Consider the following 56,575-nt stretch of genomic DNA (forward strand, 5'->3'; position numbering starts at 1 on the left):
GAGAGCACGATGCAGCCGTCGGAGGCGTTGGCGCCGCCCGACAGGCCCGTGCGGGCGCCCTGCGGGACGACCGGGACGCGCAGTTCGGTGGCGATGCGCATGACGTGCTGGACCTCTTCGACCGTGCGGGGCAGCACGACCACCGCGGGGGTGCCGGCCGGGCAGAAGCTGGCCATGTCGTTGGCGTAGGAGGCCGTGACGTCCGGGTCGGTCAGGACGGCCTCGGCGGGCAGACCGGCCAGCAGACGGTCGACGAGGTTGCCGGTCGCGTCGTCGCGAGGCGCTTCGATACGGCTCATGATCACAGCGTCGCACCCGGGGCCATCGGTGTGAACCCCGTCTACGGCACTGGACGTATGCCGGGATGTGCTCGTCGTATTGACGCACAGTGATCGCCATGGAGAAGCAAGCGGAGGGCCGCCGCCCGCGTCCGGTCCGACGGGTGCTGATCGCCGCCGTCGCGGGGTGTGCGGTGCTCGGTGGGGCGCTGGCGCTGTGGCCCTGGGAGCGGGCGGCCGTGCCCCGGCCGGTGGCGCCCGCGCCGGCGCCGGGCGCGCAGGCGCTGACCGCGGTGACCTCCGGGGTGCCGGCCGCGCTGCCCGATCTGGCGATGCTGATCGCCGGGCGTGAGGCCCGGGTGCGGGCGCACCCCGAGGACGCGCAGTCGTGGGCGGTGCTCGGGACGGCCTACGTGGAGCAGGGGCGGCGCACGGCGGACGCGTCGAACTACCCGCGGGCCGACAGGGCGCTGCGGACCTCGCTGAAGGTCCGGGAGAAGGGGAACGCGGCGGCGCAGGCCGGCATGGCGGCGCTGGCGAACGCCCGCCGGGACTTCCGGTCGGCGCGGACCTGGGGCGAGGCGGCGCTGAAGCTCGCGCCGAAGCGGTGGACGACGTATCCGCTGCTGATCGACGCCTACACCGGGCTCGGTGACTACAAGGCGGCCAAGAAGACACTGGACCGGCTGCTGGAGCTGCATCCCGGGGCGGCCGCCGTGCGGGCGCGGGCCGCGGCCCTCTACCGCGACCGGGGCTGGCGGGAGGACGCCGCGGCCGCCCTGTCGGACGCGGCGGCGGCAGCGGGCACACCGGCCGAGCAGGCGGCATGGCTGGAGCGGTCCGGGCAGCTGGCCTTCGAGCGCGGGGACCTGGAGGAGTCGCTGAGGCACTTCCAGGCGGCGGTACGGCTCGACCCCGACCAGCGGGCCGCGCAGGCCGGACAGGGCAGGACGCTGGCGGCACTGGGCCGCACGACGGAGGCGCTGAACGCGTACCGGGTGGCGCTCGACAAGCAGCCGTGCCCCCAGTACGCACTGGAACTGGGCGAGTTGTACGAGTCCCTGGGCATGGCGGATGCCGCCCGCGCCGAGTACGACGTGCTGGGCACCCGGGTGCAGGACGAGGTGGCAGGCGGTGTGGACGACGATCTGGTGCGCGGTGTGTTCGAGGCGGACCACGGGGATGCGCGGACGGCCGTGCGGCTGCTGCGCGCCGAGTGGCAGCGGCAGCCGGGGACGGAGGTGGCGGACGCGCTGGGCTGGGCGCTGCACATGGCCGGGGACGACAAGGGAGCGCTGAAGTTCGCCATGGCGGCGACGGACCGGGCGCACGGGGGCGCCGTGCGCAGTGCGCTGTACGCGTACCACCGGGGCATGATCGAGCAGGAGCTGGACCTGGCCTGGCCCGCGCGGCGGCATCTGCAGGAGGCGTTGCGGATCAACCCGTACTTCTCGCCGCTTCGGGTGCCTCTCGCGAAGCAGGCGCTGGCGGCACTGGGCGACCCGCCGGACGAGCCGGTGCCGACGGGCAGCCCGAGCGCGGAGGACGACTAGGGCATCCGGAACCGCCCGAAGGTCAGACGGCCGCCGTTCCGATCAGTGCGTTGCGGGTGACCAGGGCCGCGAGCTGGTCCTCGTCCAGGGCGTCCATGCCCTCGGGGCGGCGCGGGAGGACCATGTAGCGGGTCTCGGCGCTGGAGTCCCACACCGTGATCTCCGTGCCGGCGGGCAGCTCCAGACCGAACTCGGCCAGTACGGTGCGGGGTTCGCGGACCACGCGGGAGCGGTAGGCCTCGGACTTGTACCAGCTCGGGGACGGGCCGAGCAGACGCAGCGGGTAGCAGGAGCACAGGGTGCAGACGATGACGTTGTGGGTCGTGTCCGTGTTCTCGACGACCCTCAGCCGCTGGTACGACCCCTCCATGAAGCCGAGTTCGCGGACCGCCGCGGTGCCGTCCGCCAGCAGCCGCGCCTTGAACTCGGCGTCGATCCAGGCACGGGCGACGACCCGCGCGCCGTTCGCGGGTGAGGCCCCGGACAGGGACGCGTCGATGATCTCGTCCAGCCGGGCGCCCGACAGGACCCCCTTCTCCTCCAGCAGGGTCTCCAGGCGCCGTACCCGCTGCGCGATCGTCGCGTCGGAGTGGTCACCGCTCATCGGGCCGCACCTTCTTCATCCGCTTCCAAGTAGCTTTCCCACAGGTCCAGTACGACGTGGTGGTCGCCCTCGCCCCACAGGTCACGGGCCGCGAACCGGACGGCGTAGACCTGCTCGACCGGCGCGTCCCCGCGCCCCTGCGCGCTGACGTCGGCCAGTTCCGCCCGCCCCTCCGGTTCGACCACGATGCCGCGCTTGCCGCGTGCGTACCGCGGCAGGCGGGTGTGGTGCGGCGGGTCGTGGTGGAAGGTGCGGACGGCCGTGCCCGGCGGGAAGCGGTCGCCGTCAGCCATCGAGTCCCTCCAGCTCACCCGGCTCGATCACGCCCTTGCGTTCCAGCAGGGTGCAGATCGCCTCGAACCAGCGCTCGTAGTACGACGCCGCCAGGTACTCCCTGGGCGGCATCGACTCGATGGCGTCCCGGAACTCGTTCGTGTTGAAGATCCCCTGTGCGCGCAGGGCCCCGAGGAGCCCGACGACCCGGGCCTCCCAGTCCGCGTGGAAGGGCTCGGCGTCGTCGGTGATGTCGACGGCGCCGAAGCCCTCCGTACCGCCCACGTCGTTGATCCTGGCCATGCGGTCAGACTACTCAGAGGTTGCCGCGCTTCTCCTGCTCCCGCTCGATCGCCTCGAACAGGGCCTTGAAGTTGCCCTTGCCGAAGCCCATCGAGCCGTGCCGCTCGATGATCTCGAAGAAGACGGTCGGACGGTCCTGGACCGGCTTGGTGAAGATCTGCAGCAGATAGCCGTCCTCGTCGCGGTCGGCGAGGATCTTCAGCTCGCGCAGCGTGTCGATCGGCACGCGGGTGTCGCCGACCCACTCGCCGAGGGTGTCGTAGTACGAGTCCGGGGTGTTCAGGAACTCCACGCCGGCCGCGCGCATGGTGCGTACCGTCTGCACGATGTCGTTCGTGTTGAGCGCGATGTGCTGGACGCCCGCGCCGCCGTAGAACTCCAGGTACTCGTCGATCTGGGACTTCTTCTTGGCGATGGCGGGCTCGTTGATCGGGAACTTGACCTTGAGGGTGCCGTCGGCGACGACCTTCGACATCAGCGCGCTGTACTCGGTGGCGATGTCGTCGCCCACGAACTCCTTCATGTTCGTGAAGCCCATGACCTTGTTGTAGAAGCCGACCCACTCGTTCATCCTGCCGAGCTCGACGTTGCCCACGCAGTGGTCGATGGCCTGGAAGGTGCGCTGGGCGGGCGGTTCGACCATGGGGGCGGCGGTGACGAAGCCGGGGAGGTAGGGGCCGTCGTAGCCGGAGCGGTCGACGAGGGTGTGGCGGGTCTCGCCGTAGGTGGCGATCGCGGCGAGGACGACCGTGCCGTGCTCGTCCTTCAGCTCGTACGGCTCGGCGACGCTCTTCGCACCGTGCTCGATCGCGTAGGCGTGGGCGCGACGGGCGTCCGGGACCTCGATGGCGAGGTCGATCACGCCGTCGCCGTGCTCGGCCACATGCCGGGCGAGGAAGTGGCCCCAGGTGGTGGCGGGCTTGATGACGGAGGTGAAGACGAAGCGGGCGGAGCCGTTCTCGAGGACGTAGCTCGCGGTCTCGCGGCTGCCGTTCTCCGGTCCGGAGTAGGCGACCAGCTTCATGCCGAAGGCGGTGGAGTAGTAGTGCGCCGCCTGCTTGGCGTTGCCTACGGCGAAGACGACCGCGTCCATTCCCTTGACCGGGAAGGGGTCGGCCTGCCGGGCGGTGTCGGGAGTGTGGTGTGTGGTCTGCGTCATAGCGGCAGCCTCATCCCCATACGGCAAGGTGCGCAATAGTTTCTTTTCTTGCTGGGCAATCTGTTCAGTCAGGGGCCGGGACTCCCCGGATTTCTGTACAGGATGACCACCACACCAGGGAGGCGGCTGTGGCGATCGACCAACTGGACGGCCGGATCATCGTGCTGCTGGCGCGGGAGCCGCGGATCGGGGTCCTTGAGATGTCCCGGCGCCTCGGCGTGGCGCGCGGGACGGTGCAGGCGCGGCTGGACCGGCTTCAGTCGAATGGCGTCATCCGCGGGTTCGGACCGCAGGTGGATCCGGCGGCCCTCGGGTACCCCGTCACCGCCTTCGCCACCCTCCAGATCCGGCAGGGCCAAGGAGCCGATGTCCGGGCGCACTTGGCGACCGTGCCCGAGGTGCTCGAACTGCACACCACCACCGGCAGCGGGGACATGCTGTGCCGGCTGGTGGCCCGCTCCAACGCGGATCTCCAGCGGGTCATCGACCTGGTTGTCGGTTTTGATGGCATTGTCCGGGCCGCCACCGCGATCGTGATGGAGAACCCGGTTCCGCTGCGGATCATCCCGCTGGTGGAGCAGGCGGCCCAGGACGTCGAGAGGACCTAGCCGACGGCCGGGGTGAGCGCCTGTGAGCTTCTGGGAGTACTTGGGCAACCGGCACCAGCAGCTGCTCACCGACGCCTACCAGCACGCCAGTGCGGTGTTCCAGTGCATGGTCGTGGCCACCGTGATCGGCGTACTGATCGGGATCGTCACCTACGGCAGCGACTGGGCCGGCAGCCTCGCGACCACGAGCACCTCGACCGTCCTGACCATTCCCTCACTCGCCATGATCGGTCTGCTCATCCCGATCGTGGGGCTGGGTGTGCCGCCCACGGTGATCGCGCTGACGCTGTACGGGCTGCTGCCGATCGTGCGGAACTCGATCGTGGGCCTGCGCGGGGTCGACCCGTCGCTGGTGGACGCGGCACGGGGCATCGGCATGTCCCGGCTGATGCGGCTGCTGCGGGTCGAGCTGCCGCTGGCCTGGCCGCCGATCCTGACCGGGATCCGGGTCTCGACGCAGATGCTGATGGGTATCGCCGCGATCGCCGCGTACGCCTCCGGGCCGGGCCTCGGCAACGAGATCTTCCGCGGCATCGGCTCGCTGGGCAGCAAGAACGCGCTCAACCAGGTCCTCGCGGGCACCCTCGGGATCATCGTCCTCGCGCTGCTCTTCGACGCCGCGTACGTTCTGATCGGACGGCTGACCATCCCCAGGGGGATCCGTGTCTGAGGCCACCCATGGGGCGACGATCGAGCTGGAGAACCTCTCCAAGCGGTATCCGGGCAACCCCAGCCCCGCCGTCGACAACGTCAACATGGAGATCAAGGCGGGCGAGCTCGTCATCTTCGTCGGCCCGTCCGGATGCGGTAAGTCGACGACCCTCAAGATGATCAACAGGTTGATCGAGCCGACCGGGGGTCGCATCCGGATCAACGGTGAGGACGTGACCGACATCGATCCGGTCAAGCTGCGCCGCAAGGTGGGCTATGCGATCCAGTCGGCGGGGCTCTTCCCGCACATGACGGTCGCCCAGAACATCGCCCTCGTACCGAAGATGATCGGCTGGCCCAAGGCGCGGATCCGCTCCCGGGTGGAGGAGCTGCTCGACCTCGTCGGTCTCGACCCGGTCGAGTTCCGCGCCCGCTATCCACGGCAGCTGTCGGGCGGGCAGCAACAACGTGTGGGCGTGGCACGGGCGCTGGCGGCGGATCCGCCGGTCCTGCTGATGGACGAGCCGTTCGGCGCGGTCGACCCGATCACCCGCGACCACCTCCAGGACGAGCTGATCAGGCTGCAGCACGAACTGCACAAGACGATCGTGTTCGTGACGCACGACTTCGACGAGGCGATCAAGCTCGGCGACCGCATCGCCGTGCTGCGCGAACGCTCCCACATCGCGCAGTTCGACACCCCGGAGGCGATCCTCACCAACCCGGCGGACGACTTCGTGTCCGGGTTCGTGGGCGCGGGGGCAGCCCTGAAGCGGCTGAACCTGACCCGCGTGAGGGACGTAGAGATCACCGACTACCCGACCGTCACCCTCGACGACCCGCTCCAGGAGATCTTCAACCGGCTCCGCGGCAGCGGGACCAACGAGATCCTGCTGCTCGACAAGCGCCGCCGCCCCTACAAATGGCTCAGGCGCGGCGACCTCATGCGCGCGCGGGGCTCGCTGGCCCGGGCGGGCACGCTGGTGAACGACACGGTGACCAGGGACGCCACGCTCCGGGACGCCCTGGAGGCGGTCCTCACCGACAACGCGGGGCGGGTCGCGGTCACCGGGCGGCGCGGCGAGTACGAGGGCGTCGTCGACGTGGAGACGCTCATGAACTCCGTGCACGAGCTGATGGAGGCGGACCGGCTGGAGGCGCTGGAGGCCCGGCACGAGCTGGAGGAGCTGCGGGCCGCCCAGACACACGCCGAGCAGGAGGGCCCAGGCGGGGTGACCAAGGCATGACCACCCCGGAGCTGGAGGAACCCGAGCAGGCCGAACAGGAGGTGGCGCAGGAGGCCGAGGCCCCACCGCCGGCGCCGAGCCCTCTGAAGCCACGCATCAGCCGGCAGAAGCTGACCCTCCTGCCCTCCGTGATCGTCGCCCTCCTGCTCGCGACCTGGCTGTGGTTCCGGCAGGCCGACCTCGACTCGATCTCCCAGAACGCACTCTCGGGCGGCCAGGTGTCGAAGGCCCTCTGGCAGCACATCCAGCTCACCTTGATCTCGACCTTCTTCGTGCTGATCATCGCGATCCCACTGGGGATCCTGCTGACCCGCAAGGCGTTCCGGAAGTTGACCCCGGTGGCGATGACGATCGCCAACATGGGTCAGGCGACCCCGGCGATCGGCCTGCTGGCCCTGCTGGTGATCTGGCTGGGCACGGGAATGAAGTCGGCCCTGATCGGCATCACGATCTACGCGGTCCTGCCGGTGCTGTCGAACACCATCGCAGGTCTGAAGGCCAACGACCCGACGTTGCTGGAGGCGGCGCGCGGCATCGGCATGTCCCCCGTGGGGGTGCTGTCGCGCGTGGAGTTGCCGCTCGCCGTCCCGTTGATCCTCGCGGGTATCCGTACGGCACTGGTGCTCAACGTCGGCACGGCGACACTGGCGACCTTCGGCGGGGGCGGCGGCCTCGGCGTGCTGATCCAGACCGGCATCACGACCCAGCGGATGCCGGTGCTGGTGCTGGGCTCGATCCTCACGGTCTCCCTGGCCCTGCTGGTGGACTGGCTCGCCTCGCTGGCGGAACTCCTGCTCAGGCCGCGGGGGTTGGAGGTGGGGATTTGAGAGGGCGTATGTGCCTGCTGCTGGCCGGAGCCCTGGTGGCCGCGTCCGGCTGCGGTCTGCAGAGCGGCTCTCCCATGGTCGACGCCGTGCAGCCCGGCTCCATCGGACACGGCAGACCGCTCGACGGCGCCCATCTGACCGTCACGTCCAAGTCGTTCACCGAGCAGCTCATTCTCGGCGCGATGATGGGCATCGCCTTCCAGGCGGCCGGCGCGGACGTCCTGGACCGCACCGGCATCCAGGGCTCGATCGGCGCGCGCGAGGCGGTCAAGACCGGCGACGTGGACGCCATGTACGAGTACACGGGCACCGCCTGGATCACGTACCAGGGCAACAGCGAGCCGATCCCCGACCCGCAGAAGCAGTGGCAGGCGGTGCACGACGCGGACCTCGAGCACGGCCTGACCTGGCTGCCGCCCTCGCGGCTCAACAACACCTACGCGCTGGCCATGAACCAGGCGAACTTCAGGAAGTACGGCACGCGGACGCTGTCGGAGGTGGCCGCGCTGGCGAAGAAGAACCCGGGCGCGGTGACCCTGTGCGTGGAGAGCGAGTTCGCCAACCGGGCGGACGGGCTGCCGGGCATGGAGAAGGCGTACGGGATGAGCGTGCCCGCGCAGAACGTCACGCAGATGGACACCGGCATCATCTACACCCAGGTGGAGAAGGGCAGCTGCACCTACGGCGAGGTGTTCACCACCGACGGCCGCATCAAGTCCATGAACCTGGCGGTGATGGAGGACGACAAGAAGTTCTTCCCCAACTACAACGTGGCACCGGAGATCAACACCAAGGCCCTGAAGAAGTGGCCGGCGATCGCCGAGGTCCTCGACCCGGTCACGAAGAAGCTGAACAACGACGTGGCACGGTCGCTGAACGCGAAGGTGGACGTGGACGGGGAGGATCCGCATCAGGTGGCGCTGGGGTGGATGAAGGCGGAGGGTTTCGTGAAGTAGGTCAACCTCGCGCATCATCGATTCACCCTGGCGCATCAAGATGCGAAGTGCCTACACTCGTACACATGAGGACTACTGTCGACCTCTCCGAGGACCTGATCCAGCAAGCCAAGCTGCGGGCTGCGCGCAGACGCGTCACGGTCAGTGCGGTGATAGAGGATGCGCTGCGGGCGTCGTTCGCACGGGATGTGGCGGCGGCGCAGAACATCGTCAAGCTCACCACTGATCCCGGCGGCAGAGGGGTGCGCCCCGGCGTCAATCTCGACGACAACGCCTCCGTGCGCGACCTCATGGACGGCCTCGAATGATCCTCTGCGATGTGAACGTCCTCGTGTACGCGTTCCGCGAGGACGCCAAGGACCACGACCGCTACCACGCATGGCTCATCGAGCGGCTGCGGGGCGACGAGCCCGTCGGGTACAACGGGGTGATCGACAGCGGCTTCCTGCGTATCGTCACCCACCAGCGGATCTACCAGCCGCCGAGCGAGCCGGAGAGAGCGCTGGAGTTCCTGCGGGACGTGCGCAGCGCACCGGTCGCCACGCCGGTCCAGGAAGGGCCTCGCCACTGGGAGATCTTCGAGCGCCTGTGTCTCAAGGCCGGGGCTCGCGGAAACCTCGTCCCGGACGCGTACTTCGCCGCCCTCGCCATAGAGCACGGGGCCACGCTGTACTCCGTCGACCGCGGTTTCGCCCGCTTCCCCGGCCTCCGCTGGCAGCACCCCCTGGAGGACACCGACTGAGCCGCCGGGAGCGGGGTCAGCAGCTCGGTACGGAGCCCTTCCCCGACTCCAGTGCCACCAGTGCGTTCACCGCGCCCTTCAGCGTGGTCACCGGGACCAGCCGCAGGCCCTTGGGCAGTTCGGCCTTGGCGTCGGAGCACTCCGCCTTCGGGACGAGGAAGACGGTCGCGCCGTCCCGGCGCGCGGCCTGCGTCTTCAGGGCCACGCCTCCCACGGCACCGACCGTCCCGTCGCCGTCGATGGTCCCCGTACCGGCGATGGTGCGGCCGGCCGTGAGGTCGCCGCCGCTGCCGTTCCCGTCGAGCTTGTCGATGATGCCGAGGGTGAACAGCAGCCCGGCGCTTGGGCCGCCCACGTCGGCGAGCTTCAGCGTGACCTTGACCTTCTGGTCGCTGAGGTGCAGATAGTCCAGGGCGGCCCGGGTCGCCGCGTTCTGGGACTGCTTCATCTGCGCGCTGTTGTGCTGCTCGATCTCCTTGGTGGACTGGCCGCTCGGATACACCGAGTCGTGCGGCATGACGGCCCGGTCCGTGGCGAACCAGGCACTGATCACATCGCCCAGCGAGACATGTGCGTCCGGGTTGGTCGCCTCGATCGTCGTCATCCGCAGCTGCCCGCTCGTCTGCCGGGTCTTCGCCCCCGCGATCGTGATCACCGGGGTGCCCTTGTTGTCCCCGAGCACGTTCGCCGTCAGCCCGGGCTGCGCCAGCGAGAACGGCAGCGGCGCGAAGACCGCGGTGGCGATCAGCGCCACGACGGGCAGCGCGCAGACGACGAGGGCCTGGGGGCGTGTGAGGCGAGAGAGCACGGGATCAATCTAACGTGACGGTCACTTCCGGCCAGGTGTCGGTCGGCTCACGTACAGGTCTCGCTTCTCCCTGGTGAACCGCCTCAGTACGTCCGGCAACGGTTCTACACCGATCCCGGGCGCGGTGGGGACGGGCAGGTGGCCGTCCTTGAGGACGAACGGCTCGGTGATGTCCTCGGCGAAATAGCGGCTGGATGCGGAGGTGTCTCCGGGGAGGGTGAAGCCGGGCAGGGCGGCCAGGGCGAGGTTGGGGGCGCGGCCGATTCCCGTCTCCAGCATGCCGCCGCACCACACCGGCACCCCGTGGGCGTGCGCCACGTCGTGGATGCGGCGGGCCTCCAGATAGCCGCCCACGCGCGCGGGCTTCACATTGACGACCCGGCAGGCCTCCATCGCGATCGCGGAGGCGGTGTCACGGGCGTTGTGGAGGGACTCGTCGAGGCAGACGGGCGTCTGCAGACGCCTCTGGAGCTGCGCATGGGCGTACAGGTTGTTCTCGTCCAGCGGCTCCTCGATCAGCAGCAGTCCGAAGGCGTCCAGCCGCCGCAGATGCTCGGCGTCGGCCAGGGTGTACGCCGTGTTGGCGTCGACCTGGAGGGACAGCGCGTCCCCGAAGCGCTCGCGGACCGCCCGGACCGGCTCCACGTCCCAGCCTGGCTCGATCTTCAGCTTGATGCGGACGTAGCCCTCGGCGAGGTAGCGCTCGACGTCGTCCAGCAGTTCGGGGACGGAATCCTTGATGCCGACGGACACCCCCGCGGGGACCCGCTCGCGCACCGCGCCCAGATAGGTGGCGAGCGCCATGCCGTACGACCGCAGCTCCGCGTCCAGGACCGCCGTCTCCAGGGCCGCCTTCGCCAGCTCATGGCCCTTGGTCTTCACCATGGCGGGGGCGAGCGCGGCCACGGTGAGCTGCGGCAGGGCGGCGATGCGCGGCAGCAGGAAGTCCCGCAGCACGAGCTCCGCACCGGCCACGAACTCCGAGCAGTACCGCGGCTCCGGGTCGGCGGCGAACTCCGACCAGCCCTCGGCCGTGTCCGTCACGACATGGAGCAGGAAGGTGTCCTTCGTCGTCATCGTGCCGAAGGACGTACGGAACGGGGTGACCAGCGGGATCTCCACATGGACGATCTCCACGCGTTCCAGCTTCATGCCGTTGCCTCTCTCGAAAGGGTGTACCAGCCGTCACGGGACATCCCCGTCGCCGTGAACCCCTGCGCAAAGGCCTCCGTGAACACCTCACGGACGGCATACCGCCAGCGCAGGGCAAGCTCCGGGTCGGCGGCGCGGAGCCGGACGATGTCGTCCGGTACACGGCACCAGATGCGCCGGCCGGCAGGGTCACGACGGGCGAGCGTCGCTCCGTCGGGGGCGGTGTGGGTGCCGGGAGCGGTGTCCCGGTCGGTGGTCTCGTACGAGGGGGTCGGCGCCGCCAGCTCCCAGGTCACCGTCAGCCGGTCGCTCTCGTCGCCGTCGTTCACGCCGTCCGACATGGGGCCGTAGAAGTCGACGAGGTACTCGGTGCCGGTGGCGCCCAGCTTGGCCAGGTTGAAGCGGGCGTTGCGGCCGACCAGCGGGTCGAAGGTCCAGCGCATGGTGCGGGCGCCGAGGTCGAGGGCCCAGGCGCGCTGGGCCTGCTTCACGGTGTATCCGAGTCCCCGGTCGGCGGCGGCGACCAGGGAGTACGCGTCCCCCTGCGGTCCGAACACCGCGACCGACGCTCCCGCGAGGCGCGTTCCGTCGTACGCCGCGTGCACGGCGCCGCCCGCGTGGACGAGGCTGTGCAGCACTTCGGCCGGGTAGGGCGGGGCGCTGCGCGGGGTCTGCCAGACCTCGCTGAAGTAGTCGGCGACGGCGGCGAGACCGGCGACGTCGTGGACGGTGCGGATGCTCACTCCGGGCGGGCTGTCGAGGGTCATGGGTCGAGTTTCGGGGGGAGGGGACCGCTCCGGGTTGTACGTCTGCACAACATACGCATAGGTTCGTTTCGAAATTGGCCAATCGCGATCGTTCGGCCACACCCCGCACGTGAGGAGCCCCATGGACGCCTGCACCCTGGGCGACCTCCTGGACGTCATCGGCGGCCCCGCACTGCGCCTGCACACGGCCCCCGACGGGCTCGCCGCCCCGGTCACCGAGGTACTGCTGCACGACGCCCAGGCCCCGATGCCGCATGCTCCGGGCGCACTGCTGCTGGCCGTGGGCGTGCGGGCGGCGGCGGCCGGTCCTCTCGTCCGGGCGGCCTCGGAGGCCGGGATGACCGGGCTTGTCGTACGCGGTCCGGACGGGCCGGTCGGCGAGGCGGAGGCGCACGGCCTCGCGCTGCTGTCGGTCGACGAGGACGCGGCCTGGCACCACGTCCACCTGCTGCTGTCCTCGGCGATCGGCGCCCGGACCGCACCGTCGGCCGGCGGCCTCGGGGACCTGTTCGCGCTCGCGGACGCGGTCGCGGCGGCGACCGGCGGCGCGACGGCCGTGGAGGACCCGCGCCAGCGGATCCTCGCCTACTCCACGGTCCCGGGCCAGCCGGTCGACGAGGACCGGCGGCAGAGCATCCTCGGCCTCCAGGTGCCGGCCAGCACGCCCAACAGCGAGCAGTACCGGGTGCTGTTCGCGTCCCCCGGGCCGGTACGGATGCCCGCGCTCCGGGACGGCGATCTGCCGCGCCTCGCGGTCGCCGTCCGCGCGGGCGGTGAGACGCTCGGCTCGGTCTGGGTGGTCGACGACGGCACGCTCGCACCCGACGCCGAGGAGACCCTGGCGCAGGGCGCGTCCACGGCGGCCCTGCTTCTGCTGCGGGCCCGGGCGGCGCAGGAGCTGGCCCGCCACCAGAACAGCGACCTGCTGCGCCGGCTGCTCGACGGCACGGCGGACCCGTCGACCGCCTTCGACCGCCTGGGACTCGAAGGCGCCGTCCGGGTGGCCGCCTTCGTCCTGGACGCCGCGAGCCTGCCGGACGCCGAGCAGACCGCCCTGCGCCTGCTGGACGTCGTACGACTGCAGTGCGAGGCGCGCTACGGGCGGCACGCGTGCGTGCTGGTCGACGGGGTGGTGTACGCGGTCCTTCCCGGGCCGGGCGCACGGCACAGGCGGTTGGCCGAGGACATCGTGGCGCGGGCCGGACAGGCACTGCGGGTGCCCGTGCGGGCGGCGCTGGGCGAGGTGGTGACGGGGCCGGCGGAGGTCGTGGGGTCGCGGGAGGACGCCGAGCTGGTGCTGCGGGTGCTCGGCCCTGACCTGCCGGTGGCGACGGTGGACGAGGTGCGCCCGCGGGTGACGCTGCTGCGGCTCACGGAAGTGCTGGGCGAGCGGCGGGAGTTGAGGGCGGGGGCGTGGCGGCGGGTGCTGGCGTACGACGAGCAGCACGGCACCGACTACGCGCGCACCCTGGTCAGCTGGTTCGACGCGGGCTGCGACATGGCGGGGGCTGCGAAGCTGCTCGCCGTGCACCCGAACACCTGCCGCTACCGCCTGAAGCAGGCACAGCAGCACGTCGGGATCGACCTCGACGACCCCGACGAACGGCTGGTGCTGTGGCTTCAGTTGAGGACGCTGGCAGGGCTCAAGGGGCCTGCAGGAGCCACGTCCTGAGGCGTTCCTCGCAGGTGCGCAGGTGCTCGACCGGTACGTACTCCCCCGCCGTGTGCGCCAGCGCCGGGTCTCCGGGGCCGAAGTTGAGGGCGGGCGTGCCGAGCGCGGCGAAGCGGGCCACGTCGGTCCAGCCGAGCTTGGGGCGGGGTGCGGCGCCGAGCGCGGACACGAGGCCGGCGAGGCGGTCCAGCCCCGGGAGGGCGCCCGGTACCACTTCGGTGACACGGACCTCGTACTCGGGGAAGAGCCTGCGCACGCACTCCTCCGCCTCCTGCGGTGAACGGCTCGGCGCGAAGCGGGAGTTGACGGTGATCACGCATTCGTCCGGTACGACGTTCCCGGCGACCCCGGCGCGTACGGCGACCGCGCTCAGGCCCTCCCGGTACTCCAGCCCGTCGATCACGACGCGCTCCGGCGTGTGGTCGTGGAGCCGCTGCAGGACGGGGGCGGCGAGGTGCGCGGCGTTGACGCCCATCCAGGAGCGGGCGGTGTGGGCGCGCGCGCCGCGCACCACGATGTCGGCGGTGAGGACGCCCTGGCAGCCGGCCTCGACGCCCGCGTCGGAGGGTTCCATGAGGACGGCGAGGTCGGCGTCTTCCAGCAGGTCGGGGCGTTCGGCGGCGATCCGGTGCAGCCCGTTGCGGTCGCCCTCGACCTCCTCGCACTCGTAGAAGACGTAGGTGAGGTCGCGGGTGGGGACCGTAACGGTGGCCGCGAGGCGGAGGGCGACGGCGACGCCGCCCTTCATGTCGCAGGCACCGAGGCCGTGCACACGGTCGTCATGGAGCCGGGAGGGCAGGTTCCCGGCGGCCGGGACGGTGTCCAAGTGCCCGGCGAGGACGGCCCGTTGGGATCTGCCGAGGTGCGTGCGCGCGAGGACCGAGTTGCCGATCCGCTCGACGGTGAGATGGGGAAGGGCCCGCAGGGCGGCCTCGACGGCGTCCGCGATCCGGCCCTCCTGCCCGCTCTCGGAGGGGATGTCGACCAGGGCGCGGGTGAGGGCGACGACATCGGAGGTGAGGTCGAGAGGGACCTTCCGCCGCCCGACCTCGGCCCGAATCCTGACTGCGTCCACTGGCCGCCCTCTCCGCCGTTCCGCTGCTTGGCCCCGATGATGCGGGCATTCAGACGGACAGCGGTGAAAGGATCGGCCAGAGATGACGGGAGCGGTTTGGCGCATCGGCCAACCCGGTGCGGCTCAGCGAAGGGCTTCGGCCACCTCCCGGGCCGCGTCGACCACCCGCGGCCCGACCCGCTCCGGCACCGCGTCGGCCAGCATCACCACGCCGACGCTGCCCTCGACGCCGGTGACGCCGAGGAGCGGCGCCGCGGCCCCGCTGGCCCCCGCCTCCAACTCCCCATGAGTCAGCGTGTACCCGCACTCCCCCGCCGGTTTGGCCCGCGCGGCAAGGATCGCTTTGCCCGCGGCGCCCCGGTCCAAGGGGTGCCTGAACCCGGCCCGGTACGCCACGTGATAGTCCGTCCACGTCGGCTCGACGACGGCCACGGCCAGCGCGTCCGCCCCGTCCACCAGCGTCAGATGGGCCGTCGCACCTATGTCCTCGGCCAGCGACCGGAGCGCCGGCAACGCGGCCTCCCGCACCAGCGGATGCACCTGCCGGCCGAGCCTGAGCACCCCCAGCCCGACCCGGGCGCGGCCGCCCAGGTCACGCCGTACGAGCGCATGCTGTTCCAGCGTGGCGAGCAACCGGTACACCACGGTCCGGTTCACGCCCAGTTTGTTGGAAAGCTCGGTGACGGTCAGCCCGTGGTCCGTATCGGCCAGCAGCTTGAGGACGCGCAGTCCCCGGTCGAGCGTCTGAGAGGTCTCCGCGGTCACGACGCCCACTCCTCCAAGTGGTGAGGTCGGCGACCTCCGAGCGGCGGTGCGTCACCGAGTCCCGTCGGTGACGCGCAACAGAGGCCGCCGATCGGCCGGCGGCCCGGCCGCTGCCGGGCCGCGTCGCTTCACGGCTGCGCTCCGCGGCGGCGCTGCCACGGGGCGTGTGCGTAGCCGGACAGTAGCGAAGGGAGTTCGCTGAGCGGAAGTCTCCGTCCAGAATCCGGGCACATACGGGGAGGGAGTACCTGCGTATGTCCCGATACGTACGGCGCGAGAGGCTCGGCACGCAACGGCCGTTCACCGCATGCGCGTGGCCCACTCCTGCACCTTGGCGATGCGCTGCCGCAGCTGTCCGGCGGTGGCCTCGGCGCTCGGCGGGCCGCCGCAGGTGCGGCGCAGCTCGGTGTGGATGACGCCGTGGGGCTTGCCGCTCTGGTGGACGTAGGCGCTGACCATGGTGTTGAGCTGCTTGCGCAGTTCCATCATCTCCTTGTGCGAGACGACGGGGCGGCGCTCGGCGGGCAGCTCCAGCAGGTCCGCCTCGGCGTCCGGCTTCTTGCGGCTGTGCGCGATCTGCCGGGCCTGGCGCTTCTGGAGGAGGAGCTGCACCTGATCGGGTTCGAGGAGTCCCGGGATGCCGAGGTAGTCCTGCTCCTCCTCGCTTCCCGGGTGGGCCTGCATGCCGAACTCGGCGCCGTCGTAGAGCACCCGGTCGAAGACGGCGTCGGACTCCAGCGCCTCGAAGGAGAACTCCTCCTGCTCACCGGTGTCCTCGTCCTGCTCCTTGTTCGCCTCCTCCATCTCCTTCTCGGATTCGGCGTACGGGTCCTCCTCGCCCTCCTTCTTCGGCTTGTCGAGGGCGTGGTCGCGCTCGACCTCCATCTCGTTGGCGAAGGTGAGGAGGTCGGGGACGGTGGGGAGGAAGACGGAGGCGGTCTCGCCGCGCCGCCGGGAACGCACGAAGCGGCCGACGGCCTGGGCGAAGAAGAGGGGGGTGGAGATGGTGGTGGCGTACACGCCGACCGCGAGGCGTGGCACGTCGACGCCTTCCGACACCATCCTGACGGCGACCATCCAGCGGTCGTTGCTCTCGCTGAACTCGTCGATCCGCTTCGAGGCGCCGGCGTCGTCGGAGAGGACGAGGGTCGCCTTGTTCCCGGTGATCTCGCGGATCAGCTTGGCGTAGGCCCGAGCGGAGTCCTGGTCGGAGGCGATGACCAGGGCACCCGCGTCCGGGATGGCCTTACGGACCTCGGTCAGCCGCTGGTCGGCGGCGCGCAGCACGCTGGGCATCCACTCGCCGCGCGGGTCGAGGGCGGTGCGCCAGGCCTGGCTGATCGCGTCCTTGGTCATGGGCTCGCCGAGCCGGGCGGCGATCTCGTCGCCGGCCTTGGTGCGCCAGCGCATGTTGCCGCTGTAGGAGAGGAAGATGACGGGCCGCACGACATGGTCGGCGAGCGCGTTCCCGTAGCCGTAGGTGTAGTCGGCGGCGGAGCGCCGGATCCCGTCGTTGCCCTCCTCGTACGTCACGAAGGGGATGGGGTTGGTGTCCGAGCGGAACGGCGTACCGGTGAGCGCGAGCCGCCGCGTGGCCGGCTCGAAGGCCTCCAGACAGGCCTCGCCCCAGGACTTGGAGTCACCGGCGTGATGGATCTCGTCGAGGATGACGAGCGTCTTGCGCTGCTCGACGCGGTTGCGGTGCAGCATGGGGCGCACGCCGACACCGGCGTACGTGACGGCCACGCCCTGGTAGTCCTTGCCGAGCGGGCCCGCGCTGTACTCGGGGTCCAGCTTGATGCCTATGCGCGCCGCCGCTTCCGCCCACTGCTTCTTCAGATGCTCGGTCGGCGCGACCACGGTCACCTGCTGCACGACGTGGTGGTGCAGCAGCCAGGAGGCGAGCGTCAGCGCGAAGGTCGTCTTGCCGGCGCCGGGGGTGGCCACGGCGAGGAAGTCGCGGGGCTGCTCCTGGACATACTTCTCCATCGCCCCCTGCTGCCAGGCACGCAGCTTGCTGGCGGTACCCCAGGGGGCACGGCCGGGGAAGGCGGGAGAGAGATGGTGGGAGTGCGAGGCAGAGCTGGCTGCGGCGGTGGTAGTCACGGTCTCCGTGGGTGGTCGGGCGGCTCGGGCTGGGTATGACAACCGGGCCACCCTACCGGCGGGCCGACCGTGTCAACGCGCGGACGGGGCCACGTCGCCGACGGGTGGGACCGAGGTCACAGTCAGCGTGCGAAGCGAGGCAGCTGGGCCGCGATCTTGGGTACGTCCAGGGCGCCTTGGCAGACATCCAGCACGAACCGCTCCGCTTCGTCCACATCGAAGTCGGCGTCCAACGGGTGCCCGTTCATATGCAGGAAGACCCAGGTCGCGTACCAGGCGATGCGCTTGTTGCCGTCCACGAGGGCATGGTTGCGGGCGAGGGACTCCATCAGTGCGGCCGCCTTCTGCCACACGTCCGGATAGGCGTCCTGCCCGAAGACACTCGACTGCGGACGCGCCAGGGCCGAGTCCAGCAGTCCGTAGTCACGCACCTCGTCCGCCCCGAGCCGCTGTGCGAGGTTCAGCAGCTCGGGCAGGGTGAGGTAGTGCATCAGGCGAGCCTCCGGTTCAGCTCGGCACTCGCCTTCAGGACGTGCTCGGCAGCCTCGTTGAACAGCCGCGAGTGCTCGTTTATGGCCGCGATCACCGCGTCGTGCGCAAAGGCCTGCATGCTGCGACCCTCGGCCGCCGCACGTTCACGCAGGGCGTCGAGCTCTTCGTCCGTAAACCGCAGGTTCAACCCAGCCATGCTTCGACGGTACTACGTGGTACCACCCGGTGTCACCCGGATCCGTCCGCGGTCGTCCTCAACCACGCACTCGCCCAAGCCTGCCGCCGCCCATTCATGAACGCCGTATGGCAGTCCCGTTGCAGCCCCCCTGTTTCCCTTGAGCCCTCTCCCGGCCCCGCCGTACGGTCGTTTCACCGAGTTCGGAACGGAGCCCAGCGCTCCACTCCGACCCGGCCGTGTGCCCGAGTGGCTTAGGGACTCGCCTGCAAAGCGAGGTACGTGGGTTCAATTCCCGCCACGGCCTCTGACTGCCTGACCAGGCAGAACGGCAGGGCGGCATCCGCTGAGGGTGCCGCCCTCGGCGTTTTGCGGATTACAGGGCCCCGCCCGCCTCGTCCTGGAATGCCTCCGTCCAGTAGTGCCGGCCGGGCTCCGTCGTGAGGGTGGTCGGGTCGATGGTGGACAGGGTGTGGATCACCGTCGTGGCCAGTTGCTCGTAGGCGTCGGTCGTCAGCTCGCCTGCCAGGTCCTCGTCGATGGCCCTCTCCCGGTGCAGGAGCCAGAGGGTGAAGGCCAGGGTGGAGACGTCCGTGTTCAGCGGGTACAGGGTGGCCTCGGGCTCGCTCCAGTTGAGGACCGCGCCCGTTTCGCCGTCGACCACCAGGCTGTTGTCCTCGACGAGATGGCCGAGCCGTATCAAGTGGGAGGCCCTGTGCGGGAGTCGGGCGGGATCGAAGCCGTCCGGGCCCTGGTAGGCGTAGTGCTCGGCCAGGGTCGGCAGGGGGACGTCCGTGTCGAGGTGGAAGAGCACGCCGTCCTCAGGCAGGCCCGTGTCGCGCAGGAAGCGGCGGGTCGGCTCGTGCGTGAGGGTGGAGGGGAAGTCGACGTCCTCGAAGCGCCACACCTTGCCGTGGCCGAACTCGCCGTCCAGGAGGCGGGTGGGGAGGTCGAGAGCGAGTCCGGAGGCCGTCCCCGGACCCGCCACCAGGGACAGGGGGCGGATCAGGGCCGCCATCTTCCAGAACGGCGGCACCTCGCCGTCCGTACCCTCCTCGAACACCGCCAGCAGATGGCGTGACGCCTCCGCCGCCGCCTTCGGGCCGAAACGGCCGGCGTAGGACGCGAACTGGCCGCGCAGCCCCGCCAGTTCGTCCGCCGCGGTCGCGAACCGCACCAGCGTGCCGAGCGACGGTGCCAGCGGGCGGCTGTCCATCAGGTCGGGGCGGTCGTGCAGGAAGTACGTCGTCGCGATCTCCCCCGTCGCGCCGTCCAGCAGCACCGACTCCGTCTCCAGGCCCCGGGGGTCGAGCAGCGCCCCTATGACCAGCTGGTCCCGCAGCTCCGCCGCCAGCCGGCCGTCGGGGTCGCCGGTGGATTCCCCGACCGTCCGCAGGCCCTCCCGGACCAGCTCCTCGAAGGTGAACAGGCCGCTGTCGCCCGGCAGTCCGGGCCCCGTCAGCCAGCGGCGCGTCGCCCCGTGCGTGACGTACGGATCGAGTTGGTCCTCGGTCAGCGTGATCACCGCCGCGGCGGCACTGGTCGTGCTCATTGCTTCCCCCGCATGTGCTTCGTCACATGTGCCCGGGCGCATGTGTCTGCTCACAGTCCCCGTGCAGGGCGCGGCCGGGCATGCGCCGTTTCGCCGTACGACTCCGGCGGCCGTTCCCCACTGCTCAGAACAGTACGCCCCGCCACTGACAACGCCCCGGACCACAGACGCTCAGCGCACCCTCGCCCGTTCCCGCTCCGCGAGGATCGCCTCCACCGTCTCCTCCACCGTCAGCTTTGAGCTGTCCAGCCACAGCCCGAGCCGGGGAGTGTCCGCACGCAGCGCCCCGTCCAGCTCCTCGACCGTCCACGCGCCGTAACCGGTCTTCGCCCGCCCGGCCTCGCGCGCGGCCACGGCCTCGGGAGTCGGAGCCAGTACGACGACGTACAGGGGCCGCGTGCGCACCAGAGCGACATACGACGTCAGTTCCCGCCCCAGCACCACGTCCTGGACCACCGCCGTGAACCCGGCCTCCGCGTACGCGTCCGCGGTCGCCGCCGACAGCCGGTACCGCAGCCGGAGCTGCGCCTCGCTCTCGCCGTCGGCCCCGGGAACGTACTCTTCGCGCCCGGACACGATCATGCGCCGGAAGACATCACCACGCACGTGTGCCGCCCGCGGCAGCCTCTCCGCCAACGCCTGCGCCACCGTCGATTTCCCGGCCGCCATCACGCCGGTGATGAGGACGACGCCCCTCACGCGAAGTACACGCCACCCAGCACGGTCACCGGTCGGTCACCACGGCCGCCTGCGGTCTTATCGGGAGCCGGTTCACCGGGCGGCCCGTGGCGGCCCGTACGGCGGAGGCGATGGCGGCCGGGGAAGTGACCACCGGGACCGCGCTGACGGCCTTTGCGCCGAAGGGGGCGACCACGTCGCGTTCCTCGACGAGCTTGACGATCCGGATGTCCGGGGCGTCCAGGGCGGTCGGCAGGGCGTAGCCCGTCAGGTCGGGGTGGCGGATCAACCCGCGCGCGGTGCGCAGGTTCTCCGTCAACGCGATGCCCACTCCCTGCGTCACGCCCGCCTCGATACGGGCGGCCAGCTGGGCCGGGTTGAGGACCCGGCCGACGTCCTGGGCGAGCGCCAGCTCCACGACCCGTACCGAACCGAGCTCGATGTCGACGTCGACGACCGCGCGGATCGCGCAGAAGGCCATGCCGACGAAGGCATCACCCTGGCCGGCCTCGTTCAGCGGCTCCGTCGGGTGGGGTCTGCACTGGGCCGTGGCCCACAGTTCCTTGCCGTCCATCGCCTCGGTGACGGTGGTCGACAGGACACCGTCGTACGAGGTGATCTTGCCGTCGGTGATCTGGAGCAGCTCGGTCGACATGCCGAACTTGTGCGCCAGGGGCTGCAGAAGCTGCGTACGGACCATCTTGGCCGCGCGCTCCACCGCACCGCCCGACACCCATGTGTGGCGGCCACGGCAGCCCGCGCCGGCCGGCGGCTGGTCGGTGTCGACGGGCGCCACGTGCACCTCGTCGATGCCGAGCGTCTCCTGGACGATCTGGCGGGCCAGCGTGGTGAACCCCTGGCCGGTCTCCACGGCCGCGCAGAGCACGGTCGCCACGCCGTCCTGGACCTTGACCGTCGCGGTGGAGACCTCGTCGGCGCCCTCCGCACCGAGCATGTGCACCATGCCCAGGCCGTAGCCCACGCCCCGGCGCACCGCGCCCGGTTCGCCCGCGCCCTCGGGGCCGCCGGGCAGCAGCCACTCGTCCTCGGGGGTGTCCTTGGGCAGCGGGGGGAGCGGGAAGTCGCGGACGGCCTGCAGCAGCTCCGCCACCGGGGCCGGGCAGGTCACCGTCTGGCCCGTGGGGAGTACGTCCCCGGTGGCCATCACGTTGCGCAGGCGCAGTTCCGCCGGGTCCATGCCCAGCTTCTTCGCCAGCTTGTCCATCTGGGCCTCGTAGGCGGCGCACACCTGCATCGCGCCCTCGCCGCGCACATGGCCGGAGGGCGGGTTGTTGGTGCGTACGGCCCAGCCCTCGATGAAGGCGTTCGGGACGACATAGGGGCCGCAGGCGAAGCCGACGGCGGCCGCGAGGGCCTCGGAGGACGTGTCGGCGTACGCGCCCGCGTCGAGGAGGATCTGCGCCTCGACCTTCACCAGCCTGCCCTCGGCGTCGGCGTGGTGCCGGTAGCGCAGGAGGGTCGGGTGCCGGTGCGTGTGGCCCAGGAAGGACTCTTCGCGCGTCGCGGTGAGTTTCACCGGGCAGCCGGTCTTCAACGCCAGCAGGCCCAGCGGAAGTTGGAAGCCCTGGTCCTCGCGGTCGGCCGTCGCGCCGGGGACTCCGGTGACGACGATCTTGACGCGTTCGGGTTCGAGGCCGTAGCAGGCGGCGGCGGTGTCACGGTCCGCGTGCGGGTCGGTGGAGGCGAGGTAGAGCTCGACGCCGCCGTCGGGGCGGGGCACGGCGAGGCCGGCCTCGGCGCCGATGGGGGCCGGGTCCTGGCGGCCGATGCGGTACTGGCCCTCGACGACGATCTCGCCGACCGCGTCCGGGTCGCCGTGCCGCAGCGGGATGTGCCGGATCAGATTGCCGTCGGGGTGCAGCGGCTCCGCCTCGAAGGCCTGCTCCGGGTCGGTCACCGGGTCGAGTACTTCGTACTCGACGATGACGGCCGCGGCGGCCATCCGCGCGGTGTCCGGGTGGTCGGCGGCGACGGCGGCGATGGGCTCGCCGTGGTGGCGCACGACCTCGGAGGCGAACACGGGCCGGTCGGCGTTGCGGCGGCCGTGGCGGGCGGTGCCCGGCACGTCCTCGTGCGTGACGACGGCCCGTACGCCCGGCATCTCGCGCGCGTGGGACGTGTCGATGGACACGATGCGCGCGTGCGGGTGCGGGGAGCGCAGTACGGCGGCCCACAGCAGGCCCTCGGCCCACAGGTCCGCCGCGTACGGGAACGTGCCCTCGGTCTTGGCACGGGTGTCGGCGGCCGGCAGGGAGGCGCCGAGGCCGTGCGGCAGCTGCTCGGGAGCGGGTGCGGCCTCCGCGGCGGTGGTCGCGGTGGCGGCTTCGTTGCTCACGCCTGGCCTCCGTCCTGTCCGTACGCCTGGTCATGGGGTCCCGACGGCGCGGGGAACCCGGGTGACTCGAACGCCGACGCGTTGACACCGCCGGCTCCGGGGCCCGCCTGGTGAGGGATACGCGCCTCGCCGCCGTCCTGTTCGGAAGCGTCGCTTTCGGAGTGCGCCTCGCGTTCGGCGACGACCTCCTGGACGGCCTCCACGACGCCCCGGTAGCCGGAGCAGCGGCACAGGTTGCCGCACAGGGCCTGACGGGTCTCCAGCTCGGTCGGCGCCGGGTTGCCCTCCAGCAGGTCGTGCACGGTCATCGCCATGCCGGGCACGCAGAAACCGCACTGCACGGCGCCGCACCGGGCGAGCGCGCGCTGCACGTCCGAGGGCTGTCCGTCGACGGCGAGGCCCTCGACGGTACGGACCTCGCTGCCGGCGGCGGTCACGGCGGGCACCAGGCAGGAGGCCACGAGGCGGCCGTCGACCTGGACGTTGCACGCCCCGCACTCGCCCTGGGAGCAGCCGTCCTTGGCGCCCGCGAGACCGAGCCGCTCGCGCAGCACGTAGAGCAGCGATTCGCCGATCCAGGCGTCGGATACGGGGCGCTCCACGCCGTTGACGCGCAGGACGTAGGAGGCGAGGGGGTGCTCCTCACCGGGGGGCGGCGGGGCCTCGTCGGCGGCTTCGGTTTCGGAGTCGCCGTCCGCATCCGGGGCGACCGAAGTGCCCGAAGTATCCGGAGAGTCGGGCGTGTTGGAGGCGGCGGGTTCCGTCGCCGTCCGCGCGGACGGTCCGGCGCCGTCCGGCCCGGCATCCGCCGCGGGCTCCGCGAGGGGCTCCAGGGGCCCCTCAGCCGCCTCTGCGGCCTCCTGGGCACTCCCTGCCGCTCCAGCGGCCTCACCGGGCCCGTGTGCGGGCTGTGAGGCGGGCGTGCCGGCGGGCGGAGTCCCGTGTTCGTCGGCCTGGGGGCCGGACTGCTCGGGGTGGTGCGCCCGCGCGTTCTCGGGCTCGTGCGCGGCCGCATCCGGCTCCACGGGCGCGTGCGCGGCGCCCGCGTGCCCGCCGGACCGGCCGTCGGTGTGGGCCGAGGGCTGCTCGTACCCGTGTCCAGCACCGGCCGCAGGCTCGGCGGCGTGTTCACGCGCGTGCCCGGAGCCGTCCTCGGGCGCCGTCGGCTCCTCGGTCCGCGGCTGCCCCCAGGGCTGTCCCGCGGCCTCCGTCGCCCAGGGGGCGGGGGCGCCGCCCGGGAGCGTGGCGGGCGGAGTGCCGCCCCACTGCTGGACCAGGGACGACGTGGTGAACTCACCCGATTCGTCCGGAAGGTCGCCTCCGGCCACGGGGATCGACCACTGCCCGGTCACATCGTGGCCCGGCGCGGGAGCGGACTCCCGGGTCGCCGTCTCCTCGAAGTTCCACTGCTGGGTGGCCGCGGGGTTGTACGCGAACCGGTCGCCCGTGGTGTCCTGCGGCACGGCGTTGGGGTCGGGCCACCGGGCGCCGTCGGCGGGCACGGCCCAGCTGCCGGTCGCCGCCGGGTCGGTCCCCGCACCCGCGCCGGGATCGGGCGTTATCGGCGGTGGCACATAGCCGTGGCCGGGCGCCGCAAGCGGACTGTCGGCGGAGGCCAGGAGGGCGTCGATGCCCCCTTCGGGGAGTTTCACGAAGGCGGTGGCGCCGTCGTCGTAGTCACCCTGGGGCAGCGGGTCCCAGCGGCCGCCACCGTGGGGTGTGCCCTCTCCGTGCTGGTCGTCGGTCACGACAGCGCCCTCCCCAGTGCTCGTCGGGCCAGCGCGGCGACGGTGCGCCGCAGGTGCAGTACGGCGGGCGGAAGCTGCTGGACGGTGCCGTCCGGTTCGGGAACGGGGTCGGGGATACAGGCCGCCGCGACGTACTCCCCGAAGGCGGTCAGCGCCTCCGGGACGATCGTCCGGCCGTTGTCCCAGTCGATGAGCCGGGCGACCCACTGCTCGGCGTCCAGGGGCCTGAGCGGCATCGGCGCTATGGCGCCGACGGCGCACCTGACTCCGCGCCGGGCGGGGTCGAGGACCAGCGCGACGGACGCGACCGCGCGTCCGGGGCCGGTCCGGCCGGTCGCCTTCAGGAAGACCTGCGGCGCGTGCAGCAGCGGCACGCGCACGTACCCGATGAGTTCGCCGGCGCGCAGCATGTCGACCGCGGCCAGCAGGTGCGACACCGGGATCTCCCGGCGGGCTCCGCCCGGGCCCGCGATGATCAGTGTCGCCTCCAGGGCGGCCAGCACCGGCAGCGCGTCCCCGGTGGGGGACGCCGAGGCGATGTTGCCGCCCAGGGTGCCCGCGTTGCGGATCTGCGGCGGGCCCGCGGCGCGCGCGGCGGCGGCGAGCGCCGGGATCAGGGCCGCGAAGTCCGGGCGCCCCATGCGCGCGTGCGTGAGCCCGGCGCCGAGCAGGGCGTGTCCGTCCTGGTACTGCCAGCCGCGGATCTCGCTGATCCTGCCGAGACCGACCAGTGCGGCGGGCCTGAGCTGACCCGAGTTGACGGCTGCCATGAGGTCGGTGCCGCCGGCCACCGGGACGGCGGCGGGCACGGCGGTGAGTGCCGCCACGGCCTCGTCCAGCGTCGTGGGCAGCGTGACGGCCTGCGCCGCCTGCGGTGCGTGCGTGGTCAAAACCGGCTGCCCCTTCCCGCTGCCCCACCTGGTCCCACCTGTGCTGCCGTACGGTACGTGCTGACAGGGCGGACGTGGCAACTCTGGCACATCTTCGCAAGCCCCGAAGACGGGGGTCCGCTAGGAGGCATTCGCCCACTTCACCAGGGAGATGGTCCGTTTTCGTACGGCATCACCGGTGCGCACGAATTGCCACTCTTCGGTGATGCTTACGACGTTTTTGCCTTACCTGTTCGGGGGCTCACTTACCTGTTCGGGGGCATCCCGTCCAGCGGCCGCCCGAGCACGCCGGGACGTTTCTGCCAGGGCAGTGGCCCGGTCGGCGGCCGGTAGGCCACTCCCAGGGCGTCAAGTCGCCGGTAGTGGACGGCCATCCGCCGCTCGAAGTCGGCGAAGTCCCGTTCCGCCGGGGCGGGAAGCGCACTCCAGGCCACCTCCGAGAAGGCCGAAAGCCGCGGGTACGTCTGGTAGTCCACCCGTGCGGGGTCCTCCATCACCTCGGTCCACACATTGGCCTGCGTGCCGAGCACATGTTCTGCCTGGTCGGATGTCAACTCCGGTGGAACGGGCTCGAAGCGGTAGACGTCCTCAAGGGTGCGCACATAGCCGATCGGCACCGGCTCGTCCTCGCCCGCCGCCTGGCGGTGGTCCAAGTACACGTACTGCTCGGGGCACATGACCACGTCGTGACCGGCCCGGGCTGCGGCGACCCCGCCCTGGTACCCGCGCCACGAGGACACGGCCGCGCCCGGCGCGAGCCCGCCCTCCAGGATCTCGTCCCAGCCGATGAGCCTGCGCCCGCGCGCGGTCAGCCACTTGTCGAAGTGACCGATGAACCACGCCTGCAGCTCGTCCTCGTCCGCGATCCCGAGTTCCTTGATGCGGGCCTGCGCAGTCGCGGACTGCCGCCACTGGTCCTTGAGGCATTCGTCGCCGCCGACATGGATGAACTCCGACGGGAAAAGGCCGAGGAGTTCCTCGAACACCCCCTCGTAGAAACGCAGGGTGTTGTCGGTGGGGGCGAGTACGTTGGCGGAGATCCCCCAGTCGTCCCAGACGGAGAGGGCGGTGTCCCCCTTGGAGGACGCAGCGATGACGTCGGTGTTGCCGAGTTCCGGGTATGCGGCGATGGCGGCCTGCGAGTGGCCGGGCACGTCGATTTCGGGGACGACGGTGATATGCCGCTCGGCGGCGTAGGAGACGATCTCTCGGATGTCGTCCTGGGTGTAGAAGCCACCGTGCGGCTTCTCCTCCCACAGCGGTGAGGCCCGGTGGCCGAATTTCGTGCGCGCCCGCCAGGATCCGACCTCGGTCAGCCGTGGGTACCTCTTGATCTCGACGCGCCAGCCCTGGTCGTCCGTCAAGTGGAAGTGGAAGACGTTGAGTTTGTGCGCGGCCATCAGGTCGAGGTGGCGCAGGACGCCTTCCTTGGGCATGAAGTGCCGGGCGACGTCGAGCATGAGACCGCGCCAGCGGAAGCGGGGGGAGTCCTCGACCGTGAGGTACGGCACGGCCCAGGTGCGGTCGCGGTCGAGCGGGGCCCTGCGACAGGCGTCGGGGCCGAGGAGCTGCCGCAGGGTCTGGGCGCCCCAGAAGACACCGGCCGCGCTGCCGCCCTCGATGAGGACGCCGTTCCGGTCGCTGACGAGGCGGTACTCCTCGGGACCGAGCCCTGGGTCGAGCCGCAGCGCGATACCGTCGCCGTGCGCGTCGTCGAGTTCCCGCCCCTGCGGCAGGGGCAGCCCGGTGGCCTGCCAGAGGACGGTACGCAGCCAGCGGCCGACGCCCTCCGTCGCGGTACCGGCCCAGAGCCGGGAATCGGCCGTCAGCCGCACCTCGCCGGCACCGGTGACGACGCTGCGGGGCACGGGAATCAGTTCCGTCTGTGAAGTCACGTCGGTCCTTGCGGGAAGCGGCCGGACGGCCGGGGCCTCATGCACACGAACCGAGGCCCCGCAGACGCGCCGAAACGCGCCCCGGGGCCTCGCCGAGCTCGGGCCGGAGCGGGATCACCTGCCCCGGGCCGAAGACAGGATTACTTGTCGCCGTCCTTGCCCTTGTCGCCGCCGGCGCCCATGGACTCGTAGATCTCCTTGCACATGGGACACACGGGGTACTTCTTCGGGTCCCGGCCGGGCACCCAGACCTTGCCGCACAGCGCCACGACGGGGGTCCCGTCGAGGGCGCTCGCCATGATCTTGTCCTTCTGGACGTAGTGGGCGAAGCGCTCGTGGTCGCCGTCGCCGTGGGACACCTGTGGCGTCGGCTCTACGAGGGTCCCCGTACCAGTCCCGCGCTCGGGCTCAAGAGTGCTCATAAGTGCCAAGGGTACTGAAGGTCACACGGATCAGTTGAGCGACGGGTCGTCCGGATACGTGGCCACCATCGCCAGCTCGCTGCGCTGGCGGCGCAGCACCTCGCGCCAGAGTCTCTCCGGGGACGGCGAGGCGACGTCGCCGGGCTCGGACTCGACGACGTACCAGGCGCCCTCGACCAGCTCGTCCTCCAGCTGGCCGGGGCCCCAGCCGGCGTATCCGGCGAAGATCCTCAGCGAGCCGAGGGCCGAGGCGAGCAGCTCGGGCGGTGCCTCCAGGTCGACCAGACCGATCGCGCCGTGCACTCTGCGCCAGCCCAGCGGCGCCCCGTCGACGGTCGCGCCGCCCGGGATGACGGCGACCCCCAGGGCCGAGTCGAGGGACACCGGGCCGCCCTGGAAGACGACGCCGGGTTCACCCGCGAGATCCGCCCAGCCCTCCAGGATGTCGCCGACGTCCACCGGGGTGGGCCGGTTGAGGACGACACCGAGGGAGCCCTCCTCGTCGTGGTCGAGAAGGAGCACCACCGCACGGTCGAAGTTCGGGTCCGCCAGGGCGGGCGTTGCCACGAGCAACCGCCCTGTGAGCGAGGACACCTCGGTCATGGCAGACATGATCCCGCATCTTGCCTCCGCTTGGGGAGGCAATGGCGGTTACCGGGTGAATGCAGCTCAGGGAGGAATGAAGCGCCCCGGGCGCACGGGAGGGCCGGTGACCCCATGTGCCCACCAGGGAACGGTTCGTGTTGTGACACAGCTATGACGTAGCTGGGCCGCCCTCGGGCTTACAGAAGGGGGGTGGGCGGCGATTACCCTTTCCCTTCTGGCCCCTGCCCCACTCATCGGAACGCGAGATACATGACCGTCAACGACGATGTCCTGCTTGTCCACGGCGGAACCCCGCTGGAGGGCGAGATCCGTGTCCGCGGTGCGAAGAACCTCGTACCGAAGGCAATGGTCGCCGCCCTGCTGGGCAGTGAACCGAGTCGACTGCGCAACGTTCCGGACATCCGGGACGTCCGTGTCGTACGCGGACTGCTGCAGCTGCACGGCGTGACGGTCCGTCCGGGTGAGGAGCCGGGCGAGCTGATGATGGACCCGTCCCACGTGGAGAGTGCGAACGTCGCGGACATCGACGCGCACGCGGGTTCCAGCCGTATCCCGATCCTGTTCTGCGGTCCGCTGCTGCACCGCCTCGGGCACGCGTTCATCCCGGGTCTCGGCGGCTGCGACATCGGCGGCCGGCCGATCGACTTCCACTTCGAGGTGCTGCGGCAGTTCGGCGCGCGCATCGAGAAGCGGGCGGACGGACAGTACCTGGAGGCGCCGCAGCGGCTGCGCGGCACGAAGATCCGGCTGCCGTACCCGTCCGTGGGCGCGACCGAGCAGGTGCTGCTGACGGCCGTCCTCGCGGAGGGCGTCACGGAGCTCTCGAACGCGGCCGTGGAGCCGGAGATCGAGGACCTGATCTGCGTCCTGCAGAAGATGGGCGCCATCATCGCGATGGACACCGACCGCACCATCCGCATCACGGGTGTGGACCGGCTCGGCGGCTACAACCACCGCGCGCTCCCGGACCGCCTGGAGGCCGCCTCCTGGGCGTCCGCGGCGCTGGCGACCGAGGGCAACATCTATGTCCGCGGCGCCCAGCAGCGCTCGATGATGACGTTCCTGAACACCTACCGGAAGGTGGGCGGGGCCTTCGAGATCGACGACGAGGGCATCCGTTTCTGGCACCCCGGCGGCCAGTTGAAGTCCATCGCGCTCGAAACGGACGTGCACCCGGGCTTCCAGACGGACTGGCAGCAGCCGCTCGTGGTCGCCCTCACGCAGGCCACGGGCCTGTCGATCATCCACGAGACGGTCTACGAGTCCCGTCTCGGCTTCACCTCCGCCCTGAACCAGATGGGCGCTCACATCCAGCTGTACCGCGAGTGCCTGGGCAGCTCCGACTGCCGCTTCGGCCAGCGCAACTTCCTGCACTCGGCCGTGGTCTCGGGACCGACGAAACTCCAGGGCGCCGACCTGGTCATCCCCGACCTCCGCGGCGGCTTCTCGTACCTCATCGCCGCGCTCGCGGCCCAGGGCACGTCCCGCGTCCACGGCATCGACCTCATCAACCGTGGCTACGAGAACTTCATGGAGAAGCTCGTGGAGCTGGGCGCGAAGGTGGAACTGCCGGGCAAGGCGCTCGGGTAAACGGCACTCGTACGCACGCTGATGGGGCGGTCACCCGAGTCCGGGTGACCGCCCCATCGGCGTTGTGGGAGCGCCCCCGAAGGGGCGCGGGGCTGCCTCTACATGCGGCTACCGCCGCGCGGGCGCGACCAGCCACGGACGTCCCGTCGGCCGACGGCGGTCGCAGGTGCCCGGCGCTCGAAGCGGAGCGCTTACTTGCCCTTCGCGGCTTCCTTCAGCTTGCTGCCCGCGGAGACCTTGACGCTGTAGCCGGCCGGGATCTGGATCGGGTCGCCGGTCTGCGGGTTGCGCGCGGTGCGAGCGGCACGGTGGGTGCGCTCGAAGGTCAGGAAGCCGGGGATGGTGACCTTCTCGTCGCCCTTGGCGACGATCTCGCCGACGGTCTCGGCGAACGCGGCCAGCACGGCGTCGGCGTCCTTGCGGGTCACCTCGGCGCGGTCGGCCAGCGCGGCCACCAGCTCACTGCGGTTCATGTTGTTACTCCCGTGTTCTTCTTGCCGTTGAGGCGTGCCACGCGGCGGAGCCGCATATCGGGCACGGTGAAGCCGATGCTGCCAGGGTCCTCGGAGAGGCCCCGGGCCCGGGTCCGTGGTCAGACCCCTCGCGCCCAGGGACGCATCCTGCCCCTACCTGCGGCGCGAAAGCCAATCCGGCACCCGCAGGAGTCGTGAGAACACCCTTGGGAGTCACACGAAAAGAGGGCCTGAGCCTGGCCGACACGATAAACGGCGACCAGGAGGGTCAGGTTCCACGACGCGCCGGTGCAAGGCCTTGCCGTGGCGATCCTCACAGCCCCCGAAAAAGCCCTTGCAAGCCCTTACGAAGCTGCCGCGGACTTCGCCGCCTCCCGCACCGCACCGGCCACCGCGCCCGCGACCTTGTCGTTGAAGACGCTCGGGATGATGTAGTTCGGGTTCAGCTCGTCCTCGGTCACCACGTCCGCGAGAGCGGTTGCGGCGGCCAGCATCATCTCGGTGTTGACCGTGCGGGACTGGGCGTCCAGCAGCCCGCGGAAGACGCCCGGGAAGACCAGCACGTTGTTGATCTGGTTCGGGAAGTCGGAGCGGCCGGTGGCCACAACGGCCGCCGTCTGACGGGCGATTGCCGGGTCGACCTCGGGGTCGGGGTTCGCGAGCGCGAACACGATCGCGCCGTCGGCCATGGCGGCCACGTCGTCGCCGTCGAGGACGTTCGGGGCGGAGACGCCGATGAAGACGTCGGCGCCGCGCACGGCCTCCTTGAGGGTGCCGGTCAGGCCCTCGGGGTTGGTGTTGTCGGCGATCCAGCGCAGCGGCGAGTCGACCGCGGCCTCGCGCAGGTCCTCGCGGCCGGTGTGCACGACGCCGTGGATGTCGGCGACGACGGCGTTCTTGACGCCCGCGGCGAGCAGCAGCTTGAGGATGGCCGTACCGGCCGCGCCGGCGCCGGACATGACGACCCGGATGTTCTCAATTGCCTTGCCGGTGACGCGAAGTGCGTTCGTCAGGGCGGCGAGGACGACGATCGCGGTGCCGTGCTGGTCGTCGTGGAAGACGGGGATGTCGAGGGCCTCGCGCAGCCGCGCCTCGATCTCGAAGCAGCGGGGCGCAGAGATGTCCTCGAGGTTGATGCCCGCGAACCCGGGGGCGATCGCCTTCACGATCTCGACGATCGCGTCGGTGTCCTGGGTGTCGAGGCACAGCGGCCAGGCGTCGATGCCGGCGAACCGCTTGAAGAGGGCCGCCTTGCCCTCCATCACCGGGAGGGCGGCCTTCGGGCCGATGTTGCCGAGGCCCAGCACGGCCGAGCCGTCCGTCACGACCGCAACGGAGTTGCGCTTGATGGTGAGGCGGCGGGCGTCCTCGGGGTTCTCGGCGATCGCCATGCAGACGCGGGCCACGCCCGGCGTGTAGATCATGGAGAGGTCGTCACGGTTGCGGATGGGGTGCTTCGACGCCATCTCGATCTTGCCGCCGAGGTGCATCAGGAACGTACGGTCGGAGACCTTGCCGAGGGTGACGCCCTCGATGCCGCGCAGCTGCGTGACGATCTCGTCGGCGTGGGCCGTGGAGCTCGCCGCGATGGTGACGTCGATGCGGAGTTTCTCGTGGCCGGAGGCGGTCACGTCGAGGCCGGTCACCGAGCCTCCGTGGGACTCTACGGCCGTGGTGATCTGGGAGACCGCGGTTCCGCTCGCGGGCACCTCCAACCGGACCGTAATGGAGTAGGAGACGCTGGGCGCCGTTGCCATGGCCGACTTCCTCTGCTTTCACCGTGACGCTGGGTATGCCGTCCGATGGTCGCACCTACTGCCGAGTAGGCGTTAGCCGCTCCGGATTGCGATCGTTTTGTTCACAGCAAAAGAGGCCCGCGTCACAGGGTGACGCGAGCCTCCGGGATCAAGTGGCACCGACCCGCCATGCTCGCCTCGCGGCAAGTGGTCGCTCGTAGCGACGAAGGTTGGGCCCGGGGGCTTGGATCGGGCCGGTGCCACACCCAGGCTAACAAACGGATCCCGTAAGGCCATTCCCGTGGCGAGAGTTCATCCGGTTCTTAACTTCGATGGAGCAGGGGCTAGTCCCTCAGCAGGTCGGGGACGGCGTTCGCGTCCGGGGCGTCGCGGTCGGTCGAGACGATGGTCAGCTGTTGGGTCGCACGGGTGAGGGCGACGTACAGGACCCGCAGGCCGGCCGGGGACTCGTCGGCGATCTCCGCGGGCGAGACGACGACCGTCGCGTCGTACTCCAGGCCCTTCGCCTCCAGGCTGCCGAGGGCCACCACCCGGTCGCCGAGCCCGGCGAGCCAGCGGGCGGCCTCCTCGCGGCGCTGCATGGCGACGACGACGCCGACCGTGCCGTCGACACGGTCGAGGAGTCGGGCGGCCTCCTCGCGGACGGACTGCGCGAGGGAGTCCCGTACGACCGCGAACCGAGGCTCGACGCCGGTCGACCGTACGGCCGAGGGGGACTTCGCGCCCGGCATGGCGAGCGCCAGCACCTTGGCGGCCAGCTCGGCGATCTCGGCCGGGTTGCGGTAGTTGACGGTGAGCTCGAAGCGGCGGCGGGGGCGGGTGCCGAGGGCCTCGTCCCTCGCCTCGGCCGCCTCGTCGACGTCGGACCAGGAGGACTGGGCCGGGTCGCCAACGACGGTCCAGGTGGCGTGCCGGCCGCGGCGGCCGACCATGCGCCACTGCATCGGGGTGAGGTCCTGGGCCTCGTCGACGATGACGTGGGCGTACTCGGTGCGCTCCTGGGCGAGCCGCTCGGCGCGCTCGCGCTGGGACTCCTCGCGCACCGGCATCAGCTCCTCGAGGCCGGTGAGCTGGTCGAGCGGGTCCAGTTCGCGCTTCTTCTTGGGGCGGGCCGGGGTGCCGAGGATCGACTGGAGCTCGTCGAGCATGGCGATGTCGTGCACGGAGTGGCCGTCGCGTCTGAGTGAGCGGGCGACCTTGCGGACCTCGCCCGGGTTGAGGATCCGGCGGGCCCAGCGGCCGAGGCGACGCTCGTCGGCCATGGCGGCAAGGACTGCCCTGGGCGTGAGCTCGGGCCACCAGGCGTCGAGGAAGGCGAGGAAGGCGTCCTCGCTCGACACGTCCTCATCGAAGGAGGACCGCAGTTCGGCGGCCAGCTCCGGGTCGGTGTGCCGGCCCGCCGCGCCGGACTGTGCCCACAGGGCGTCGAGGAGCAGCTTGCGGGCGCGGGGGCGCAGCAGGTTCACGGGCGCGGTGCCGCCGAGCACGGCCTGGCGGATACGGCCCAGCTCGGCGGCCTCCAGCTCCAGACGGCGGCCGAAGGCGACGACCCGCAGACGGGTGGGCGGACCGGTGGGGGCGCCGGACCCGTCCGTGTCCTCCTCGCCGAAGGCGAGCTGACCGGAGGCGGCGCGTCCAGGGCCGGCGGTCGGCCCCAGCTCCAGTGCTCCGCGCGCCGCCTTCCGCAGGACCTTGAGCATGCGGTACGAGCCCTTGGCGCGGGCGGTGGACGGGGAGTCGTAGAGCGTGGCCTCCGCACCGTCGACGAGGGAGCCGATCGCGCGGATGGCGACCTGGCCCTCCTCGCCGAGGGAGGGCAGGACACCCTCGGTGTAGGCGACGAGCAGGGGGGTCGGGGAGACGATCAGGATGCCGCCCGCGTACCGGCGCCGGTCCTGGTAGAGGAGGTAGGCGGCACGGTGGAGGGCCACGGCCGTCTTGCCGGTGCCGGGGCCGCCCTCGACATACGTCACCGAGGCGGCGGGGGCGCGGATGACCAGGTCCTGTTCGGCCTGGATGGAGGCGACGATGTCCCGCATGGTGTGGCTGCGGGCCTGGCCCAGGGCGGCCATCAGGGCGCCGTCGCCGATGACGGGCAGCTCGTTGCCGTCGAGGAAGGCCCTGAGCTCGGGGCGCATCAGGTCGTCCTCGACGCCGAGCACCTTGCGGCCCTTGGATCGGATGACACGGCGGCGCACGACCCGGCCGGGGTCGACGGGGGTGGAGCGGTAGAAGGGGGCGGCGGCGGGCGCCCGCCAGTCGATGACCAGCGGCGCGTACTCGGAGTCCAGGACACCGATCCGCCCGATGTGCAGGGTCTCGGCGATGTCGGCGGTGCCGTCGTCCCGCACGGCACCCTCAGCAGGCTCTACGGCGGTGTAGGCGCCGTCGGGCCCCTTCTTGCCGTCCTTGCCGAGCAGCAGGTCGATGCGCCCGAAGAGGAAGTCCTCGAACTCGTTGTTGAGCCGGTTGAGATGGATTCCCGCCCGGAAGACCTGCGCGTCCCGCTCGGCGAGGGCGCCGGGCGTGCCGACCTGACCGCGCTTGGCCGCGTCGTTCATCAGGAACTCGGCCTCGTGGATCTTCTCCTCAAGACGCCGGTACACCCGGTCGAGGTGTTCCTGTTCGACGCTGATCTCTCGGTCGCGTACGGAGTCGTGATCCGAGCCGACGGCGGTTTCGGGTTGAGCCTGAGCGGCCACCGGGCCCCCTTCTGACGTGCATGGCAGCCGTCAACCGTACGCGAAGGGGACCCGGCAAAGCTACGTAAGCTACGCGTCGATCTTCACGAGAACTACGCGTCGACCTGGACGAGCTTCTTGCCCTGGAAGGTCATGACCTCGAAGTGGTCGATCTCGTTGGGCTTGAGGGCCGCGCCGCCCTGGGCGTAGAGCGGTTGCTTCGCCTCCGGTGTCTTGCCGTTCGGGATGCCGTAGCCCCACTTGGGGACCGACCAGGAGGACATGGTCTCGCGCTCGCCGTTCTTGCCGACGGCGATGAGCGAGCACTTCAGCGGGCCCTTGACGTTGCTGAGCTCGACGACACCCCAGGTGCCCCAGTCCTTCTGCTCCATCGCCACGGTCGCCTTGACCTTGGTGGACGCGTCCGTGGCCGAGACCTTGTCGGAGATGGTGCCGAAGGCAGCCTTGGCTCCGGCCGCCAGCGGTGTGGCGTTCGTACCCGAGTCGCTGCCGCCGCCCACGGCCATGACCGTCAGCGGACCGCCGATGATCAGCGCTGCCGCGGCCGCCACCAGGTAGAAGCCCTTGCGGCGCTTCTGCGCCCGGCGCTCGGCGACCTCGTCCACCAGCTTCTCCGCGAGCCGCGGGCTGGGCCTGGCGGACAGGGACTCCCCGATCGCGGGCGAACCGGTCCCGGGCAGATCCGCGAGGGCGGCGAGCATCGGTTCCATCCCGGCCAGCTCGTCGAGCTGCTGGGCGCACCATTCACAGGTCGCGAGGTGCGCCTCGAAAGCGGTTGCCTCGGCGTCGTCGAGGATGCCGAGAGCGTAGGCGCCGACCGTCTCGTGTTCGCTCGGGCCCGGAGATCCCATCATGGAGCCAGACATACCCGAACCACCTGTACCGAATCCCTGGTTTCCCCCGTAAACACTCATCACGCCGTCACCCCCCGCTCCTCCAGTGCGAGCTTCATCGACCGCAGGGCATAGAACACCCGGGACCGCACCGTGCCACTGGGAATACCCAGCGTCTCGGCGGCCTCGTTGACGGTACGCCCCTTGAAATACGTCTCGACGAGCACCTCCCGGTGGGCCGGGGTCAGGTCGTCCAGCGCGTCCGACAGCGTCATCAACCACAGCGCCTTGTCGATCTCGTCCTCCGCGGGGATGACCTCCAGCGGCGACGGATCGACCTCCTGCGGCCGGGCCTGCCGGCTGCGGTGGCCGTCGATGACGATGCGGCGCGCGACCGTCACCAGCCAGGGGCGTACAGATCCGGTCGCCCGATTGAGCTGACCGGCGTTCTTCCAGGCACGGATCAGTGTCTCCTGGACCACGTCCTCGGCGCGCTGCCGGTCTCCGGCGACCAGGCGCAGTACGTATGCAAGGAGAGGTCCGGCGTGCTCGCGATAGAGCGCACGCATCAGCTCCTCATCAGGTTCCGAGGGCTGGGACATGCGATGTCGGGCCCTCGATCCACGTTCATTGGCCACGACGGAATCCTTGCGCACGCCCACCTCCGATGTCCGGGGGTTCCCCCAGTCGGTCGCTCGTCCACGGGTACGGATGTGGGCCACGCCATGTTCAACGTGAGATGACAGTTTTCTTCTGAGTGACGTGACGAGGGGGACATGGGAGCACATTCCCACCTCGCGATCTTTACATTTCCGCCACATTGGCGAGATCGCAACCGCTGCCCACGTCACGGATGAGGTAAACGGTGTGTAATCGAAATCACTTCGGCGACTCCTTCACAGAAGCCGCATAACGGACGTCAGGCGCGCTCCACAGCCGCCCGCCGACGGTGCCGGGCCACCCTTTCCCGGTTCCCACAGACCTCACTGGAGCACCAGCGCCTCCTGCGCCCCCGGGACGAATCCACGTAAACGATCGGGCAGTTGTCCCCTTCGCACTGCCGCAGTCCGGCCCGTGCGACGGGGTCGGTGAGGAGCTCCACGGCGTCCCGGGCGATCGCGGCGAGCAGCGCCGCGCACTCGGGCGGACCGTCCAGCTCGCGTACGAGCGAGCCGTCCTCGCCGCGCACGGCGCGTGGGGCGGGAGGTGACACCCGGGCGATCTCGTTCACACGGGCGAGCGCGATGTCGTACGACGGCCGGAGCGCTGTCGGCGCAAGTCCGCCGTGCACCAACTGCCCGATCTGTCCGCGCAGTTCACGGAAGTCGACCAGCCAGGCCGGGTCGGCGTGGGCCAGCGGGGTGGTCGCGGGGACCAGTCCTGCCCCGGTGATCCAGGCGCACAGCACCTCGAGGGAGTCGAACCGCTCCTCGGGGTGAGTGGTGGCGAGGAGGTCGAGACAGATCCGCCCGGCGTCGAACCGCAGCTCGTACGCGACCGTGGCCGTACCCAGTGCCATGTGCCTGTCACCGCCTGGCTCGGGAACCTGAGGGCTGAAGCAACCGATCCCTCTTACAGTGCCTTCCCGCTGGCGCGGCCGGAACCCCTCGTACCGTCGGTGGGCGGGGCGACGGCTGGACGCGCGCTTATGCGGCTGCGCTTCTCGCCGATGTTCCCGCCGGGCCGCCGTCCGTTGACTGGAGGGCATGACAACCCACAGCAGGAGCACGGGATTCGTACTGGGTGCGGCCACGGTCGCGATGGGTCTGATCGCCGGGGTCTACTACATCTTCGCGTGCTGCGTGATGCCGGCGCTGGCCCGCAGCGACGACCGGGTCTACGCCGAGGTCATGCGGAACATCAACGACGTGATCCAGAACCCGGTGTTCTTCCTCGGTTTCCTGGGGGCGCTGCTGCTGACGGCGGTGTCCTCGTGGCAGCTGCGCGGGCAGCCGTACCGCTGGTGGGTGTGGACGGCCCTGGCGGCCTACGCGCTCGGCTTCCTCACCACGGTCGCCGTCAACATCCCGCTCAACAACGACCTGGCGAACATGAACGATCCGACGGCTGCACGGGAGCACTTCGAGCAGGCGTGGGTGGCGTGGAACGTGGTGCGGGCGGGGGTGTCCACGGTGGCGGTGGGGTGTTTGGTGCGGGCGCTGGTTCTCTACGGCAGGGCAGAGGTTTTCAGCCCGTCCGGCGTTTGAGGACGAGGCCGTTCAGGCCGAAGCGGGGGTCTGGGGGCGGCGGCCCCCAGACGGCGACGCAACCGCCGGGTGCCTCCCTCACACGTCCGCGTACTTGGCGTCCGCGGCGGGATCCAACGCCAGCCGATACCCCCGCTTCACCACCGTCTGGATCAACTTCGGCGCACCGAGAGCCGTCCTCAGCCGAGCCATGGCGGTCTCCACCGCATGCTCGTCGCGCCCCGCACCGGGCAGCGCCCGCAGCAACTCGGATCTGGCCACCACCCACCCCGGTCGCCGCGACAGCGCCCGCAGCAGCGACATCCCGGCAGGCGGTACGGGCTTGAGGTCGCCGTCGACGAGGACCGCATGTCCCCGGATCTCCACCCGGTGCCCGGCGATGGGCAGGGACCGCGCCCGGTTCGGAAGCTCCTGGCACAGCAGCTGGACGAGCGGGCCGAGCCGGAAGCGTTCGGGCTGGACCGTGTCGATGCCGTGGGCCTGCAGCGGCAGCGCGGTGACCGGGCCGACGCAGGCCGGCAGGACGTCGTGGTGGAGCGCGGCGAGCAGCTCGGGCAGCAGCCCGCGCTCCTCGGCCCGGTTCAGCAGCGACACGGCGGCGGGCGCGCTGGTGAAGGTGATGGCGTCAAGGCCCCGGGAGACGGCGGCGTCCAGCAGCCGGTCCAGCGGCGCCAGGTCCTCCGGCGGCATCCACCGGTACACCGGAACCCCGACGACCTCCCCTCCGGCGGCCCGCAGCGACTCCACGAACCCGGGCAGCGGCTCGCCGTGCAGCTGTACGGCGATTCGGCGCCCGTCGACGCCCTCCTCAAGGAGCCGGTCCAGCACCTCGGCCATGGACTCGCTCGACGGCGACCACTCCTCGGTCAGGCCGGCGGCCCGTATCGCGCCCTTGACCTTGGGCCCGCGCGCCAGCAGCTCCACGTGCCGCAGCCGGTCGAGGAGCGGCTCGCCGAGCCCCCACCCCTCGGCGGCCTCGACCCAGCCGCGGAATCCGATGGCGGTCGTGGCCACCACCACGTCCGGCGCCTGGTCGATCAGGTCCTTCGTCGCCGCCAGTAGTTCGCTGTCGTCGGCGAGCGGCACGATGCGCAGGGCGGGTGCATGCAGGACGGCGGCTCCCCGTCGCTGCAGCAGCGCGCCCAGCTCGTCGGCACGGCGGGCGGCGGTCACACCCACCGTGAATCCGGCCAAGGGGCTTAGCTGACCAGGGTCTGGTCGCTGCTGTTCGTCGTACATGGCTGGCTCTCGTCCCGAAGAGTCGTCGTACCTGCAGTACGGCGGTACTGCCTGCATGCCGATCGAGCCTGTCAACGGTCCGTGACAGGCTCGGTTCGGCTTCATGTCGCTGGTGTTACGTCACACCTCGGCGTAGCTGAGCTGCGGCTTCGCCTCTGCGGCGGCTTCGGACCGCGCCGCGGCGGCCGGGCGTCGAAGGTATACGGCCCAGGTGACCCCGAAGCAGAGGGCGTAGTAGCCGAGGAAGGCGACGAAAGCGCCGGTGCCGGAGCCGTAGGAGAGGAAGGACTGCCGGAAGGCCAGGTTGATGCCGACGCCGCCGAGTGCGCCGACCGCGCCGATGAGGCCCATGGAGGCGCCGGAGAGCCGACGCCCGTACTTGGCCGCCTCCTCACCTTCCAGCCCCTTGGCGAGGGCCTTGGCCTGGAAGATGCCGGGAATCATCTTGAACGTGGATCCGTTGCCGATGCCGGTGAGCGAGAACAGGACGACGAAGGCGACGACGAACAGCGGCAGCGACTTCTGCATGCTGGCGACGACCAGGACGGCGGTCGCAGCCCCCATGGCGACGTAGTTGTAGAGCGTGATCTTCGCGCCACCGTACTTGTCGGCGAGCCAGCCGCCCACCGGACGGATCAGCGAGCCGAGCAGCGGGCCCATGAAGGTGAGGTAGGTGGCCTGCAGCGGCGTACGGCCGAACTGGTTCGTCAGCACCTGCCCGAAGGCGAAGCTGTAGCCGATGAAGGAACCGAACGTCCCGATGTAGAGGACGGACATGATCCAGGTGTGGGCGTCCTTCACGGCGTCCTTGGCGGCGCCCGTGTCGTTCTTGACGTTCTCGATGTTGTCCATGAACAGTGCGGCGAGGACGGCGGCGACCACGATCAGCGGGATGTAGATCCCGAGCAGCACGCGCGGCCCGCCGCTCGCACCGATGACCGCGAGGGCCACGAGCTGGATCGCCGCTACGCCGACGTTGCCGCCACCCGCGTTGAGCCCGAGCGCCCACCCCTTCTTCCGCAGCGGGAAGAAGGCGTTGATGTTGGTCATCGAGGAGGCGAAGTTGCCGCCGCCGATGCCGGCCAGCAGGCCGATCCAGAGGAAGGTGTCGAAGGACGTGCCCGGCTTCATCACCGCGAAAGCGGCGATCGTCGGGATGAGCAGCAGGCTGGCCGAGATGATCGTCCAGTTCCGGCCGCCGAAGATGGCGACCGCGAAGGTGTAGGGGACGCGGACGACCGCGCCGACCAGGGTCACCATCGAGGTCAGCAGGAACTTGTCGGCCGGGGTGAGCCCGTACTTCGGGCCCATGAAGAGCACCAGCACGGACCACAGGGTCCAGATCGAGAACCCGATGTGCTCGGAGAGGACGGAGAAGTAGAGGTTCCGCTTGGCGATCTTCTCTCCGGTCTCGTTCCAGAAGGTCTCGTCCTCGGGATCCCACTGCTGGATCCAGCGGCCTCCCCTGCTGGGTGCGGGGGCTGTGCTAGGGGCTGTCATGACGCCTCCACGGTGCTCCGGGGCTCGGTCGTACTTGGGGCAGATGAGCGGTGATGAGTCCCGAAGGTAGGGAGGCAGCGTTTCCGGCCTGTGGCACTGGGTGACCGGAAAGGAACTTTGCTCTCACCCTCGCCGAGGACGGGATGAGAGGTAGTGCGTCGCCACGTTACGAACGGCTCCCGTCATGGGAGCGGGTCCCTGTGAAGGTGACGCGCGAACGGTCACCGAGCACGGCGGTCGACGGCCGTCAGGTCGATCTCGATGTCGAACGGCACGGAGACCTTGAGCCGGTCGTGGAAGATGCCGGTGAGGCCGTAGGACTTCGTGGCCGGGTCGAGCTCATAGACGTAGACGACGGGGTAACCCTTGTCCTCGTCCTGCTCGACCCGCCAGAAGTGCGGAACGCCTGCGGCCGCGTATTTGCGGGGCTTGACCTCGCGGTCGCGTTCGCGGGAGTCGTCAGAGACGACTTCGACGGCGAGGATGACGTCCTCGGGCTTGTACCAGGTCTGGTCGGGTCCGGTGTTCGCCTCCATCGGGAAGACCAGGATGTCCGGTTCAGGCCGGTTCTTCGCGTCCAGCTTGACCGTCATCTCCCGCATGACATCCAGGTGGTCCGGCGCCTGTCCGAGAAGAGTGTTCTCAAGCAGGCGCATGCACCGAGCGTGGAATGCGGTCTGCGGACTCATGAAGACGAGACTCCCGTCGATCAACTCCGTGTGCGGCGGGAGGCCCGGAATCCGGTCGAGGTCGTCCGCGGTCCAGCCCCCGGGGGGCGGGACGGGCCAGCGGTACGCGGGCTCGTCGTCCAACCCGTCGTCGGATACGGCGCTCATCGGTGCTCCCATGGGACGGAGTCTCGACTGTCGGTTCAGCGTACCCAGCGGGAATGGTGGCCGCCTCACCCCAATGAGTGATCCAAACCGCCCCTCACCGATCCGGATGTGGCTCCGCACTGCCGTCCGACCCCGTTTCGGGACGTGTATGGAGGACGTCCCGGGCCTGGTCCGCGGCGCGGGCGATGCTCTCCGAGACGAAGTCCAGGAAGCGGGCGATGTTCTCGAGGCGGACGGCGGCCGGGGTGCCGGGGCCGAGGATGGCGACGCCCTGCCGTGCGGTCTCGGCGACCTGGGCGGTGCCGCGGACGCTGGCCATCATCGACTGGTACCAGACGTCGGAGTCGACGACGTAGCGGTCCCGGCGGCGTGCGTCGCGTTCCCGCCGGATCATGCCCTGTTCCTCGAGGAACGCGACCGCCTTGGAGATGGACGCCGGGCTGACCTTGAGCCGCTCGACGAGTTCGGCGGCGGTGAGGCTGCCCGAGTCGCTGAGGCAGACGGCGGCCAGCACACGGGCCATCATCTGCGGCGTGCCCGACTGCACGAACACGGTGGTGAGCGTCTCCTCGTACGCGCGCACCGCCTCGGCATCGCGCCCGTACGGCTGAGGAGTGGCCGGAGAGTTCGGCGGCGCGGTCTGCCTGCGGCGGTGGGCGCGGTGTGCCGTCGCGCGGTGGGCGATCTCGGCACGGTAGGCGGTGGGTCCGCCGTTGCGCAGCACCTCGCGCGTGATGGTCGAGGTGGGGCGGTCAAGGCGTCGGGCGATCTCCGCGTAGGCGAGGCCGTCGGCCAGTCCCAGCGCGATCTGCTGGCGGTCCTGCTGGGTGAGTCGGCCTCCCGGCATCGTCTTCTCCTTCGTACAGACCTCTTCGGCGCCTCCCACTCTAGCGTTCAGTCCCATTCCATTGCAACGAGCAGACCACTGGCGTTGCATTAAATTCTGAACCGTTGCAACGATTTATCTGCTTTCACCTGCGCCTATTGCAGTTTGACGCAACGAATCTGTTGCCCAATCTTCGAACGCAACGTAGCTTTCCACTATCAGAAACAGCGGGCCGACCGAGCGCCCGCTGTACATGAAGGAGAGCACCATGCACAAGTTCGAGACCCCCGCCGCCGTCTCCGCCGTCCTCGACATCCCCGCCGGACGCATCGAGTTCATCGCCGCCGACCGGACCGACACCACCGTCGAGGTCCGGCCCGCCAACGCCTCCAGGAACCGCGACGTGAAGGCGGCCGAGCAGCTGGAGGTCGACTACCGCGACGGTGTCCTGCGGATCGCGGCGAAGCCGGCGAAGAACCAGTACCTCGGCCCCTCCGGATCCGTCGAGGTCACCGTCCAGCTGCCGGCCGGCTCCCGGATCGAGGCGAAGGCGGGCAGCGCCGAGCTGCGGAGCGTCGGCCGGCTCGGTGACGTCGTCTTCGAAGGCGCCTACCGCCAGATCAAGATCGACGAGGCCGCGAGCCTCCGCCTCACCGCGGTCGACGGCGACGTCGAGGTCGGCCGGCTGGGCGGCCCCGCCGAGATCAGCACCGCACGCGGTGACATCCGGATCACCGAGGCCGTGCGCGGCACGGTGACGCTCAGCACCCAGTCCGGCGACATCTCGGTGGGCGCCGCCGCCGGAGTCTCCGCGGTCCTGGACGCCGGCACCGGCCACGGCCGTATCAGCAACGCCCTCAAGAACGACGGCACCGCCCAGCTCGACATCCGCGCCACCACCTCCTCCGGCGACATCACCGCCCGCAGCCTCTGACCGCTCGCGGCCTCCCAGCCCTTGAAGGAGCACTCCCCATGACCGACCTGGCCATCACGGCGAACGGGCTGCGCAAGTCCTACGGCGACAAGACCGTCCTGGACGGCATCGACCTGGCCGTCGCGGCAGGAACGATCTTCTCGCTGCTCGGCCCGAACGGCGCCGGCAAGACCACCGCAGTCAAGATCCTCTCCACTCTGATCAGCGCCGACGCCGGCGACCTGTACGTCGGCGGGCACAGCCTCGCCACCGACGCGCAGGCCGTGCGCGCCGCGATCGGCGTCACGGGGCAGTTCTCCGCCGTCGACAACCTGATCACCGGCGAGGAGAACATGCTCCTGATGGCGGACCTGCACCACCTCTCCAGGCGCGAGGGACGGCAGGTCACCGCCGAACTGCTGGAGCGCTTCGACCTCACGGAGGCCGCGAGGAAGCCCGCCTCCACCTACTCCGGCGGTATGAAGCGCCGCCTGGACATCGCCATGACCCTGGTCGGCAGTCCGCGGATCATCTTCCTCGACGAGCCGACCACCGGGCTCGACCCGCGCTCACGGCACACCATGTGGCAGATCATCGGCGACCTCGTCACAGGCGACGGCGTGACCGTCTTCCTCACCACCCAGTACCTGGACGAGGCCGACGAACTCGCCGACCGTATCGCCGTCCTCCACGACGGCAGGATCGCCGCCGAAGGCACCGCCGCGCAGCTCAAGCGGATCGTCCCCGGCGGCCACGTCCGGCTCCGCTTCACCGACCCGGCCGTATACCAGAGCGCCGCCTCCGCCCTCGGTGAGGCGGCCCGGGACGACGAAGCCCTCGCGCTGCAGATCCCCAGCGACGGCAGCCAGCGAGAACTGCGCTCCATCCTCGACTGGCTGGACTCGGCCGGCGTCGAGGCCGACGAGCTGACCGTGCACACCCCCGACCTCGACGACGTCTTCTTCGCCCTGACCAGCAGCACCCGGCCCGAGGAGGCCCTGCAATGAGCACCCCTACGGCTCCCGCCCACCCGACCCGGATCTCCCTCGCCGTGCGCGACTCGTCCACGATGCTGCGCCGCAATCTGCTGCACGCCCGGCGCTATCCGTCGCTCACCCTGAACCTGCTGCTCACCCCGGTCATGCTGCTGCTGCTCTTCGTCTACATCTTCGGTGACGCGATGAGCGCGGGCCTCGGCGGCGGCGCCGACCGCTCCGACTACATCGCCTACCTCGTGCCGGGCCTGCTGCTGATGACCGTCGGCTCCACCACGATCGGCACCGCGGTGTCCGTCTCCACGGACATGGCCGAGGGCATCATCGCCCGCTTCCGCACCATGGCCATCCACCGCGGCTCGGTGCTCATCGGACACGTCATCGGCAGCGTCCTGCAGTGCCTGATGAGCGTGGTCCTGGTCGGCGCGGTCGCCGTGGCCATCGGCTTCCGCTCCACCGACGCCACCGCACTGGAGTGGGTCGCCGCCTTCGGGCTGATCACGCTGTTCGCACTCGCCCTCACCTGGATAGCGGTCGGCATGGGCCTGGTCAGCCCGAACGCCGAGGCGGCCAGCAACAACGCGATGCCGCTGATCTTCCTCCCGCTGATCTCCAGCACCTTCGTCCCCCTGCACACCATGCCGGGCTGGTTCCAGCCGATCGCCGAGTACCAGCCCTTCACTCCCGCCATCGAGACCCTGCGCGGCCTCCTCCTCGGCACCCCGATCGGCCACAACGGATGGCTCGCCATCGCCTGGTGCGTCGGCCTCGCGGTCCTCGGCTACTTCTGGTCGGCGTCGAAGTTCAACAGCGAGCCGAAGTAACCGTCATGACAGCGCGGGCCACCCCGCAAACCCGTGCCACCCCAGGCGGCGTACACCGACAACTCGTCGGAGTGCGCCGCCCGTTCGTGTCCGGTCAGCGCTTCCGGGCCCCGGCGGCCATGACCTCCGCATCGATGGCCGGAAACCATCCATCCGAAGGCATCCGCAGCCACGCCTCCTCCGCCGAGAGTTCGGCCGCCGCTCGTCGAAGCGCATCGAAGGCGGGGTGCACCAGCCCCTTCCGCCAGACAAGTGACACCGGCGACAGGGGCACGGGATCGATCAAGGGCCGCAGCACCCTCCCGGGCATGGGCGGAAAATCCGCCACGGCGAGGATCGGATCGCGCGTCTTGGCCATGATCCGCTCGAACTCCTCCTCCCCTACGGCCAGCGGAGCGGGTGGCGCGATCTCGATGCCCCGGCCGTCGAACAGCCGGCGGGCGAGATCCGTCCACTCCGGTGTCCGCGGATTTCCCGCCCCCGCGTACACCGTCTCCCCCGCCAGCGCGGCGAGCGGCACCGCGTCCAGCGCCGCCAGCCCGTGGTCCTCGGGCAGCACGACCGCCATCGGCTCATAGCGCACGGGCTGGTGCTCCAGCCGGGCCCGCAGCACCGGTTCCAGCCCTGCGAACCGGCCGAACGACGCGTCCAGCCGCCCGGCCAGCAGTTCCGCCGCCGCGCCGGTCAGCCCGCTCTCGTAACGCGCCATCAGCTCGTGCTCCGGGGCGAGTTCGCGGGCCCGGTGCAGGACGCGGCGCGCGGTGGCCGCGCCCCGGTAGTTGAGGTCGACCAGCAGCGGCCTGGCCTGCCCGAAGGCGGCCAGCAACTCGTCCTGCGCCTGAAGCACCCGACGCGCATACGGCACCAGCCGGTCACCGTCGGCCGTGAGCGTCACCTGCCGGGTGCTGCGCACGAACAGTTCGGCGCCCAACTCCCGCTCCAGGCGCCGCACATCGCGACTGAGCGCCTGCTGGGCGACGTAGAGCCGGGCGGCGGCGCGCGTGAAGTGCAGTTCCTCGGCGACGGCGAGGAAGGCACGCAGGAGGCGGGGGTCGAGATCGCTGGGCGCGGGCATCCGGCGAATCTACAACAGGACTTACAACACAGGTGCGTGAATCGGTGCGGAGAAGGTGTTGGACCCCTTGATCGCCTCCGGGCGACCGTGGGCCCATGCCGCAACCGACCCCCAAGAACGCCCCGTGTTTCACCGTCACCGCCGACACCCTCGTCATCGTCGACTTCAGCCCCCGTACCCGCAACCGCCCGCCCGGCCCCTATCACCGTCTGTTCACCACCCCCGGGGCCCGAGCCTTCACGTTCGCGAATTTGCTGGCCCGGCTCCCCATGGGCATGTTCAGCGTGAGCGCCGTCGTGATGATCGCCGGGGCGCGCGGTTCGTACGCCCTCGCCGGCGCCGTCACCGCGACCGGCCTCGCGACGACGGCCGTGGTGGTCCCGTGGACCGCGCGGCTGGTCGACCGGTACGGCCAGGCCCGTGTCGCCGTACCCGCCACGGTGATCGCGGCGTTCGGCTCCCTCGCCCTCCTGCTGTGCGTGCACCTCGGCGCCCCCGCCTGGACGCTGTTCGCCTCCTACGCCGCCACCGCGACGACCCCGAACACCGGCGGCATGTCCCGCGCCCGCTGGGCCCACCTGCTGAAGGGCGACGACGGCGCGCTGCACACCGCGAACTCCTTCGAACAGGCCGCCGACGAGCTCTGCTTCATGCTGGGGCCGGTCCTCGCGGCCTTCCTGTGCGGGACGTTCTTCCCGGAGGCCGGCACGCTGGTCGGGGCGGTGCTGCTGCTGACCGGCATGCTGCTGTTCGCCGCGCTGCGCTCGACCGAGCCGCCCGCGCAGCGGCACGCTCGCGCCCGGTCCCCGTTCCGCACGCCCGGCATGCCGCCGCTGCTTGCCGTCTGCCTGGCCATGGGCGCGGTGTGCGGCTCCATGGAGGTCGTCACGATCGCGTTCGCGGACGCACAGGGACACCGTTCGGCGGCGGGCGTCGTGCTCGCGCTCCAGGCGGCGGGTTCGTGCGCGGCAGGTCTGCTGTACGGAGCCCTCAAGCCGAGCGGTCCTGCCGATGCCCGACTGCCGTGGTGCATCGCCGCGATGACCACCCTGATGACCGCCCCGCTCCTCGCCGCCTCCCTCACCGGCTCGCTCCCGCTGCTGGCGGGTGCGCTGCTGGTGGCGGGCATGGCAACCGCCCCGACCATGGTCACGACGATGACACTGGTGCAGCAGCGCACCCCCGAGGGCCGCCTCAACGAGGGCATGACCCTCGCGGTGACCGGCCTGCTCGGCGGCATCGCCTGCGGCTCCGCAACCGGCGGCTGGCTGGTGGACCACGTGTCCCCGACGGCGGGATTCGGAGTACCGGTGACGACGGCCGCAGCTGCGCTGTTGATCGCCGGGTGCGCTATGCGCCCCATAGGGGCGCGGAGAACTGCGCGACAAGCCACGACGAACCCGCAGACAAAGGACGACCCCTCACCGCCCACCCAGCGGAGCATTTCTCGCGCAAGCCATTGACGCGCCCACGCCCCGCACATACCTTCGCCCGTCGAAGCGCTTCGACGTCACGCATCGAATCGATTCGACGACCGGATCCGTCCGCCGCGTGACGTCCCGAATACCCATCCGGCTCTCCTGGAGGCACGGGATGTTGACGGCACGAAGGCGTGCGATGACGGTCGCGGCCGCGCTCATCGGCGGATCGCTGCTGGTCACGGCATGCGGCGGCTCGGACAGCGGGTCCTCCGACGCCAAGACGCTGAAGCTCTGGCACTACGAGGGCCCCGACAGCGCGATGGGCGTGGCCTGGAACGAGGCGATCAAGGAGTTCGAGGCGAAGCACCCGGGCGTGAAGGTGAAGTTCGAGGAGAAGGGCTTCGAACAGATCCAGAAGACGGCACCCATGATCCTGAACTCCTCGGACGTGCCCGACATCATGGAGTACAACAAGGGCAACGCGACCGCGGGCGCGCTCGCGAAACAGGGCCTGCTGACCGATCTCACCGCCGAGGCCACCCAGCGCGGCTGGGACAAGAAGCTCAGCGCGGGCGTCCGTACGACCAGCATGTACGACACCAACGGCGTCATGGGCTCCGGCAAGTGGTACGGCGTCCCCAACTACGCCGAGTACACGATGGTCTTCTACAACAAGGACCTCTTCAAGAAGTACGGGATCACCGAGCCGAAGACGTTCGACGAACTGACCTCCGCCATGGACAAGTTCGTCGCCAAGGGCGTCACCCCGCTCGCCAACGCGGGCGCCGAGTACATGGCCCAGCAGTACCTCTACCAGCTGGCCCTCTCCAAGGCCGACCGCTCCTGGGTCGACAAGTACGAGCTGTACAAGGGCAAGACCGACTTCCACGACACGGCCTGGACCTACGCGGCGAACACCTTCGCCGACTGGGTGAAGAAGGGCTACATCAGCAAGAAGTCCACCAGCACCAAGGCCGAGGACGCGGGCGTCTCCTGGATCCAGGGCAAGTCGCCGATCCTGTTCTCCGGCAGTTGGTGGTACGGCCGCTTCCAGCAGGAGGCCAAGTTCGACTGGGACACCACCCTGTGGCCCGGCTCGAACCTGACCCTGGGCTCCGGTGGAAACGTCTGGGTGGTCCCCAAGAACGCCAAGAACAAGGACCTGGCCTACGACTTCATCGACATCACCATGTCGAAGAAGATCCAGAACCTGCTCGGCAACAAGGGCGGCATCCCGGTCGCGGCCGACACCTCCGCCATCACGGACCCGAAGTCCAAGCAGCTCATCGCCAACTTCAACACCCTCAGCGGGCGTGACGGCCTGGCCTTCTACCCGGACTGGCCGGTGAACGGCTTCTACGACGTCCTCGTCTCCGAGACGCAGAAGCTGATGACGGGCAGCGAGAAACCGGACGCCTACCTCAGCGCACTGCAGCAGGCCTACGACAAGGGCGCGCCGACGACATGACGGTGACCGTCGAACGGGGTGCGCGGGCCGTCGGCAAGCGCCCGGACGCCGGCCCGCGCCGCCCCCGTACCCGCGACTCGTACGCCCTGTTCCTGCTCCCCGGCATCCTGGCGTTCACGGCGATCATCGTCGTCCCGTTCCTGATGAACACGGGCGTGAGCTTCACCGAGTGGCAGGGCATCGGCACCCCCAAGTGGACCGGGCTCGCCAACTACCGCGAGCTGATGGACGACTCGGAGTTCTGGGCGTCCTTCCGGCACAGCCTGTTCATGGTCGTCGCCATGGCGGCCGTACCGACGATGATCGGTCTCGTCCTGGCGGCGGCGCTGTTCGACTACGTCGGCAAGCACTTCGGATCGCGGTGGGCGGCGGTGCTGCGCGCCTGCTTCTATCTGCCGCAGGTACTGCCGATCGCGGTCGCCGGCATCGTCTGGAGCTGGATCCTCGCCCCCGACAACGGCTCCCTCAACGAGCTGCTGAAGGCGGTCGGGCTGGGCTCCTGGCAGCAGGACTGGCTCGGCGACCCCGACATCGCGCTGTACAGCGTCATGGGCGTGATGGTCTGGGTGCAGATCGGCTTCCCGCTGGTGGTCTTCATGGCGGGTCTGCAGCGCGTCGACCCGCAGCTGTACGAGGCGGCCGAACTGGACGGCGCGGGCTGGTGGCGCCGCTTCTGGCACATCACGCTGCCGCAGATCCGCCCGGAGATCTACGTCGTCCTGACCTGGTGCACGATCGCCGCGCTCAAGGTGTTCGGGGCGGTGTACGTGCTGACCAAGGGCGGCCCGGGCGGCGCGACCGACGTCCCGTCCTACTTCTCCTTCTCCACCTTCTTCGAGAAGACCCAGGTGGGCTACGGCGCCGCGATCTCCACGATCCTCACGGTGATCATCCTGGTGCTCTCCCTCGTCCTGCTGAAGCTCCAGACCCGCGACGAGGAAGGGGACCGCGCATGACGACCGCCCTGCGCCGCTACCCGGTGCTGATCGCGCTGTGCATCGCCGCCCTGTTCATGGTGGTCCCGTTCCTGATCGTCGCCGTCAACGCGTTCAAGTCGCCGGCCGAGTACTCCCAGCACGGCCCGCTCAGCCTGCCCGAGGGCCTGTACCTGGACGGTCTCAAGAGCTTCTGGCAGCGCGTGGACTTCGGCCAGAAGCTGGTCAACTCGGTGCTGATCAGCGGCTCGGTGGCGGTGCTCGCGGTGATCCTCTCCGTCCTCAACGCGTACGCCATCGGGATCGGCCGGATCAAGGGCCGCACCTGGGTCCTGGCCTTCTTCGTCCTCGCCAACATGCTGCCGCAGGAGGCGCTGGTCTACCCGATCTACTACCTGGCCAAGCAAGCCGGCCTGTACGACACCAGGCTGAGCGTGATCATCGTCTTCACGGTGATCCAGGCGGCCTTCGGCACGTATCTGCTCTCGTCGGTGCTGGGCCAGTTCCCCCGCGAGATCATCGAGGCGGCCCGTATCGACGGTGCGAACAAGTGGCAGGTGCTGTGGCGGATCGTCGTGCCGGTCAGCCGGCCGACCATCGGCGTGCTCCTGGTCTTCTTCTTCATCTGGACCTGGAACGAGTTCCTGCTCCCCCTGGTCATGCTGATCTCCAACGACAACCAGACGGTGTCGGTGGCCCTCGGCGTCCTCCAGGGCCAGCGCCTGATGGACGCCACGATGACCAATGCGGCGGCCCTGCTCGGCGTGCTCCCGGCGATCGTGTTCTTCCTCGTCTTCCAGCGGACCCTCACCCGCGGCATCGCCGTCGGTGCTGTCAAGTAAGGACCCCCACGTGAAGTTCACCGATGGTTACTGGCTGCTGCGCGAGGGCGTCACCGCGGCCCATCCCGTCGAGGTCCTCGACGTCACCGCGACGGACGGCACGCTGGAGATCCATGCGCCGACCCAGCCCATCCGCCACCGCGGCGACCTGCTGAAGGGACCGGTCGTGACGATCAGCGCGCACACCCCGATGCCCGACGTCATCGGCCTCACCTTCACCCACTTCGAGGGCGAGCAGTCACGAGGCCCCGAATTCGACCTCAGTGAACAGGAGTTCACCCCACAGGTCGGGTACGACGACGAGCACGCGACCCTCACCTCCGGCGCCCTGTCGGTCCGAGTGGCCCGTACCGGCTCCTGGCACGTCGACTTCCTCGCCGACGGCCGCACCCTCACCTCCAGCGGCCCCAAGGGCATGGGCATCATGCGGAACGCGGAGGGAGCGCACTACCTGCGGGAACAGCTGGGCCTCGGGGTCGGTACGTCCGTCTACGGCCTCGGCGAGCGCTTCGGCCCCCTCGTCAAGAACGGCCAGGTCGTCGACATCTGGAACGCCGACGGCGGCACGGCCACCGAACAGGCCTACAAGAACGTCCCGTTCTATCTGACGGACGCGGGCTACGGCGTCTTCGTCGACCACCCCGGCAAGGTGTCCTTCGAGGTCGGCTCGGAGGCCGTCTCCCGGGTCCAGTTCAGCGCGGAGACCCAGGAGCTGACGTACTACGTCATCTACGGCCCCAGCCCCAAGGACATCCTCCGCAAGTACACGGCCCTCACCGGCCGCCCCGCCCTGCCGCCCGCCTGGTCGTTCGGCCTGTGGCTGTCGACGTCCTTCACGACCTCGTACGACGAGGAGACGGTGACGTCCTTCATCGAGGGCATGCGGGAGCGTGAACTGCCGCTGTCCGTCTTCCACTTCGACTGCTTCTGGATGCGGGAGTTCAACTGGTGCGACTTCCAGTGGGACCCTCGGGTCTTCCCGGACCCGGAGGGCATGCTCGCCCGGCTGAAGGCGCGCGGCCTGCGCGTGAGCGTGTGGATCAACCCGTACATCGCCCAGCGCTCCCCGCTCTTCGCGGAGGGCAAGGCGCTCGGCCATCTGCTGAAGCGGCCCGACGGAAGCGTCTGGCAGTGGGACATGTGGCAGCCGGGGATGGCGCTGGTCGACTTCACCAGCCCGGCCGCCCGCGACTGGTACGCCTCGAAGCTGGAGGCGCTGCTCGCGCAGGGCGTCGACTGCTTCAAGACCGACTTCGGCGAGCGGGTGCCGGTGGATGTGGCGTGGTCCGACGGCTCGGACCCGGAGCGGATGCACAACTACTACACGTACCTCTACAACCGCACCGTCTTCGACGTGCTCCGCAAGCACCGCGGCGAGGGCGAGGCCGTGCTCTTCGCCCGCTCGGCGACGACCGGCAGCCAGAAGTTCCCGGTGCACTGGGGCGGCGACTGCGAGGCGACGTACGAGTCGATGGCCGAGTCGCTGCGCGGCGGGCTGTCGCTCGGCCTGTCCGGCTTCGGCTACTGGAGCCATGACATCGGCGGCTTCGAGGGCACCCCGACCCCCGCCCTGTTCAAGCGGTGGCTGGCCTTCGGGCTGCTGTCCTCCCACAGCCGGCTGCACGGCAGCTCCTCCTACCGCGTGCCCTGGCTGTTCGACGAGGAGTCGGTGGACGTGCTGCGCCAGTTCACCCGGCTGAAGCTGCAGCTCATGCCCTATCTGTACGAGGCCGCACGCACCGCCCACACCCAGGGCGTGCCGATGATGCGGGCGATGGTGCTGGAGTTCCCGGACGATCCGGGGTGCGCGCATCTGGAACGGCAGTACATGCTGGGGCCGGATCTGCTGGTCGCGCCGGTCTTCGACGACGAGGGGGATGTGTCCTACTACGTGCCCGAGGGCACCTGGACGCACTTCCTGAGCGGCCGGACGGTGACCGGGCCGCGCTGGGTGCGCGAGAGGCACGGCTTCCTGAGCGTGCCCCTGCTGGTACGGCCGGGCACGGTGATCCCGGTGGGCGCGGTGGCCGACCGCCCCGACTACGACCACGCCGACGGGGTCACCCTGCGGGCCTACGGCCTGGAGCGGGGCGCGCAGGTGACGGTGCAGGTGGGGGACGTCACCTTCACCGTCGTACGCGAAGGGGACACGCTGCGGGCCTCGTGCAGTGAGCCGGTGGCTCAGTGGAGCCTGGCCGCCGGGGAGCGGACGGCGCGGGCGCAGGCGGGTACCGGATTCCTCTCCCTGGAGCTGCGCTGATGGTGAAGATCACCGATGTGGCGCGGCATGCCGGGGTCTCCCCCAGCACCGTGTCCTACGCGCTCAGCGGCAAGCGCCCGATCTCCGAGGAGACCCGGCAGCGGGTCGAGGCGGCCGCCCGCGAGCTGGGCTACCGGCCGCACGCGGGCGCCCGTGCCCTGGCCAGCAGCCGGTCGAACGTCCTGGCGCTCGTGATCCCCTTACGGGCGGGCATCCACGTCCCGGTGGTGATGCAGTTCGCGGTGTCGGTGGTGACGACGGCCCGCAGGCACGACCACGACGTGCTGCTGCTGACGCAGGAGGAGGGCGAGGAGGGGCTCAGGCGGGTGGCGGACACGGCTCTGGTGGACGCGCTGATCGTGATGGACGTCCAGCTCCGTGAGCCCCGGCTGCCGTTGCTGCGCTCGCTGGAACGGCCGTCCGTGCTGATCGGCTTCCCGGCCGACTCCGAGGGCCTGACCTGCATCGACCTCGACTTCAAGGCGGCCGGCGAGGCATGCGTGGAGCATCTGGCGCGGCTCGGGCACCGGGTGGTGGCGCTGGTCGGCTCGCCGCCGGAGGTGTACGTACGGCAGACCGCGTTCGCCCAGCGGGTGGTGCAGGGCTTCACGGCCGCCGCCGACCGCAGCGGGCTGTCCTCCTCCGTGCACCCCTGCGAGGCCTCACCCGCGGCCGCCCGACTGGTGGCCGAGCAGCTCCTGCGCGAACACCCCGCGCTGACAGGCGTCGTCGTCCACAACGAGCCGATCCTCGAACCGCTCATCGAGGCCTTCGAGCAGCTGGGCCTGCGGGTGCCCGGCGACCTCTCCGTCACCGCCATCTGCCCGGACGAACTCGCCGAGTCCGTCCGTGTCCCCGTCACCTCCGTCGCCCTGCCCTCCGCCGAGGTGGGCGAGCGAGCGGTGGAGCTCCTGATGAAGAAGCTCGGCGGCAGCGCCGTACCCGAGGCGACCCTGCTGCCGCCGCGGCTGACGGAGCGGGCCAGCACCATGCCACGCAGTGCCTGACCAACTCATCTGTGCAAGGCCCTACTTGAAGGAGCCGTGACATGAAGGGCAAGCGAAGAAGACAGAGGACCACGCTGCTGGCGGCCCTGACCCTGATCGCGGGTCTGGGCGCCACCGTCCCCGCCCATGCCGACGACCCCGCCTACCCGTTCCGCGACCCTAATCTCCCGGTGGCCGCCCGGGTCTCGGACCTCCTCTCCCGCCTCACCCTCGACGAGAAGATCTCCCTCCTCCACCAGTACGAGCCCGCCATCCCCCGCCTCGGCATCCAGTCCTTCCGCACCGGCACCGAGGCCCTGCACGGCGTGGCCTGGCTCGGCAGGACGACCGTGTTTCCGCAGGCCGTCGGTCTCGCCTCCACCTGGGACCCGGCCCTGCTCCGCCAGGTCGGCTCGGCGGTCGGCGACGAGGCACGCGGCTTCCAGCAGACCCGCCCCGCGGGCTGGGGCCTGAACCTGTGGGCCCCCGTGGTCAACCTGCTGCGCGACCCGCGCTGGGGCCGCAACGAGGAGGGTTACTCCGAGGACCCGTATCTGACCGGCGCGATCTCCACGGCGTACGGCACGGGCCTGACGGGAGGCGACCCGGACCACCTCAAGACGGCCCCGACGCTGAAGCACTTCCTCGCCAACAACAACGAGGAGCACCGCGACACCACCAGCTCCGAACTGCGCCCGCGCGTGCTGAAGGAGTACGACGAGCAGGCCTTCAAGCCCGCGATCGAGGCGAATGCGGCGACCGGCGTGATGACCTCGTACAACCTGGTCAACGGCCGCCCGAACACGGTGAATCCGGCCCTCGACGACACCGTCCGGACCTGGACCTCGAAGAACCTGCTGAATGTGACGGATGCCGCGGCGCCCGGGAACCTCGTCGGCAGCCAGAAGTACTACGGCACCCAGACCGAGGCCGACGCGGCGGCGCTGAAGGCGGGCATCGACAGCTTCACCGACAACGACACCGACTCCGGCCCGACGACCACGGCGATCAAGTCGGCCCTGTCCGCCGGCCTGTTGAAGGAGTCGGACGTCGACAAGGCCGCGGGAGACGTGCTGAGCGTCCGCGTCCGCCTCGGCGAGTTCGACCCCGGCGGCGGCAAGTACGGCTCCATCGACGCGTCCGTCATCGACAGCCCCGCCCACCGCGCCCTGGCCCGCAAGGCGGCCACCGAGGCGGCGGTCCTGCTGAAGAACGACGGCGTGCTGCCGCTGAGGAAGACGGGCAGCGCCGCCGTCGTCGGCCCGCTCGCCGACACCCTCTACACGGACTGGTACTCCGGCACCCTCCCCTACGCCGTCACCCCGAAGGACGGCATCGAGTCCAAGCTCGGCGCCCCGGTCGCCGGCAGCGAGGGCGTGGACCGGATCGCCCTGAAGGACACGGCGACCGGCAAGTACGTGACGGCGGGGGCGGGTGAGGCGGGCGCGCCCCTGAAGGAGACGGCGGATTCCGGTACGGGAGCCCAGTTCGACGTCTTCGACTGGGGCTCCGGCATCGTGACCCTGCGCTCAGCGGCGAACGGCAAGTACGTCGGCTACAACTGGTCGAACTTCGTCAACGACCAGAAACAGCCGAACGGCTGGTACGTACAGCAGCAGTTCAAGCTGGAGCGCCAGGACGACGGCACGTACCTGCTCCGCTACGCCGGCTACGAGACCGGCGAGTCCTGGTGGTCGAACCCGGTCTACCTGGGCCCGACGGGCACGGACGGCACCCTCGGCCTGGTCGCCAAGGACCAGGCGGCCCACTACACCAAGGACGTGGTCCGCAGCGGTGTCGCGGAGGCGGTCGCCGCGGTCAAGGGCAAGGACCAGGCGGTCGTGGTGGTCGGCTCCGACCCCTCCATCAACGGCCGCGAGGCCCACGACCGCACGGACCTGGCCCTGGCTCCGGCTCAGGAGGCCCTGGTCAAGGCGGTGCGGGCGGCCAACCCGCACACGGTCGTGATCGTCGAGAACAGCTATCCGACCACCCTGGGGTCCTTGCAGAAGGAGGTTCCCGCGCTGCTGTGGACCACCCACGCGGGCCAGGAGACCGGCAACGCCCTCGCCGATCTGCTCTACGGCGACGCCAACCCGTCGGGCCGCCTCACCCAGACCTGGTACCGCTCCGACGCCGACCTCCCGCCGATCCTCGACTACGACATCATCAAGTCGGACCGCACCTACCAGTACTTCACGGGGCAGGCGCTCTATCCCTTCGGCTACGGCCTGTCGTACACGACGTTCGCGTACTCCGGTCTGCGGCGGGTGGGCGACGGCTACGAGGTCGCGGTCACCAACACCGGCAGCCGGGCGGGCGCGGAGGTGGTCCAGCTCTACACCCACCAGCGCACCTCCCGCGACAAACAGCCGCTCAAGCAGCTCAAGTCCTTCCAGCGGGTGTCGCTGAAGCCGGGTGAGACGCGGACGGTCCGGCTGAAGGTACGGCCGTCGGACCTCGCGCACTGGGACGTCACCCGCTCCAAGTGGGTGGTGGAGAGCGGCACTTACGACGTCCTGGTGGGCTCGTC

53 protein-coding genes and 1 tRNA gene (2 of these 54 only partly in view) are annotated in these 56,575 nt (G+C 70.4%); 22 read left to right on the forward strand and 32 right to left on the reverse strand.

The window, feature by feature from the left end:
- Positions 1-305, reverse strand: partial view of an FAD-binding oxidoreductase gene (locus ABD355_RS25140; protein WP_344402876.1) — the 5' end (the start) only. Its footprint begins 1,102 nt before the window's first position; 305 of the gene's 1,407 nt are visible here — the first part of the coding sequence; its start codon is at positions 303-305; its stop codon lies off the left edge, out of view.
- Positions 306-397: 92 nt separating this feature from the next.
- Between ABD355_RS25140 and ABD355_RS25145 the strand changes: the two genes are divergently transcribed.
- Entirely contained in the window at positions 398-1,831 is a 1,434-nt protein-coding gene (locus ABD355_RS25145; protein ID WP_344402877.1) for a tetratricopeptide repeat protein, read from the forward strand.
- Positions 1,832-1,853: 22 nt separating this feature from the next.
- On the opposite strand, the gene nthA is transcribed toward ABD355_RS25145, so the two are convergent.
- The 4 genes from nthA to hppD are packed head-to-tail and all read right to left on the reverse strand — an operon-like array spanning position 1,854 to position 4,170.
- On the reverse strand, positions 1,854-2,435 hold the full coding sequence (gene nthA, locus ABD355_RS25150) for a nitrile hydratase subunit alpha (RefSeq protein ID WP_344402879.1): 582 nt from the start codon (positions 2,433-2,435) through the stop codon (positions 1,854-1,856).
- Positions 2,432-2,728, reverse strand: a complete 297-nt coding sequence (locus ABD355_RS25155) for an SH3-like domain-containing protein (RefSeq protein WP_115907904.1) — start codon at positions 2,726-2,728, stop codon at positions 2,432-2,434. Before ABD355_RS25155 ends, nthA begins: the two co-directional genes overlap by 4 nt.
- On the reverse strand, positions 2,721-3,011 hold the full coding sequence (locus ABD355_RS25160; protein WP_344402881.1) for a hypothetical protein: 291 nt from the start codon (positions 3,009-3,011) through the stop codon (positions 2,721-2,723). Before ABD355_RS25160 ends, ABD355_RS25155 begins: the two co-directional genes overlap by 8 nt.
- Before the next feature lie 13 nt (positions 3,012-3,024).
- Complete coding sequence (gene hppD / locus ABD355_RS25165; RefSeq protein ID WP_344402882.1) at positions 3,025-4,170, reverse strand: 4-hydroxyphenylpyruvate dioxygenase; 1,146 nt, start codon at positions 4,168-4,170, stop codon at positions 3,025-3,027.
- A gap of 128 nt (positions 4,171-4,298) precedes the next feature.
- Between hppD and ABD355_RS25170 the strand changes: the two genes are divergently transcribed.
- The 7 genes from ABD355_RS25170 to ABD355_RS25200 all read left to right on the forward strand — a co-directional run bounded on the left by ABD355_RS25170 (position 4,299) and on the right by ABD355_RS25200 (position 9,201).
- Entirely contained in the window at positions 4,299-4,778 is a 480-nt protein-coding gene (locus ABD355_RS25170) for an Lrp/AsnC family transcriptional regulator (RefSeq protein ID WP_344402883.1), read from the forward strand.
- A 22-nt stretch (positions 4,779-4,800) separates the two neighbouring features.
- Positions 4,801-5,448 carry an ABC transporter permease gene (locus ABD355_RS25175; RefSeq protein ID WP_344402884.1) on the forward strand — a complete coding sequence of 216 codons (648 nt, stop codon included), beginning with the start codon at positions 4,801-4,803 and terminating at the stop codon, positions 5,446-5,448.
- The gene (locus ABD355_RS25180; RefSeq protein ID WP_344402886.1) at positions 5,441-6,676 is read left to right on the forward strand and encodes an ABC transporter ATP-binding protein; all 1,236 of its coding nucleotides are present in this window, start codon (positions 5,441-5,443) and stop codon (positions 6,674-6,676) included. The genes ABD355_RS25175 and ABD355_RS25180 overlap by 8 nt, the downstream gene beginning before the upstream one ends.
- Positions 6,673-7,503 (forward strand): ABC transporter permease, encoded by an 831-nt coding sequence (locus ABD355_RS25185; protein ID WP_344402888.1) that lies wholly within the window; start codon positions 6,673-6,675, stop codon positions 7,501-7,503. The genes ABD355_RS25180 and ABD355_RS25185 overlap by 4 nt, the downstream gene beginning before the upstream one ends.
- Positions 7,500-8,459, forward strand: a complete 960-nt coding sequence (locus ABD355_RS25190) for a glycine betaine ABC transporter substrate-binding protein (protein WP_344402889.1) — start codon at positions 7,500-7,502, stop codon at positions 8,457-8,459. The genes ABD355_RS25185 and ABD355_RS25190 overlap by 4 nt, the downstream gene beginning before the upstream one ends.
- A gap of 65 nt (positions 8,460-8,524) precedes the next feature.
- The gene (locus tag ABD355_RS25195) at positions 8,525-8,767 is read left to right on the forward strand and encodes a hypothetical protein (protein ID WP_266955802.1); all 243 of its coding nucleotides are present in this window, start codon (positions 8,525-8,527) and stop codon (positions 8,765-8,767) included.
- A gap of 11 nt (positions 8,768-8,778) precedes the next feature.
- Positions 8,779-9,201, forward strand: coding sequence for a type II toxin-antitoxin system VapC family toxin (locus tag ABD355_RS25200; RefSeq protein WP_344402890.1), 423 nt, complete (start codon positions 8,779-8,781; stop codon positions 9,199-9,201).
- A 16-nt stretch (positions 9,202-9,217) separates the two neighbouring features.
- On the opposite strand, the gene ABD355_RS25205 is transcribed toward ABD355_RS25200, so the two are convergent.
- The 3 genes from ABD355_RS25205 to ABD355_RS25215 are packed head-to-tail and all read right to left on the reverse strand — an operon-like array spanning position 9,218 to position 11,928.
- Positions 9,218-10,009, reverse strand: a complete 792-nt coding sequence (locus ABD355_RS25205; RefSeq protein ID WP_344402891.1) for a YlbL family protein — start codon at positions 10,007-10,009, stop codon at positions 9,218-9,220.
- 21 nt (positions 10,010-10,030) lie between these two features.
- Positions 10,031-11,161 carry an o-succinylbenzoate synthase gene (gene menC, locus ABD355_RS25210; RefSeq protein ID WP_344402892.1) on the reverse strand — a complete coding sequence of 377 codons (1,131 nt, stop codon included), beginning with the start codon at positions 11,159-11,161 and terminating at the stop codon, positions 10,031-10,033.
- Positions 11,158-11,928, reverse strand: coding sequence for a chorismate synthase (locus ABD355_RS25215; protein WP_344402893.1), 771 nt, complete (start codon positions 11,926-11,928; stop codon positions 11,158-11,160). Before ABD355_RS25215 ends, menC begins: the two co-directional genes overlap by 4 nt.
- 121 nt (positions 11,929-12,049) lie before the next feature.
- Here ABD355_RS25215 and ABD355_RS25220 point away from each other — a divergent pair, with 121 nt between their 5' ends.
- Complete coding sequence (locus tag ABD355_RS25220; protein ID WP_344402894.1) at positions 12,050-13,600, forward strand: PucR family transcriptional regulator; 1,551 nt, start codon at positions 12,050-12,052, stop codon at positions 13,598-13,600.
- Here ABD355_RS25220 and dapE read toward each other — a convergent pair.
- The 5 genes from dapE to ABD355_RS25245 form a co-directional block, all read right to left on the reverse strand.
- Complete coding sequence (gene dapE, locus ABD355_RS25225; RefSeq protein ID WP_344402895.1) at positions 13,572-14,675, reverse strand: succinyl-diaminopimelate desuccinylase; 1,104 nt, start codon at positions 14,673-14,675, stop codon at positions 13,572-13,574. The genes ABD355_RS25220 and dapE overlap by 29 nt on opposite strands.
- Before the next feature lie 123 nt (positions 14,676-14,798).
- Positions 14,799-15,440, reverse strand: a complete 642-nt coding sequence (locus ABD355_RS25230; RefSeq protein WP_344402896.1) for an IclR family transcriptional regulator — start codon at positions 15,438-15,440, stop codon at positions 14,799-14,801.
- 300 nt (positions 15,441-15,740) lie between these two features.
- Positions 15,741-17,546 (reverse strand): DEAD/DEAH box helicase, encoded by a 1,806-nt coding sequence (locus ABD355_RS25235; RefSeq protein ID WP_344402897.1) that lies wholly within the window; start codon positions 17,544-17,546, stop codon positions 15,741-15,743.
- A gap of 122 nt (positions 17,547-17,668) precedes the next feature.
- A complete protein-coding gene (locus ABD355_RS25240; protein ID WP_062703422.1) occupies positions 17,669-18,037 on the reverse strand; it encodes a type II toxin-antitoxin system death-on-curing family toxin in 369 nt (122 codons plus the stop codon).
- Positions 18,037-18,234, reverse strand: coding sequence for a hypothetical protein (locus ABD355_RS25245; protein WP_124441851.1), 198 nt, complete (start codon positions 18,232-18,234; stop codon positions 18,037-18,039). The genes ABD355_RS25240 and ABD355_RS25245 overlap by 1 nt, the downstream gene beginning before the upstream one ends.
- A gap of 214 nt (positions 18,235-18,448) precedes the next feature.
- Here ABD355_RS25245 and ABD355_RS25250 point away from each other — a divergent pair.
- Positions 18,449-18,520 (forward strand) — tRNA-Cys (locus tag ABD355_RS25250).
- A gap of 69 nt (positions 18,521-18,589) precedes the next feature.
- On the opposite strand, the gene ABD355_RS25255 is transcribed toward ABD355_RS25250, so the two are convergent.
- The 8 genes from ABD355_RS25255 to ABD355_RS25290 all read right to left on the reverse strand — a co-directional run bounded on the left by ABD355_RS25255 (position 18,590) and on the right by ABD355_RS25290 (position 28,357).
- On the reverse strand, positions 18,590-19,765 hold the full coding sequence (locus ABD355_RS25255; protein WP_344402898.1) for an SUKH-4 family immunity protein: 1,176 nt from the start codon (positions 19,763-19,765) through the stop codon (positions 18,590-18,592).
- A 171-nt stretch (positions 19,766-19,936) separates the two neighbouring features.
- The gene (locus ABD355_RS25260) at positions 19,937-20,464 is read right to left on the reverse strand and encodes an AAA family ATPase (RefSeq protein WP_344402899.1); all 528 of its coding nucleotides are present in this window, start codon (positions 20,462-20,464) and stop codon (positions 19,937-19,939) included.
- Between the two features lie 25 nt (positions 20,465-20,489).
- Complete coding sequence (locus ABD355_RS25265; RefSeq protein ID WP_344402900.1) at positions 20,490-22,799, reverse strand: xanthine dehydrogenase family protein molybdopterin-binding subunit; 2,310 nt, start codon at positions 22,797-22,799, stop codon at positions 20,490-20,492.
- A complete protein-coding gene (locus ABD355_RS25270; protein WP_344402901.1) occupies positions 22,796-24,547 on the reverse strand; it encodes a 2Fe-2S iron-sulfur cluster-binding protein in 1,752 nt (583 codons plus the stop codon). The genes ABD355_RS25265 and ABD355_RS25270 overlap by 4 nt, the downstream gene beginning before the upstream one ends.
- The gene (locus tag ABD355_RS25275) at positions 24,544-25,437 is read right to left on the reverse strand and encodes an FAD binding domain-containing protein (protein ID WP_030943523.1); all 894 of its coding nucleotides are present in this window, start codon (positions 25,435-25,437) and stop codon (positions 24,544-24,546) included. Before ABD355_RS25275 ends, ABD355_RS25270 begins: the two co-directional genes overlap by 4 nt.
- Positions 25,438-25,682: 245 nt before the next feature.
- Complete coding sequence (locus ABD355_RS25280; protein ID WP_344402902.1) at positions 25,683-27,332, reverse strand: beta-N-acetylhexosaminidase; 1,650 nt, start codon at positions 27,330-27,332, stop codon at positions 25,683-25,685.
- Positions 27,333-27,472: 140 nt separating this feature from the next.
- Positions 27,473-27,754, reverse strand: a complete 282-nt coding sequence (locus ABD355_RS25285) for a DUF3039 domain-containing protein (protein WP_078912757.1) — start codon at positions 27,752-27,754, stop codon at positions 27,473-27,475.
- 30 nt (positions 27,755-27,784) lie between these two features.
- Positions 27,785-28,357 (reverse strand): YqgE/AlgH family protein, encoded by a 573-nt coding sequence (locus ABD355_RS25290; RefSeq protein ID WP_344402998.1) that lies wholly within the window; start codon positions 28,355-28,357, stop codon positions 27,785-27,787.
- A gap of 252 nt (positions 28,358-28,609) precedes the next feature.
- Here ABD355_RS25290 and murA point away from each other — a divergent pair, with 252 nt between their 5' ends.
- The gene (gene murA, locus ABD355_RS25295) at positions 28,610-29,950 is read left to right on the forward strand and encodes a UDP-N-acetylglucosamine 1-carboxyvinyltransferase (RefSeq protein WP_344402903.1); all 1,341 of its coding nucleotides are present in this window, start codon (positions 28,610-28,612) and stop codon (positions 29,948-29,950) included.
- A 191-nt stretch (positions 29,951-30,141) separates the two neighbouring features.
- Here the strand turns inward: murA and ABD355_RS25300 are convergent, their stop codons facing one another.
- The 6 genes from ABD355_RS25300 to ABD355_RS25325 form a co-directional block, all read right to left on the reverse strand.
- Positions 30,142-30,423 carry an HU family DNA-binding protein gene (locus ABD355_RS25300; protein ID WP_007382399.1) on the reverse strand — a complete coding sequence of 94 codons (282 nt, stop codon included), beginning with the start codon at positions 30,421-30,423 and terminating at the stop codon, positions 30,142-30,144.
- Between the two features lie 344 nt (positions 30,424-30,767).
- Positions 30,768-32,180, reverse strand: coding sequence for an NAD-dependent malic enzyme (locus ABD355_RS25305; RefSeq protein ID WP_344402904.1), 1,413 nt, complete (start codon positions 32,178-32,180; stop codon positions 30,768-30,770).
- A gap of 323 nt (positions 32,181-32,503) precedes the next feature.
- Positions 32,504-34,882 carry a HelD family protein gene (locus ABD355_RS25310; protein ID WP_344402906.1) on the reverse strand — a complete coding sequence of 793 codons (2,379 nt, stop codon included), beginning with the start codon at positions 34,880-34,882 and terminating at the stop codon, positions 32,504-32,506.
- 92 nt (positions 34,883-34,974) lie between these two features.
- Positions 34,975-35,796, reverse strand: a complete 822-nt coding sequence (locus tag ABD355_RS25315) for an anti-sigma factor family protein (protein WP_344402907.1) — start codon at positions 35,794-35,796, stop codon at positions 34,975-34,977.
- Positions 35,796-36,317 carry a sigma-70 family RNA polymerase sigma factor gene (locus ABD355_RS25320; protein ID WP_010039908.1) on the reverse strand — a complete coding sequence of 174 codons (522 nt, stop codon included), beginning with the start codon at positions 36,315-36,317 and terminating at the stop codon, positions 35,796-35,798. Before ABD355_RS25320 ends, ABD355_RS25315 begins: the two co-directional genes overlap by 1 nt.
- 317 nt (positions 36,318-36,634) lie before the next feature.
- The gene (locus tag ABD355_RS25325; protein WP_344402908.1) at positions 36,635-37,234 is read right to left on the reverse strand and encodes a CGNR zinc finger domain-containing protein; all 600 of its coding nucleotides are present in this window, start codon (positions 37,232-37,234) and stop codon (positions 36,635-36,637) included.
- A gap of 187 nt (positions 37,235-37,421) precedes the next feature.
- Between ABD355_RS25325 and ABD355_RS25330 the strand changes: the two genes are divergently transcribed.
- Positions 37,422-37,922, forward strand: coding sequence for an anthrone oxygenase family protein (locus ABD355_RS25330; RefSeq protein WP_344402910.1), 501 nt, complete (start codon positions 37,422-37,424; stop codon positions 37,920-37,922).
- A 78-nt stretch (positions 37,923-38,000) separates the two neighbouring features.
- On the opposite strand, the gene ABD355_RS25335 is transcribed toward ABD355_RS25330, so the two are convergent.
- From ABD355_RS25335 to ABD355_RS25350, 4 genes are all read right to left on the reverse strand, one after another.
- Positions 38,001-39,161 (reverse strand): uroporphyrinogen-III synthase, encoded by a 1,161-nt coding sequence (locus ABD355_RS25335; protein ID WP_344402912.1) that lies wholly within the window; start codon positions 39,159-39,161, stop codon positions 38,001-38,003.
- A 120-nt stretch (positions 39,162-39,281) separates the two neighbouring features.
- On the reverse strand, positions 39,282-40,661 hold the full coding sequence (locus ABD355_RS25340; protein ID WP_344402913.1) for a nitrate/nitrite transporter: 1,380 nt from the start codon (positions 40,659-40,661) through the stop codon (positions 39,282-39,284).
- Positions 40,662-40,882: 221 nt separating this feature from the next.
- The gene (locus tag ABD355_RS25345; protein WP_344402914.1) at positions 40,883-41,497 is read right to left on the reverse strand and encodes a Uma2 family endonuclease; all 615 of its coding nucleotides are present in this window, start codon (positions 41,495-41,497) and stop codon (positions 40,883-40,885) included.
- Between the two features lie 94 nt (positions 41,498-41,591).
- Complete coding sequence (locus ABD355_RS25350) at positions 41,592-42,344, reverse strand: GbsR/MarR family transcriptional regulator (RefSeq protein ID WP_344402915.1); 753 nt, start codon at positions 42,342-42,344, stop codon at positions 41,592-41,594.
- Positions 42,345-42,591: 247 nt separating this feature from the next.
- Between ABD355_RS25350 and ABD355_RS25355 the strand changes: the two genes are divergently transcribed.
- The 3 genes from ABD355_RS25355 to ABD355_RS25365 are packed head-to-tail and all read left to right on the forward strand — an operon-like array spanning position 42,592 to position 45,055.
- A complete protein-coding gene (locus ABD355_RS25355) occupies positions 42,592-43,257 on the forward strand; it encodes a DUF4097 family beta strand repeat-containing protein (protein ID WP_344402916.1) in 666 nt (221 codons plus the stop codon).
- A 38-nt stretch (positions 43,258-43,295) separates the two neighbouring features.
- Positions 43,296-44,243, forward strand: coding sequence for an ATP-binding cassette domain-containing protein (locus ABD355_RS25360; RefSeq protein ID WP_344402917.1), 948 nt, complete (start codon positions 43,296-43,298; stop codon positions 44,241-44,243).
- Positions 44,240-45,055: an ABC transporter permease gene (locus ABD355_RS25365; RefSeq protein ID WP_344402918.1), complete on the forward strand. Its 816-nt coding sequence runs from the start codon at positions 44,240-44,242 to the stop codon at positions 45,053-45,055. Before ABD355_RS25360 ends, ABD355_RS25365 begins: the two co-directional genes overlap by 4 nt.
- A gap of 94 nt (positions 45,056-45,149) precedes the next feature.
- Here the strand turns inward: ABD355_RS25365 and ABD355_RS25370 are convergent, their stop codons facing one another.
- Positions 45,150-46,130: a LysR family transcriptional regulator gene (locus tag ABD355_RS25370; protein ID WP_344402919.1), complete on the reverse strand. Its 981-nt coding sequence runs from the start codon at positions 46,128-46,130 to the stop codon at positions 45,150-45,152.
- 95 nt (positions 46,131-46,225) lie between these two features.
- Here ABD355_RS25370 and ABD355_RS25375 point away from each other — a divergent pair, with 95 nt between their 5' ends.
- The 7 genes from ABD355_RS25375 to ABD355_RS25405 all read left to right on the forward strand — a co-directional run.
- Positions 46,226-47,593, forward strand: coding sequence for an MFS transporter (locus ABD355_RS25375; RefSeq protein ID WP_344402920.1), 1,368 nt, complete (start codon positions 46,226-46,228; stop codon positions 47,591-47,593).
- A 130-nt stretch (positions 47,594-47,723) separates the two neighbouring features.
- Positions 47,724-49,019: an ABC transporter substrate-binding protein gene (locus tag ABD355_RS25380; protein ID WP_344402921.1), complete on the forward strand. Its 1,296-nt coding sequence runs from the start codon at positions 47,724-47,726 to the stop codon at positions 49,017-49,019.
- Positions 49,016-49,975, forward strand: coding sequence for a carbohydrate ABC transporter permease (locus tag ABD355_RS25385; RefSeq protein ID WP_344402922.1), 960 nt, complete (start codon positions 49,016-49,018; stop codon positions 49,973-49,975). The genes ABD355_RS25380 and ABD355_RS25385 overlap by 4 nt, the downstream gene beginning before the upstream one ends.
- The gene (locus ABD355_RS25390) at positions 49,972-50,796 is read left to right on the forward strand and encodes a carbohydrate ABC transporter permease (RefSeq protein WP_344402923.1); all 825 of its coding nucleotides are present in this window, start codon (positions 49,972-49,974) and stop codon (positions 50,794-50,796) included. The genes ABD355_RS25385 and ABD355_RS25390 overlap by 4 nt, the downstream gene beginning before the upstream one ends.
- Before the next feature lie 10 nt (positions 50,797-50,806).
- Positions 50,807-53,056: an alpha-xylosidase gene (gene yicI / locus ABD355_RS25395; RefSeq protein WP_344402924.1), complete on the forward strand. Its 2,250-nt coding sequence runs from the start codon at positions 50,807-50,809 to the stop codon at positions 53,054-53,056.
- Positions 53,056-54,063 (forward strand): LacI family DNA-binding transcriptional regulator, encoded by a 1,008-nt coding sequence (locus ABD355_RS25400; RefSeq protein WP_344402925.1) that lies wholly within the window; start codon positions 53,056-53,058, stop codon positions 54,061-54,063. The genes yicI and ABD355_RS25400 overlap by 1 nt, the downstream gene beginning before the upstream one ends.
- A gap of 41 nt (positions 54,064-54,104) precedes the next feature.
- On the forward strand, positions 54,105-56,575 hold the 5' portion of the coding sequence (locus ABD355_RS25405) for a glycoside hydrolase family 3 protein (RefSeq protein ID WP_344402926.1). It continues 439 nt past the right edge of the window; the window shows 2,471 of its 2,910 coding nt (coding positions 1-2,471); its start codon is at positions 54,105-54,107; the stop codon falls past the right edge of the window.

Origin of the sequence: Streptomyces longisporus (assembly GCF_039532765.1) — a bacterium.
Lineage (GTDB): Bacteria > Actinomycetota > Actinomycetes > Streptomycetales > Streptomycetaceae > Streptomyces > Streptomyces longisporus.

Bases quoted from the DNA above. Each gene is read 5' to 3' on its own strand.
- ABD355_RS25145 (WP_344402877.1), top strand. From the start codon at position 398: ATGGAGAAGCAAGCGGAGGGCCGCCGCCCGCGTCCGGTCCGACGGGTG.
- nthA (WP_344402879.1), bottom strand. From the start codon at position 2,435: ATGAGCGGTGACCACTCCGACGCGACGATCGCGCAGCGGGTACGGCGC.
- ABD355_RS25155 (WP_115907904.1), bottom strand. From the start codon at position 2,728: ATGGCTGACGGCGACCGCTTCCCGCCGGGCACGGCCGTCCGCACCTTC.
- ABD355_RS25160 (WP_344402881.1), bottom strand. From the start codon at position 3,011: ATGGCCAGGATCAACGACGTGGGCGGTACGGAGGGCTTCGGCGCCGTC.
- hppD (WP_344402882.1), bottom strand. From the start codon at position 4,170: ATGACGCAGACCACACACCACACTCCCGACACCGCCCGGCAGGCCGAC.
- ABD355_RS25185 (WP_344402888.1), top strand. From the start codon at position 6,673: ATGACCACCCCGGAGCTGGAGGAACCCGAGCAGGCCGAACAGGAGGTG.
- ABD355_RS25195 (WP_266955802.1), top strand. From the start codon at position 8,525: ATGAGGACTACTGTCGACCTCTCCGAGGACCTGATCCAGCAAGCCAAG.
- menC (WP_344402892.1), bottom strand. From the start codon at position 11,161: ATGAAGCTGGAACGCGTGGAGATCGTCCATGTGGAGATCCCGCTGGTC.
- ABD355_RS25215 (WP_344402893.1), bottom strand. From the start codon at position 11,928: ATGACCCTCGACAGCCCGCCCGGAGTGAGCATCCGCACCGTCCACGAC.
- ABD355_RS25220 (WP_344402894.1), top strand. From the start codon at position 12,050: ATGGACGCCTGCACCCTGGGCGACCTCCTGGACGTCATCGGCGGCCCC.
- ABD355_RS25240 (WP_062703422.1), bottom strand. From the start codon at position 18,037: ATGCACTACCTCACCCTGCCCGAGCTGCTGAACCTCGCACAGCGGCTC.
- ABD355_RS25245 (WP_124441851.1), bottom strand. From the start codon at position 18,234: ATGGCTGGGTTGAACCTGCGGTTTACGGACGAAGAGCTCGACGCCCTG.
- ABD355_RS25255 (WP_344402898.1), bottom strand. From the start codon at position 19,765: ATGAGCACGACCAGTGCCGCCGCGGCGGTGATCACGCTGACCGAGGAC.
- ABD355_RS25285 (WP_078912757.1), bottom strand. From the start codon at position 27,754: ATGAGCACTCTTGAGCCCGAGCGCGGGACTGGTACGGGGACCCTCGTA.
- ABD355_RS25290 (WP_344402998.1), bottom strand. From the start codon at position 28,357: ATGACCGAGGTGTCCTCGCTCACAGGGCGGTTGCTCGTGGCAACGCCC.
- murA (WP_344402903.1), top strand. From the start codon at position 28,610: ATGACCGTCAACGACGATGTCCTGCTTGTCCACGGCGGAACCCCGCTG.
- ABD355_RS25300 (WP_007382399.1), bottom strand. From the start codon at position 30,423: ATGAACCGCAGTGAGCTGGTGGCCGCGCTGGCCGACCGCGCCGAGGTG.
- ABD355_RS25305 (WP_344402904.1), bottom strand. From the start codon at position 32,180: ATGGCAACGGCGCCCAGCGTCTCCTACTCCATTACGGTCCGGTTGGAG.
- ABD355_RS25315 (WP_344402907.1), bottom strand. From the start codon at position 35,796: ATGAGTGTTTACGGGGGAAACCAGGGATTCGGTACAGGTGGTTCGGGT.
- ABD355_RS25320 (WP_010039908.1), bottom strand. From the start codon at position 36,317: ATGTCCCAGCCCTCGGAACCTGATGAGGAGCTGATGCGTGCGCTCTAT.
- ABD355_RS25325 (WP_344402908.1), bottom strand. From the start codon at position 37,234: ATGGCACTGGGTACGGCCACGGTCGCGTACGAGCTGCGGTTCGACGCC.
- ABD355_RS25330 (WP_344402910.1), top strand. From the start codon at position 37,422: ATGACAACCCACAGCAGGAGCACGGGATTCGTACTGGGTGCGGCCACG.
- ABD355_RS25335 (WP_344402912.1), bottom strand. From the start codon at position 39,161: ATGTACGACGAACAGCAGCGACCAGACCCTGGTCAGCTAAGCCCCTTG.
- ABD355_RS25340 (WP_344402913.1), bottom strand. From the start codon at position 40,661: ATGACAGCCCCTAGCACAGCCCCCGCACCCAGCAGGGGAGGCCGCTGG.
- ABD355_RS25345 (WP_344402914.1), bottom strand. From the start codon at position 41,497: ATGAGCGCCGTATCCGACGACGGGTTGGACGACGAGCCCGCGTACCGC.
- ABD355_RS25350 (WP_344402915.1), bottom strand. From the start codon at position 42,344: ATGCCGGGAGGCCGACTCACCCAGCAGGACCGCCAGCAGATCGCGCTG.
- ABD355_RS25355 (WP_344402916.1), top strand. From the start codon at position 42,592: ATGCACAAGTTCGAGACCCCCGCCGCCGTCTCCGCCGTCCTCGACATC.
- ABD355_RS25360 (WP_344402917.1), top strand. From the start codon at position 43,296: ATGACCGACCTGGCCATCACGGCGAACGGGCTGCGCAAGTCCTACGGC.
- ABD355_RS25365 (WP_344402918.1), top strand. From the start codon at position 44,240: ATGAGCACCCCTACGGCTCCCGCCCACCCGACCCGGATCTCCCTCGCC.
- ABD355_RS25370 (WP_344402919.1), bottom strand. From the start codon at position 46,130: ATGCCCGCGCCCAGCGATCTCGACCCCCGCCTCCTGCGTGCCTTCCTC.
- ABD355_RS25375 (WP_344402920.1), top strand. From the start codon at position 46,226: ATGCCGCAACCGACCCCCAAGAACGCCCCGTGTTTCACCGTCACCGCC.
- ABD355_RS25380 (WP_344402921.1), top strand. From the start codon at position 47,724: ATGTTGACGGCACGAAGGCGTGCGATGACGGTCGCGGCCGCGCTCATC.
- ABD355_RS25385 (WP_344402922.1), top strand. From the start codon at position 49,016: ATGACGGTGACCGTCGAACGGGGTGCGCGGGCCGTCGGCAAGCGCCCG.
- ABD355_RS25390 (WP_344402923.1), top strand. From the start codon at position 49,972: ATGACGACCGCCCTGCGCCGCTACCCGGTGCTGATCGCGCTGTGCATC.
- ABD355_RS25400 (WP_344402925.1), top strand. From the start codon at position 53,056: ATGGTGAAGATCACCGATGTGGCGCGGCATGCCGGGGTCTCCCCCAGC.